The 57,671-nt window shown below is 41.8% G+C and carries 67 protein-coding genes and 1 pseudogene (2 of these 68 running past the window's edge); 4 read left to right on the plus strand and 64 right to left on the minus strand.

What is annotated here, in order from left to right:
- Positions 1–17 carry the start of a FadR/GntR family transcriptional regulator gene (locus PG840_RS04220; RefSeq protein WP_330663252.1) on the minus strand. Its footprint begins 403 nt before the window's first position, so 17 of the gene's 420 nt are visible here — the first part of the coding sequence; the start codon lies at positions 15–17; its stop codon lies off the left edge, out of view.
- 157 nt (positions 18–174) lie between these two features.
- Between PG840_RS04220 and PG840_RS04225 the strand changes: the two genes are divergently transcribed.
- Positions 175–957, plus strand: coding sequence for an HAD family hydrolase (locus PG840_RS04225; protein WP_055261699.1), 783 nt, complete (start codon positions 175–177; stop codon positions 955–957).
- A gap of 273 nt (positions 958–1,230) precedes the next feature.
- Here PG840_RS04225 and PG840_RS04230 read toward each other — a convergent pair whose 3' ends face one another.
- From PG840_RS04230 to PG840_RS04270, 9 genes are all read right to left on the minus strand, one after another.
- The gene (locus PG840_RS04230; RefSeq protein ID WP_270205618.1) at positions 1,231–2,097 is read right to left on the minus strand and encodes a phosphatidylserine decarboxylase; all 867 of its coding nucleotides are present in this window, start codon (positions 2,095–2,097) and stop codon (positions 1,231–1,233) included.
- A 96-nt stretch (positions 2,098–2,193) separates the two neighbouring features.
- Complete coding sequence (locus tag PG840_RS04235; RefSeq protein ID WP_055157765.1) at positions 2,194–2,835, minus strand: CDP-alcohol phosphatidyltransferase family protein; 642 nt, start codon at positions 2,833–2,835, stop codon at positions 2,194–2,196.
- Positions 2,829–3,863, minus strand: coding sequence for a lysylphosphatidylglycerol synthase transmembrane domain-containing protein (locus tag PG840_RS04240; protein ID WP_270613378.1), 1,035 nt, complete (start codon positions 3,861–3,863; stop codon positions 2,829–2,831). Before PG840_RS04240 ends, PG840_RS04235 begins: the two co-directional genes overlap by 7 nt.
- Positions 3,853–4,530 (minus strand): phosphatase PAP2 family protein, encoded by a 678-nt coding sequence (locus tag PG840_RS04245; RefSeq protein WP_270613379.1) that lies wholly within the window; start codon positions 4,528–4,530, stop codon positions 3,853–3,855. The genes PG840_RS04240 and PG840_RS04245 overlap by 11 nt, the downstream gene beginning before the upstream one ends.
- A gap of 113 nt (positions 4,531–4,643) precedes the next feature.
- On the minus strand, positions 4,644–5,387 hold the full coding sequence (locus PG840_RS04250; RefSeq protein ID WP_055261689.1) for an amino acid ABC transporter ATP-binding protein: 744 nt from the start codon (positions 5,385–5,387) through the stop codon (positions 4,644–4,646).
- On the minus strand, positions 5,377–6,066 hold the full coding sequence (locus PG840_RS04255; protein WP_008372629.1) for an amino acid ABC transporter permease: 690 nt from the start codon (positions 6,064–6,066) through the stop codon (positions 5,377–5,379). Before PG840_RS04255 ends, PG840_RS04250 begins: the two co-directional genes overlap by 11 nt.
- A 24-nt stretch (positions 6,067–6,090) precedes the next feature.
- The gene (locus PG840_RS04260; protein WP_008372628.1) at positions 6,091–6,864 is read right to left on the minus strand and encodes a basic amino acid ABC transporter substrate-binding protein; all 774 of its coding nucleotides are present in this window, start codon (positions 6,862–6,864) and stop codon (positions 6,091–6,093) included.
- 120 nt (positions 6,865–6,984) lie between these two features.
- Positions 6,985–7,803, minus strand: a complete 819-nt coding sequence (locus PG840_RS04265; RefSeq protein WP_117823736.1) for an undecaprenyl-diphosphate phosphatase — start codon at positions 7,801–7,803, stop codon at positions 6,985–6,987.
- Positions 7,804–7,815: 12 nt separating this feature from the next.
- Positions 7,816–8,658 (minus strand): Cof-type HAD-IIB family hydrolase, encoded by an 843-nt coding sequence (locus PG840_RS04270; protein ID WP_055249440.1) that lies wholly within the window; start codon positions 8,656–8,658, stop codon positions 7,816–7,818.
- Positions 8,659–8,804: 146 nt separating this feature from the next.
- Between PG840_RS04270 and PG840_RS04275 the strand changes: the two genes are divergently transcribed.
- Positions 8,805–9,938 carry a cell wall hydrolase gene (locus PG840_RS04275; protein ID WP_195250503.1) on the plus strand — a complete coding sequence of 378 codons (1,134 nt, stop codon included), beginning with the start codon at positions 8,805–8,807 and terminating at the stop codon, positions 9,936–9,938.
- 97 nt (positions 9,939–10,035) lie between these two features.
- On the opposite strand, the gene PG840_RS04280 is transcribed toward PG840_RS04275, so the two are convergent.
- From PG840_RS04280 to rpsJ, 53 genes and pseudogenes are all read right to left on the minus strand, one after another.
- Entirely contained in the window at positions 10,036–11,052 is a 1,017-nt protein-coding gene (locus tag PG840_RS04280) for a M20/M25/M40 family metallo-hydrolase (protein ID WP_117558549.1), read from the minus strand.
- Between the two features lie 17 nt (positions 11,053–11,069).
- A complete protein-coding gene (pgmB, locus tag PG840_RS04285; RefSeq protein ID WP_022220168.1) occupies positions 11,070–11,714 on the minus strand; it encodes a beta-phosphoglucomutase in 645 nt (214 codons plus the stop codon).
- The gene (locus PG840_RS04290; RefSeq protein WP_195502414.1) at positions 11,686–12,591 is read right to left on the minus strand and encodes a DMT family transporter; all 906 of its coding nucleotides are present in this window, start codon (positions 12,589–12,591) and stop codon (positions 11,686–11,688) included. Before PG840_RS04290 ends, pgmB begins: the two co-directional genes overlap by 29 nt.
- Positions 12,592–12,613: 22 nt before the next feature.
- The gene (locus tag PG840_RS04295) at positions 12,614–14,926 is read right to left on the minus strand and encodes a glycoside hydrolase family 65 protein (RefSeq protein ID WP_055249431.1); all 2,313 of its coding nucleotides are present in this window, start codon (positions 14,924–14,926) and stop codon (positions 12,614–12,616) included.
- 21 nt (positions 14,927–14,947) lie between these two features.
- Positions 14,948–17,941 (minus strand): glycoside hydrolase family 2 TIM barrel-domain containing protein, encoded by a 2,994-nt coding sequence (locus PG840_RS04300; protein WP_117558545.1) that lies wholly within the window; start codon positions 17,939–17,941, stop codon positions 14,948–14,950.
- Positions 17,942–18,027: 86 nt separating this feature from the next.
- Positions 18,028–18,849, minus strand: a complete 822-nt coding sequence (locus PG840_RS04305; protein ID WP_022220172.1) for a carbohydrate ABC transporter permease — start codon at positions 18,847–18,849, stop codon at positions 18,028–18,030.
- Positions 18,849–19,784: a carbohydrate ABC transporter permease gene (locus tag PG840_RS04310; protein WP_117558543.1), complete on the minus strand. Its 936-nt coding sequence runs from the start codon at positions 19,782–19,784 to the stop codon at positions 18,849–18,851. The genes PG840_RS04305 and PG840_RS04310 overlap by 1 nt, the downstream gene beginning before the upstream one ends.
- A gap of 68 nt (positions 19,785–19,852) precedes the next feature.
- Positions 19,853–21,091: an ABC transporter substrate-binding protein gene (locus PG840_RS04315; RefSeq protein ID WP_117558541.1), complete on the minus strand. Its 1,239-nt coding sequence runs from the start codon at positions 21,089–21,091 to the stop codon at positions 19,853–19,855.
- A 329-nt stretch (positions 21,092–21,420) separates the two neighbouring features.
- Positions 21,421–22,410, minus strand: a complete 990-nt coding sequence (locus PG840_RS04320; RefSeq protein WP_008372602.1) for a LacI family DNA-binding transcriptional regulator — start codon at positions 22,408–22,410, stop codon at positions 21,421–21,423.
- A 272-nt stretch (positions 22,411–22,682) separates the two neighbouring features.
- Entirely contained in the window at positions 22,683–24,182 is a 1,500-nt protein-coding gene (araA, locus tag PG840_RS04325) for an L-arabinose isomerase (RefSeq protein ID WP_022220176.1), read from the minus strand.
- A 187-nt stretch (positions 24,183–24,369) separates the two neighbouring features.
- The gene (gene araD, locus PG840_RS04330) at positions 24,370–25,056 is read right to left on the minus strand and encodes an L-ribulose-5-phosphate 4-epimerase (protein WP_270205613.1); all 687 of its coding nucleotides are present in this window, start codon (positions 25,054–25,056) and stop codon (positions 24,370–24,372) included.
- 42 nt (positions 25,057–25,098) lie between these two features.
- Positions 25,099–26,694: a xylulokinase gene (locus PG840_RS04335; RefSeq protein ID WP_270205612.1), complete on the minus strand. Its 1,596-nt coding sequence runs from the start codon at positions 26,692–26,694 to the stop codon at positions 25,099–25,101.
- Positions 26,695–26,743: 49 nt separating this feature from the next.
- The gene (locus PG840_RS04340) at positions 26,744–27,838 is read right to left on the minus strand and encodes a GntR family transcriptional regulator (protein WP_117558590.1); all 1,095 of its coding nucleotides are present in this window, start codon (positions 27,836–27,838) and stop codon (positions 26,744–26,746) included.
- A 444-nt stretch (positions 27,839–28,282) separates the two neighbouring features.
- On the minus strand, positions 28,283–28,726 hold the full coding sequence (gene rpiB / locus PG840_RS04345; protein WP_022220180.1) for a ribose 5-phosphate isomerase B: 444 nt from the start codon (positions 28,724–28,726) through the stop codon (positions 28,283–28,285).
- A 174-nt stretch (positions 28,727–28,900) separates the two neighbouring features.
- Positions 28,901–29,926 carry an ABC transporter permease subunit gene (locus tag PG840_RS04350; protein ID WP_008372592.1) on the minus strand — a complete coding sequence of 342 codons (1,026 nt, stop codon included), beginning with the start codon at positions 29,924–29,926 and terminating at the stop codon, positions 28,901–28,903.
- The gene (locus PG840_RS04355; RefSeq protein ID WP_008372590.1) at positions 29,926–30,993 is read right to left on the minus strand and encodes an ABC transporter permease; all 1,068 of its coding nucleotides are present in this window, start codon (positions 30,991–30,993) and stop codon (positions 29,926–29,928) included. The genes PG840_RS04350 and PG840_RS04355 overlap by 1 nt, the downstream gene beginning before the upstream one ends.
- On the minus strand, positions 30,993–32,504 hold the full coding sequence (locus tag PG840_RS04360) for a sugar ABC transporter ATP-binding protein (RefSeq protein WP_117823726.1): 1,512 nt from the start codon (positions 32,502–32,504) through the stop codon (positions 30,993–30,995). The genes PG840_RS04355 and PG840_RS04360 overlap by 1 nt, the downstream gene beginning before the upstream one ends.
- Before the next feature lie 142 nt (positions 32,505–32,646).
- Positions 32,647–33,744, minus strand: a complete 1,098-nt coding sequence (locus PG840_RS04365; protein WP_117834863.1) for an ABC transporter substrate-binding protein — start codon at positions 33,742–33,744, stop codon at positions 32,647–32,649.
- A 137-nt stretch (positions 33,745–33,881) separates the two neighbouring features.
- The gene (locus PG840_RS04370) at positions 33,882–35,369 is read right to left on the minus strand and encodes a sensor histidine kinase (RefSeq protein WP_270205611.1); all 1,488 of its coding nucleotides are present in this window, start codon (positions 35,367–35,369) and stop codon (positions 33,882–33,884) included.
- A 3-nt stretch (positions 35,370–35,372) separates the two neighbouring features.
- Positions 35,373–36,988 (minus strand): annotated as a pseudogene (locus PG840_RS04375) (response regulator).
- 14 nt (positions 36,989–37,002) lie between these two features.
- Positions 37,003–38,232 carry a substrate-binding domain-containing protein gene (locus PG840_RS04385; protein WP_270205610.1) on the minus strand — a complete coding sequence of 410 codons (1,230 nt, stop codon included), beginning with the start codon at positions 38,230–38,232 and terminating at the stop codon, positions 37,003–37,005.
- A gap of 160 nt (positions 38,233–38,392) precedes the next feature.
- Positions 38,393–38,929 carry a bL17 family ribosomal protein gene (locus PG840_RS04390; RefSeq protein WP_022220184.1) on the minus strand — a complete coding sequence of 179 codons (537 nt, stop codon included), beginning with the start codon at positions 38,927–38,929 and terminating at the stop codon, positions 38,393–38,395.
- Between the two features lie 146 nt (positions 38,930–39,075).
- Positions 39,076–40,035, minus strand: coding sequence for a DNA-directed RNA polymerase subunit alpha (locus PG840_RS04395; RefSeq protein WP_008372575.1), 960 nt, complete (start codon positions 40,033–40,035; stop codon positions 39,076–39,078).
- 146 nt (positions 40,036–40,181) lie between these two features.
- Positions 40,182–40,775, minus strand: a complete 594-nt coding sequence (rpsD, locus tag PG840_RS04400; RefSeq protein ID WP_022220185.1) for a 30S ribosomal protein S4 — start codon at positions 40,773–40,775, stop codon at positions 40,182–40,184.
- Between the two features lie 26 nt (positions 40,776–40,801).
- Positions 40,802–41,197, minus strand: coding sequence for a 30S ribosomal protein S11 (rpsK, locus tag PG840_RS04405; protein ID WP_008372572.1), 396 nt, complete (start codon positions 41,195–41,197; stop codon positions 40,802–40,804).
- A gap of 40 nt (positions 41,198–41,237) precedes the next feature.
- Positions 41,238–41,606: a 30S ribosomal protein S13 gene (gene rpsM, locus PG840_RS04410; protein WP_022220186.1), complete on the minus strand. Its 369-nt coding sequence runs from the start codon at positions 41,604–41,606 to the stop codon at positions 41,238–41,240.
- 451 nt (positions 41,607–42,057) lie between these two features.
- The gene (rpmJ, locus tag PG840_RS04415; RefSeq protein ID WP_005339020.1) at positions 42,058–42,171 is read right to left on the minus strand and encodes a 50S ribosomal protein L36; all 114 of its coding nucleotides are present in this window, start codon (positions 42,169–42,171) and stop codon (positions 42,058–42,060) included.
- Positions 42,172–42,290: 119 nt separating this feature from the next.
- Entirely contained in the window at positions 42,291–42,509 is a 219-nt protein-coding gene (gene infA, locus PG840_RS04420; RefSeq protein WP_004607275.1) for a translation initiation factor IF-1, read from the minus strand.
- Positions 42,510–42,770 carry a KOW domain-containing RNA-binding protein gene (locus PG840_RS04425; protein WP_055157816.1) on the minus strand — a complete coding sequence of 87 codons (261 nt, stop codon included), beginning with the start codon at positions 42,768–42,770 and terminating at the stop codon, positions 42,510–42,512.
- Between the two features lie 19 nt (positions 42,771–42,789).
- Complete coding sequence (map, locus tag PG840_RS04430; RefSeq protein WP_270205609.1) at positions 42,790–43,554, minus strand: type I methionyl aminopeptidase; 765 nt, start codon at positions 43,552–43,554, stop codon at positions 42,790–42,792.
- Positions 43,555–43,557: 3 nt separating this feature from the next.
- The gene (locus tag PG840_RS04435; protein ID WP_022220188.1) at positions 43,558–44,202 is read right to left on the minus strand and encodes an adenylate kinase; all 645 of its coding nucleotides are present in this window, start codon (positions 44,200–44,202) and stop codon (positions 43,558–43,560) included.
- Positions 44,203–44,288: 86 nt separating this feature from the next.
- Complete coding sequence (gene secY / locus PG840_RS04440; RefSeq protein WP_055157798.1) at positions 44,289–45,641, minus strand: preprotein translocase subunit SecY; 1,353 nt, start codon at positions 45,639–45,641, stop codon at positions 44,289–44,291.
- Positions 45,641–46,081, minus strand: coding sequence for a 50S ribosomal protein L15 (gene rplO, locus PG840_RS04445; protein ID WP_008372558.1), 441 nt, complete (start codon positions 46,079–46,081; stop codon positions 45,641–45,643). Before rplO ends, secY begins: the two co-directional genes overlap by 1 nt.
- A 22-nt stretch (positions 46,082–46,103) precedes the next feature.
- Positions 46,104–46,286, minus strand: a complete 183-nt coding sequence (rpmD, locus tag PG840_RS04450; RefSeq protein WP_008372557.1) for a 50S ribosomal protein L30 — start codon at positions 46,284–46,286, stop codon at positions 46,104–46,106.
- A 13-nt stretch (positions 46,287–46,299) separates the two neighbouring features.
- The gene (rpsE, locus tag PG840_RS04455; protein ID WP_008372554.1) at positions 46,300–46,809 is read right to left on the minus strand and encodes a 30S ribosomal protein S5; all 510 of its coding nucleotides are present in this window, start codon (positions 46,807–46,809) and stop codon (positions 46,300–46,302) included.
- Positions 46,810–46,824: 15 nt separating this feature from the next.
- Complete coding sequence (gene rplR, locus PG840_RS04460) at positions 46,825–47,193, minus strand: 50S ribosomal protein L18 (protein WP_008372552.1); 369 nt, start codon at positions 47,191–47,193, stop codon at positions 46,825–46,827.
- 19 nt (positions 47,194–47,212) lie between these two features.
- Positions 47,213–47,755, minus strand: coding sequence for a 50S ribosomal protein L6 (gene rplF, locus PG840_RS04465; protein WP_008372550.1), 543 nt, complete (start codon positions 47,753–47,755; stop codon positions 47,213–47,215).
- A 133-nt stretch (positions 47,756–47,888) separates the two neighbouring features.
- A complete protein-coding gene (rpsH, locus tag PG840_RS04470; RefSeq protein WP_008372548.1) occupies positions 47,889–48,290 on the minus strand; it encodes a 30S ribosomal protein S8 in 402 nt (133 codons plus the stop codon).
- Positions 48,291–48,309: 19 nt separating this feature from the next.
- Positions 48,310–48,495 carry a type Z 30S ribosomal protein S14 gene (locus PG840_RS04475; RefSeq protein WP_008372546.1) on the minus strand — a complete coding sequence of 62 codons (186 nt, stop codon included), beginning with the start codon at positions 48,493–48,495 and terminating at the stop codon, positions 48,310–48,312.
- A gap of 13 nt (positions 48,496–48,508) precedes the next feature.
- On the minus strand, positions 48,509–49,048 hold the full coding sequence (gene rplE / locus PG840_RS04480) for a 50S ribosomal protein L5 (RefSeq protein WP_008372545.1): 540 nt from the start codon (positions 49,046–49,048) through the stop codon (positions 48,509–48,511).
- A 23-nt stretch (positions 49,049–49,071) separates the two neighbouring features.
- Positions 49,072–49,383: a 50S ribosomal protein L24 gene (gene rplX / locus PG840_RS04485; RefSeq protein WP_022220190.1), complete on the minus strand. Its 312-nt coding sequence runs from the start codon at positions 49,381–49,383 to the stop codon at positions 49,072–49,074.
- Positions 49,384–49,395: 12 nt separating this feature from the next.
- Positions 49,396–49,764 (minus strand): 50S ribosomal protein L14, encoded by a 369-nt coding sequence (rplN, locus tag PG840_RS04490; RefSeq protein ID WP_008372541.1) that lies wholly within the window; start codon positions 49,762–49,764, stop codon positions 49,396–49,398.
- Between the two features lie 36 nt (positions 49,765–49,800).
- Complete coding sequence (rpsQ, locus tag PG840_RS04495; RefSeq protein WP_022220191.1) at positions 49,801–50,055, minus strand: 30S ribosomal protein S17; 255 nt, start codon at positions 50,053–50,055, stop codon at positions 49,801–49,803.
- Positions 50,056–50,084: 29 nt separating this feature from the next.
- Complete coding sequence (rpmC, locus tag PG840_RS04500) at positions 50,085–50,291, minus strand: 50S ribosomal protein L29 (RefSeq protein ID WP_008372537.1); 207 nt, start codon at positions 50,289–50,291, stop codon at positions 50,085–50,087.
- A complete protein-coding gene (rplP, locus tag PG840_RS04505; protein ID WP_008372535.1) occupies positions 50,281–50,718 on the minus strand; it encodes a 50S ribosomal protein L16 in 438 nt (145 codons plus the stop codon). The genes rpmC and rplP overlap by 11 nt, the downstream gene beginning before the upstream one ends.
- Entirely contained in the window at positions 50,718–51,374 is a 657-nt protein-coding gene (rpsC, locus tag PG840_RS04510; protein WP_008372532.1) for a 30S ribosomal protein S3, read from the minus strand. Before rpsC ends, rplP begins: the two co-directional genes overlap by 1 nt.
- A gap of 11 nt (positions 51,375–51,385) precedes the next feature.
- Positions 51,386–51,772, minus strand: coding sequence for a 50S ribosomal protein L22 (gene rplV / locus PG840_RS04515; RefSeq protein ID WP_008372530.1), 387 nt, complete (start codon positions 51,770–51,772; stop codon positions 51,386–51,388).
- A gap of 31 nt (positions 51,773–51,803) precedes the next feature.
- Positions 51,804–52,085, minus strand: coding sequence for a 30S ribosomal protein S19 (gene rpsS / locus PG840_RS04520; RefSeq protein ID WP_008372528.1), 282 nt, complete (start codon positions 52,083–52,085; stop codon positions 51,804–51,806).
- Positions 52,086–52,110: 25 nt separating this feature from the next.
- Positions 52,111–52,953 carry a 50S ribosomal protein L2 gene (gene rplB, locus PG840_RS04525; protein WP_055157800.1) on the minus strand — a complete coding sequence of 281 codons (843 nt, stop codon included), beginning with the start codon at positions 52,951–52,953 and terminating at the stop codon, positions 52,111–52,113.
- A gap of 69 nt (positions 52,954–53,022) precedes the next feature.
- A complete protein-coding gene (gene rplW / locus PG840_RS04530; RefSeq protein ID WP_008372525.1) occupies positions 53,023–53,328 on the minus strand; it encodes a 50S ribosomal protein L23 in 306 nt (101 codons plus the stop codon).
- Positions 53,328–53,948 (minus strand): 50S ribosomal protein L4, encoded by a 621-nt coding sequence (gene rplD, locus PG840_RS04535; RefSeq protein ID WP_008372524.1) that lies wholly within the window; start codon positions 53,946–53,948, stop codon positions 53,328–53,330. Before rplD ends, rplW begins: the two co-directional genes overlap by 1 nt.
- A 30-nt stretch (positions 53,949–53,978) precedes the next feature.
- Positions 53,979–54,659, minus strand: coding sequence for a 50S ribosomal protein L3 (gene rplC / locus PG840_RS04540; protein ID WP_055297549.1), 681 nt, complete (start codon positions 54,657–54,659; stop codon positions 53,979–53,981).
- 90 nt (positions 54,660–54,749) lie between these two features.
- Positions 54,750–55,067 carry a 30S ribosomal protein S10 gene (rpsJ, locus tag PG840_RS04545; protein ID WP_008372521.1) on the minus strand — a complete coding sequence of 106 codons (318 nt, stop codon included), beginning with the start codon at positions 55,065–55,067 and terminating at the stop codon, positions 54,750–54,752.
- Positions 55,068–55,474: 407 nt separating this feature from the next.
- Between rpsJ and PG840_RS04550 the strand changes: the two genes are divergently transcribed.
- On the plus strand, positions 55,475–55,966 hold the full coding sequence (locus PG840_RS04550) for a nitroreductase family protein (protein ID WP_118198919.1): 492 nt from the start codon (positions 55,475–55,477) through the stop codon (positions 55,964–55,966).
- A 425-nt stretch (positions 55,967–56,391) separates the two neighbouring features.
- Complete coding sequence (locus PG840_RS04555) at positions 56,392–56,583, plus strand: hypothetical protein (RefSeq protein WP_008372514.1); 192 nt, start codon at positions 56,392–56,394, stop codon at positions 56,581–56,583.
- A 76-nt stretch (positions 56,584–56,659) separates the two neighbouring features.
- Here PG840_RS04555 and PG840_RS04560 read toward each other — a convergent pair whose 3' ends face one another.
- Positions 56,660–57,671, minus strand: partial view of a hypothetical protein gene (locus PG840_RS04560; RefSeq protein ID WP_270203897.1) — the 3' portion only. 1,250 nt of this gene lie beyond the right edge of the window; only the last 1,012 of its 2,262 coding nucleotides appear in the window; its start codon lies beyond the right edge, outside the window — the gene reads right to left on this strand; its stop codon occupies positions 56,660–56,662.

Below are 57,671 nucleotides of genomic sequence, written 5' to 3' on the forward strand. Positions count from 1 at the left end.
TTTCCGCTTTGCTGCATTTCGTCACCTCCTGCTTATCCGCTTTCTCAAATTTTAGCATTTGTTTTTTCTCTTTTCAGCTCTGCATTGCCTGCCCTTCTCATTTTTGCTATACTGTCAATGTAGTTTTACGCCATAGTTTCCGGCGTATCGTTATTTTGACTCAGGAGGAAATTTATGATCAAATTAGTTGCAAGTGATCTGGACGGCACTCTGCTTCACAACTATCAGCAGACTGTGCCGAAAGAAATATATGATACGATTAAAGCACTTCATGAAAAAGGAATCATCTTCACTGCCGCAAGCGGACGCCAGTATGCCAATATCCGCAGGCTTTTCGCTCCTCTCGGCTTTGACATTCCATATATCGCTGAAAATGGTTCCATGTGCGTCTATAAAGAAGAAGTACTCGCCACCGGTCTGACTCCATCCAAAACCATCCGGCATATTCTGGATGCCCTGATGGAATACCGGAAGATCTATCACACCGGACACTGTATCCTTTCTGTAAAAGATACTTATTACAGCGACTCAACCGATGAACGTTTCATTGATTATATGGAAAATGATATGCATAACATCGTTACCTACGTGCCGGATCTGTATGCGATCAAAGAACCGATCATCAAAGCAGCCATCTGTGATTTTGGTGGCACAAAGAATCTGGAACCCTTCTTCCACAAAAGAATCGGGGATGAAATCCGCGTTGTAACTTCTGCGGATCACTGGATTGATTTTATTGCGCCAAATGCAAATAAAGGAACGGCACTGAAAGTTCTAATGGAAAAATTCGGGATCAAAAAAGAGGAATGCATCTGCTTCGGAGACCAGCAGAATGATATCGAGATGCTGAAAGCTGCTGGAACAGCGTATGTCATGGCAACCGGCCACCCTCTCGCCAAAAAGGCGGCAGATTACGTTGTGGAATCACCTTTGCCGGTGATGCAGGGGTTGTTGTAGAGTGAAAATGGGGACGCTGCAGCTAAATAATTTTCTGAAACGAACAGCGCAGCTGAATGTTTCCGTCTTGACGGCATTTGAGACTTTTAGGGAATCTTAGGTTTTGAGAAGATGCGTTAGGGGAAGAAATCCACACTGTCTGAGCGACAGCGAGTTTGTGGATTTCTTCCCCTGTTTTTAGCATCTTTTCAAAATTTTAGAGTCCCTTAATGCCTCAAGCCTGTCCGGCAAGATGGAAACATTCAGTTGCGCGTCCCTTTTGAACCAGCAAGCCTATATAACTCCCCCTATGCGTTCTCCCATCTTCACAATGGTTTCTGCTCCCTGCAACGTGTTCCGGATCAGATCACTGTCTGGCAAGACTTTATCTGGTTCCAGGAACAGCACAACCGTTGAACCTCCGAATTCAAATCTTCCTTTTTCTTCGCCGCGTTTTACCTGGCAGCGTTCTTTTTTATAATTCCGGATCTTTCCTACCATCAGTGCACCGACTTCCATCATCAGGACGGTGCCGAGTTTTTCATTTTTTACAAGACAGTATTCTCTGCTGTTCATTTTGTAGATCGGGCAGATATCATTTGCAATCGGATTTACAGTGTGAAAAATTCCCGGAATCCTCCTCTGATAGGTCTTTTCTCCATCCGCCACGTAGCAGTATCTGTGGTAATCGTCTACTGTAAGACGGATCACTACCGCCCAGCCTCCCATATAATGTCTGGCAAGCTTTGCATCGCGAATGAGGCTGTGGGTTGTATATGGTGTATGTTTAATGAAGAATCGTCCGTTTTCGTGAATTGGATAGACACTCACTTTCCCGTCACATGGACTGATCAGTACGGTATCTTCCCTGTTAACCGGGCGTTCCTCAGCTTTTATTTTTCTGGTAAAGAAATCATTATAGGAATCAAATTTCTGTTTTTCATATTTGTTCAGATCGATCCCGTGGGTTCTGGCAAATAGTCCGGCAAAAACAGCGGACACTTTTGTATTCAACAGCTTCCCTCCCAGTCTGGATACTGCCGGTAAAAGAAGCGGGCGCATCAGTACTCTGGTTGCTGTATGGGTATACACAAATTTTAAAAACTTATCCTGACTGGTTGTCTTTTTTATCCGATGACCTTCTCTGTCTATATAATCCATTTTTCTACCTCCTGTCCGCCTTATCCATGCCTGATAATGTAGCTGTCAGGCAGATCTCTGCCCTTTACTTTGCTGCTTGCTCATAACCTGGTTTCATTACATCATGCTCATATAACGCATATAGTGCCGGACCAGAATAGCGATCACTGCCATTGCCACAACAGCTACAATCGCACCCATGGTCACATTTTTCGGCTTTTTCAGTTTGAAATTGGTGATAAACAGAATGCCGACCACCAGCATGACCACATGAAGCGCAAGCATAAATTCACAACCTAAAAATGGTTTTAATACAACCACAAGCGGAAGTGCGATTGCCATGGATGTGATCGGGAGCCCCTGATAACATTCTCTTTTCTCTGCTGTTTCTTCCTGACGCTGTTCTTCCATCACATTGAACCACGCAAGACGGATCAGACCTGCAAGTACATAAAACATCAGGATTGCCACACCGATCACACCGCGCATTCCGAAACAGTAACAAAGAACAGCCGGCGCAACTCCGAAGCAAACAATATCGCTTAACGAATCAATCTGGATTCCGAAACGCTTTTCCACTTCTGTCCGGTTCTTTTTTGTTCTTGCAATCTTTCCATCAAACATATCACAAAGACCGGAGATTGCAAGACACATCACGCCCAGATGCAGATGCCCGTTTACTGCAAACATCATTCCTCCAATTGATACCATCAAACTGACATATGTAAGTACTACCGTATAATCATAAACCCCTAACATTCTATCTCCCTCTTTCTTCCAATTGTAAAATTTGCTACGATCGTAAGCAAGGCGCTCAGCCCCAGCTCTGTATAATATCCAATCCCACGGCTCAGGATCATTCCCGGCAAAAGAAGCCGTTTTCCGAATACCGGAATAAAAATCATGGCAAATAATTTTTCACTGATTCCCATACCTCCCGGCAGAGGAAGCATATCTACCGATACCGCAATGACCGCCTGAAGTGTAATAACTGCGACTGCTTTTACACCTCCAAGCCCAAATGCCTTATATACAAACCATGTAGCCGTAAACAGCGCAAACCGCTGGAACATGGTGATCGCAAATACATTCACGATTACCTGCTTGTGCTCCTTCAGAAAAACTGCTGTATCCCGGTACTGGTCCATTGATGCATTCAGCTTTTCAATACGCGCTTCCTTATGGCGTAGAAAGTGCAGCTTTTCAAGCAGTGCCATTCCTCTTACCAGGATTTCTCTTGCAAGCCGCGGATGAAACACCAGCACCAGCATCGCCGTCACGCAGAAAACGTTCAGAGCTGTCCCCAGATAAAAGATATGCCGGATACTCCAGAGATACTTATGGATAAATCCCTGTCCAAACAGTACCAGCCACAATCCGACAAACACCAGTACCAATTTATAAGTGATCGTAACGATCATCAGCACCAGCGTTGAAACCGGTATTGGTATCTTTTCTTTTTTCATATAATAAATCTGCGCCGGCTGTCCTCCAGATGCCGAAGGTGTGATACAGCTGAAGAAGAATCCAACCGATGAAAACAAAAAACATGTCCATTTTTTCAGCCGAATTTTCAGTGTCCGCATCATATAATAGATAATGATCGATTCTCCCCAGATAAAAACCACAACACAGATCACTCCCGGAATCAGCCATAATACATTGATCTGCCCCAGGATCTTCGCAATCTCACCAATATCTTCCCCATGAAATACGCCATACACTGTACCGGCAAATACCACCAGCAAAAATATGACATTGAAGATCGTCTTCTTTTTATTTCCCATCTCTCTTCATTCCTGTCCAGTTTCCAAGTTTATTTGCTATTTTTTCTGTCAGACGCCGATAGATCTGCCATCCATTTGTCCGTCTGCTGATCTGCCAGGTTACTTCTGCAAGAAGAATTCCTGCTGCTGCATCCTGCCATACATGCTGCCTAAGCGCCAGTGTCGAAATCACAACCAGTACCGTCATCAGGACTGAAAAAGCTTTATACCAGTTGGAAATCTTCCGATTCTTCCTGACCGCAATACAGCTGAACCAGCTTGCCATGCAGTGAATGGACGGAAACAGGTTGATTGGCTTATCAACCGTATACAGAAACCGTACTGCCTGCGTCCAGATATCCGTCCCTGTCAGAACCGGCCTCGTATTCGTGGTCGGATAAAAAATAAAGCACAGCATACATACCAGCCGCGCATAAAAATCCGCAGTAAAAAACTGGTATTTCACCTTCTCCTCCCGCATCGATGCCATGAAATAGTTCACTACCCAGAAAAGATAACACCCAAAATAAATAATAATAAACTGTGGCATAAAAGGAATCACTTCATCCGCCGGACCAGAAAGATTATGAGTCTTGATTCCCGTCCGTAATAGCGGCACTCCCCAATATACCACAGCATTCATACAAAATGTAATAATAAGTGGAATTATAGTTTTTATTTTCTTCATACAATCTATACTATACATAAATAAAAAAATAGCAATAGTCTTTCGCAATTCTTAAAGAAAAAAGTTCTGTCTCTTAAGAAAACAGAACTTTTTTCTTTTATATTTCTTTATTTTTACAGAACCTTTGACAGGAATTCCTTTAATCGCTCATCCTTAGGATTTGCAAAGAACTCTTCCGGAGTTCCCTGCTCTTTTACTCTTCCTTCATCCACAAACATGACACGGTCAGCAACCTCTCTTGCAAATCCCATTTCATGTGTAACAACAACCATGGTCATGCCTTCCTGGGCAAGCTGTTTCATCAGCTCCAGTACTTCTCCAACCATCTCCGGATCCAGTGCGGATGTCGGTTCATCAAAGAGTATTACATCCGGGTTCATGGCAAGGGAACGCACGATCGCGATCCGCTGCTTCTGTCCACCGGAAAGCTGTGACGGATAAGAATCTGCCTTCTCTTCCAGTCCAACCCTCTTAAGAAGTACTCTTGCTTCTTTTTCTGCCTCTGCTTTATCCTTTTTCAGGAGCTTAATCGGAGCCAGTGTGATATTTTCAAGAATCGTCTTATGTGGGAAAAGATTAAAGTGCTGGAACACCATTCCCATCTTCTGACGATGTTTGTCGATATCTACCTTTGCATCTGTAATATCCACACCTTCAAAATAAATATGACCTCCGGTCGGCACCTCCAGAAGGTTCAGGGAACGGAGGAATGTAGATTTTCCGGATCCTGACGGCCCGATGATTACCACAACTTCTCCTTTGTGGATCTCTTCTGTAATTCCATTCAGTGCATGAAAATCGCCAAATGCTTTCTGCAGATTTTCTACACGGATCAATACATCTCCATTAGTGGTCACTGTTCCTTAACCTCCTTTCCAGCATACTTACCAGTTTACTGAAGATCATAACCATAACCAGGTAAATGATCGCAACTGCCATCAGTGGCATAAGCGCATCGTAGGTTCTGCTTCGGATGATATCTCCGCCCTTTGTCAGATCCTGAAGGGCAATATATCCGGCAACAGAAGTCTCTTTTAAGAGAACGATAAATTCGTTTCCAAGTGCCGGAAGGACATTTTTAAACGCCTGCGGCATGATAATATAGATCATTGTCTGACGATAATTAAATCCAAGGCTTCGTCCTGCCTCAAACTGTCCGTTATCAACTGCCATAATACCGGAACGGAAAATCTCAGCAACATAAGCACTGGAGTTCATACCAAATGCCAGAATCGCTACGATCGTCTTACTGACATCCACACTTGCAAAAATTACAAAGTAAATGATAAGCAGCTGTACAACAACCGGTGTACCACGGATGACCGTGATGTAAATCTGGCAGATCAGATTCAGGAGCTTCAGCTTGCCGGTCTTATCGTATGTGGAACGGACAATTGCCAGAAGGAATCCGAGAACTACACCGATCAGGACAGCACAAAAGGTTACAATTAATGTAACCTTAAGTCCGTCTGCAATGTAGTGCCATCTGTCATCTTTTATAAAATTCATTATAAATCTTGCTTTAAAATCACTCATAAGACACCACCAGTCTGTACCCGATTAGTCTGTAATATATTTTGCAACGATTTTATCAAATGTTCCATCTTCTTTTAACTCTTTGATCGCATCATTGACTTTCTTAACCAGATCATCATTACCTTTTTTGATTGCCAGTGCATAGTCTTCTTCTACATAAGAAGTCTCCAGGATCTTCAGACCTTCATTTTCTTCTACGAATGTCTTAGCCGGCTGGTTATCAATGATCACTGCATCGATCTTGCCCTGCTGCAGAGCCTGTACAGCTTCCATACCTTTGTTGAAACGCTCTACATTATCATCACCGAAATCATCTGTAGAATAAATATCCCCTGTTGTTCCCTGCTGAACACCAATCTTCTTTCCTTTCAGATCATCCGGTTCTGTAATATCACTGTCATCTGTTACAATGATAACCTGAACTCCTGTGTAATAGCTGTCAGAGAAATCAACCTGTGTAGCACGGTCTTCTGTTACAGTCATACCTGCTGCTCCGATATCTGCTTTCCCGCTCTGAACGGCCGGGATAATAGAATCAAATGCCATATCTTCGATCTTCAGATCCATTCCAAGTTTGTCAGCGATCGCTGCTGCGAATTCTGCATCGATTCCGACAACTTCATCTCCGTCATAGTATTCAAATGGTGGGAATTCTGCGTTTGTAGCCATAACAAGCTTTTCTTTCTTGTCTGATTTTGCAGAGTCACTCTTTGATGAATCACTCTTTGATCCACAAGCTGCAAAACTGAATACGCATGCACATGCAAGTACAACACTGATTACTTTTTTCATTTTCATAATACCAACCTCCAAATTTTATCCATTTCCCCTATTCTATCATGTTATAAAGAAAAAACAAAGTGGGTTTTTATACATTTTTTTGCATAAATTCCCACTTTTTTTCGTGATTATTCTCTTTTAGCCGAAGATCAGGAAATAAAGAAGTACCAGAACTCCAAGTACAATACGGTAATAACCGAATGCCTTAAAGTCATGCTTCTTGATATATCCCATCAAAAACTTGATTGCAAATACGGATACGAAGAACGCTACCAGGCATCCCACAAGCAAAATGACCACTTCGATCGCGGTATAATGAAATCCGAATTTGATAACCTTTAAGATACTTGCTCCGAACATAACCGGGATTGCAAGGTAGAAGGTAAATTCTGTTGCCACATAGCGGGAAGTTCCGATGAGCAGTGCTCCAAGGATGGTTGCTCCTGAACGTGAAGTACCCGGGATCAGTGCCAGGACCTGGAAGCCTCCGATGATCAGTGCCATCTGATAGGTAAGCTCTGTCAGCTTTGTAACCTGCGGTCTGGTGTGTTCATTCTTTTTCTCGATCAGAATGAAGAAGATACCATAAATGATCAGCATCAGTGCAACAACTACATAATTGTAAAGATACTTGTCAAGGATATCATCAAATAACAGCCCGATCACAGCTGCCGGCAGACAAGCCACAACGATTTTGCACCACAGGTTGATTGTATTTCTCTTCTGCTTCGCTGATTTTCTCTTTGAAAACGGATTCAGCTTATTGAAATACAAAACAACGACCGCCATGATCGCACCGAGCTGGATCACAACACGGAACATACTGTTGAATTCATGACTTGTACTCATATGTAAGAACTGCTCTACCAGGATCATATGCCCTGTACTACTGATTGGAAGCCATTCTGTGATACCTTCCACGATACCCAGAATGACAGCAATTAAAATATCTAACATTTTTCCCTCTTTCTATCCCCTCTCGGGATTCAATACAAATTTTTCAATGGCAGCCGCCACGCCATCCTCCTCATTGGACAAAGTGATATAATCTGCCACCTCTTTTACTTCATCTGCTCCGTTTGCCATCGCAACACCAAATCCGACTTCTTTTAACATCATCAGGTCATTGTTGCCATCCCCGCATGCCATGATCTCTTCCCGTTCAATTCCAAGAAGCCTGCCGAGCTGGATCAGTCCCATGCCTTTGTTGACTCCCGGTGCATTGATCTCCAGGTTCGTTCCCATCGAATCACTGATGCTTAAATCCCCAAGCTCCATGATCCGCTGCTTTGCTTCCAGCCGTTCGTCCTGATTCTTAAAAAGTGCATGGATCTTATCCATCTCATGCCCATTCATCTCTTCCATCTTCTCCCAGAGACTCGTAATGCCTTTGCGGGTGGTTCGGATATAATCTGCCATCGCAGGATTCCGCAGATACTCTCCGACTTTCAGAAGTTCATCTGCCTGCACGAAACCTCTTCCATCAAAATAAATCTCCTTGAACGTATCATAATCTCCAAAAATCTTAAGGATCGCCGCGCCCATCTCATAAGAGAGCATATTGGCATAAAGTACTTTGTCTTCCTGTAAATCCAGGATCCTTCCGCCGTTCGATGTCAGTGCGTACCGCATCCCCGGGAAATTCCGGAGCACTTCCGGGATCCCTGTCACCGGACGTCCTGTTGCAACCAGTACTGTTACTCCCTGATCGATCGCACGTGTAAGTATTTCTCTTGTATGACTGGTCAGTTCTTTCTTATCATTCAGTAAAGTACCATCCAGATCAAGCCCTATCATTTTTATCTTTTTCATGAATAATTCCCTCATTTATGGTAAAGCTAAAAATACATTTCAAATCTTAGTATAGCACGATTTCCCGTGCATGTATAACAAAATTTGCGGATTCAGGCATTTTGTAGTATACTGATAAAGGCTCAATTTTGAAGAAAGGAAGAATTATGAAGAAAAGGTTAAAAGCATTTTCAAGGACAACCATCGCACTCCTTACCGCTGCCCTGGTCTGTTCCCCGTTTACAAAAGCTTACGCCGATGACACTGTAGACTCTCTCGAAAAGCAGACAAACGGTCTTCAGAACCAGCTCGACTCTCTGAATCAGGACCTCACAAGTCTCAGCGCTGAGATCACAGATCTTGCATCAAAAATTGAGGATACGGATGCTTCCGTACAGAAAGCAGAACTGGATCTTGCCGCCGCAAAACTGGACGAGCAGTTACAGTATGATGCTATGAAGAAAAGAATCAAATATATGTACGAAACAGGAAATACGTCACTCTTGCAGATCATCTTTTCTTCTGAAAGCATGGGAGATTTCTTAAACAAAGCAGAATTTGTCAAGAACATTACAGAATACGACAGAAATATGCTGGATGAATTACAGAAGGTTCACGAGCTTGTCGCTAAAAAGGACTCTGATCTGAAAGCAGAGCAGGCTTCTCTGGCAGAGATGAAAACAAATCTCGACCAACAGGAACAGGAACTGAATGATAAGATTTCCTCTACTTCCGGTGAACTTCAGGCTTCATCCGAAGCACTGGCAAAAGCAAAAGAAGCACAGGCAGCCGCTGCTGCCGCACTTAAGAAAAAACAGGAAGAAGAAGCTGCTGAGCAACAACGACAGGCAGAAGCTGCACAGACTGCTTCCAATAATACTTCAAGCAGCTCCGGGAACACGGATTCCGGTAGTTCCGGCGGCAATACGACGATTACAGTTCCGGATACTCCTGCCGAGACCACAGATCTGGTTCTCTTTGCTGCAATTCTGCAGTGTGAAGCCGGCGGTTACAATTATGACGGTATTCTTGCCGTTGCTACAGTCATCATGAACCGTGTAGCGAGTCCGCTGTATCCGAATACGATCAGCGGTGTCGTCTACCAGAGCGGTCAGTTTGCTCCAACCTGGGACGGAAGCTTAAGCCGCGTCTTGCAACGCGGACCTGTATCCTTATGCTATCAGGTCGCTCAGGAAGCACTCGGCGGAGCACGGCTTGCATCCGTAAGCGGATGTTACCAGTTCCGAAGCGCAAGTACCGGAATGTCCGGGATCAACGTTGGGGGAAATGTATTTTTCTAAATCCTATCCCAGTGGATGTGCGTTCGATTCATTCACAGGACAGAATACAAAAAACGGTATTTACTCATCTTCACGAGTAAATACCGTTTTTTATTTTCTACGCATTATAGTTTGCAAGAAACTGTGCTATCAATTCCACACAACCTTCCACATCTTTTTCATCTGCTACCTCTGCAGGCATGTGCATATAACGAAGCGGGATTGATACCAATACCATCGGTACGCCCTGATTTGAAAAATGAATCTTATCTCCATCCGTATAACTAAGCCTGCTTGCAGCTTCTCTCTGAACTGGAATTCCTACTTTTTTTGCACATTCTTCCATTTTGGCATTTAAAGTTTTTACCACGATCGGACTGTTGCAAAGAACCGGTCCACCCCCCAGAAGAACCGTTCCCATCTCAGCCGGATTCATTCCACTGCAGTCGCTTGTGTAAGTCACATCCACAACAATCGCAAGTGTCGGATTAATCCGTGTACTTGTCCAGAAAGCTCCGGTTTTCGTTGTCTCCTCTCCAGTTGTAGAAGCTCCATAGACACCAACTTTACATCCAAGCTCTTTCGCTCTCTTGATTGCTTCCATAATGATATAAACACCAAGTCTGTCATCCAATGCTCTGGCTGTAAATTTACCATTTTTCATCTTACGAATATGTGTATCCGGAACAATCGGATCTCCCAGACTTACATTCTTTAAAGCATCTTCTCTATCTTTCGCCCCAATATCGATCAGAAAATGTTTTGTTCCCAGATTTTCTTCTTTGAACAAATCACGATATGCTTCGACAACACCGTAAACCTCTCCGTTTTTTGTCTTGATACGCACCTGACGTCCCGGATAAGTTGCCGGAACAATTCCGCCTCGGTCAATCACCTGCAGTCTTCCATCTTCCCGGATGTTCGAAATCATAAGTCCGATTTCATCTGCATGTGCCGAAAGCATGATACGTACATCGTTTTCCGGATTCAGAATACATGTCAGATTTTGCATCTCATCACGGCGAATCTCATCTGTATATTCTTTCATTTCTTCTGTTACAATATCCTGCACCTGCTCCTCATAACCCGATACCGAAATACTGTTAAGAAGGTTATTTAAAAATTTTTCATTCATTCTAGTCATCTTCTTTCTTACTTAGCCGTAACTTTCAAAAGATCTGCAAATGCAGACAGATTATAGGTTCCAAGTCCGCTTGCAACTGCATCCCCGATAGCAGCACAATCCATTCCCCCTGCGATTGCTGCCTGCAGTCCTGCTTTTGCATCTTCTACAACCAAACACTTATCAGCCTGTTCGTCTACATACTCTGCTGCTTTCACAAATACTTCCGGATCCGGCTTTGATTTTGAAATATTATTTCCGTCTGAAATTGCATCGAAATACTCTCCAAGTCCCAACTGCCCGAGAATAAATCTTGCGTTTTTACTAGATGATCCAATCGCCAGTTTATGTCCATTCGCACGAAGATCATCCAATGTTTCCTTTACTTCTGCAGACAGATCTGCAGGACTCATATTTTTCAGAAGTTCTTTATAGATATCATTTTTCTTTGTTGTCCAGCATTCTTTCTCTTCTTCGCTCATTTCTCCTTCATAGCGTTCCAGAATAATTTCAAAACTTTCCATACGGCTCACCCCTCTGAGTCGGTTATTGATTTCTTCATCAAAATAGATTCCCAGTTCATCTGCAACTGCTTTCCATGCTTGATAATGATATTTATCTGTATGACAGATTACTCCATCCAAATCAAAAATTACTGCATTGTATTTCTTCATCTTTTGCTTCTCCTTCTGTTTCAGACAAGTTAGAAATGATGACAGCGGCCAGGATGATCGCACATCCGATCACCATGCGAAGTGTAATCACTTCATGCAGAATGATGATAGAAAAAATCGTTCCAAATACAGATTCCATTGAAAGTACAATCGCTGCTTTTGTCTCATCTACATACTTCTGGCATGCGGTCTGGAGCAGATAACATACAGTCGTACTGATTACTCCCAGATACAAAACACTTAACCATCCCTGTGTTGTAACCTGCAAATCGTTCTCTCCAAAAATCACAAGACTGACTGCCGATAATACAAATGCTGTGATCATTTGCACCATGTTCAGTACAGATGCCGGATATTTTTTCACAAATTCTCCGGTAAAAAAGATTTGGAACGCAAATCCTACCGCACAGAGAAGTGTAAGACCATCTCCCAGACTCAGTGTAAGATTTCCATTCAAAGAAAGCAGTGCTACTCCAATAACGGACATGATTGCTCCAATGATTCCTTTCATGCCTACTTTCTTCTTCAAAATTATAAATGCAATGAACGGCACTATAACTACATTCAGTGCTGTAAGGAATGCATTTTTGGAAGGTGTTGTATATTGCAGACCGATAATCTGAAGTGCAAATCCTGCAAAAAGTGCAATTCCCATCAGAATACCTGCTTTTATTGCACCTGCACGATTCTCAAGTTCCCCTTCTTTTTTATGCTGTCCCATGCTGATCATCCCCATCAGCACAGATGCCAACAAAAATCTTACCATCATAATCTGGAAAGGCTTCATGCTTCCCAGTGCCATATCACTTGCGACAAAGCCGCCTCCCCATATGACCGTAACCAGTATAAGTCCTCCGATTGCCAGCCATTTTTTCATCATATATCCTCCCGTCTCTTTTTTAGATTGTTGTTACTTTTCCATTTATTTCAGCTTCTACAGGTTCTCCTGCAAGACGAATGACCTTTGCCTGATTACTTCCATCCGCCGTAATTTCAAGCCATGCCCCTCTATAATGCAGACGGAATGTTAATCCCTGCCATTCCTTTGGCATATTCGGATGAACTTTCAACATACCATCTTCTCTTTGCGCTACACCTGCAAACCCAAATACAATTGTCTGCCATACTCCACCAGTATTTGCCGCATGGATTCCTTCTCTTGTATTTCCCTGCATATTCAACAGGTCAATAAAGGCTGCGCGGCGAAGATACCGATATGCTTTTGAATCATCCCCTACTTTAAGCCCCATAACAGAGAAAATACTCGGACTCAATGAAGAACCATGAAGTGTACGCTTTTCGTAATAAGCGTAGTTTTCTTTAATCGTTTCTTCATCAAATTCATTTCCCATAAGGTGTAACAGCATAACAACATCTGCCTGCTTATTGATCTGTGTCTCTCTTGCTCTTTTTGTCTTAAGTGCATCCGGACGTACTGGCCAGTCATTCTCATCATATTTTTCGATTGTTACATTATCAAGCTCGAAATATCCTTCAAACTGTTCCAGAAGTCTTGTGCCTTCTTTTCTTGGCAGATACATCTTTTCCTGCACTTCTTTCCAGTGTGCAGTTTCCGCCTCTGTAAGTCCTGTCTTTTCAATCAGGATATCATACGCTTCCTGATTCTCTTTCTTGATTGATGCAAGCAGTGACAGAACATATCCGAGATTCCATCTCGCCAGATAATTGGTATAGAGGTTATTATTAACCGGTTCATGCCATTCATCCGGTCCCGTTACCTGATTGATTTCATAACGATCCTGCTCTTTGTTGTACTCACAGCGGCTTGCCCAAAATCTTGCTGTCTCTGTCAGAATCTCCGCTCCTTTGCTGTAAAGGAAATCCATATCCTGCGTGATCTTAACATAATTATAGATTCCATAAGCAACTGCTGCTGTTACATGATGCTCATATACCGCAACATAACATCTATAACAGGTCCCATCCGGCTCAATGGTCCAGTCCGGACACTGCTCTGTACCATCATCTGCTGACTCCCACGGATACTGTGCTCCTTTATATCCATTCTTATGTGCATTTGCACGCGCTGCATCCAGAAGATGGTATCTGTAATTTTCCAGATTCTGTGCAGTCTTCGGAAATACCCATGAGAAAAACGGAAGCATAAAAAGTTCGGTATCCCAGAAAGCATGTCCACCATATTCTTCTCCTGTTAAAAGCTTTGCCCCAACATTCACATGGTCATCATGTTCGTTTCCCGTACTCATCAGATGGAAGATGTTAAAACGGACTGCACGGTTCAATTCATCATCCCCTGTAATCTGAATATCTGCATTTTCCCACATATTCTTATAAACATCTTCATGCGCTTTCAGTTCCTGATCAAATCCCGTTTCAACAAATCCTTCAATTTCTTTTTCGATTGTTGTATGAAGAGCATAAGCCGGGCATTCTCTTTCTGTATACATCGAAACATATTTTACGATTTCTACTTCTTTTCCTTCTTCTACATGGATATCACCAAATTCCACACTCTGCTCACCAAATCTGCTTATCATTCTGTTTCCAAGAATCTGTTTTCCATCTGCATAAGCTTCGATACGGCATCCACAACCTACATGCAGATGATTTTCTCTGGTTGCAACTTCCACATAACATCCATCTGCTGCCAGCTTTTCATTCGCTGTCATATAAGTATGTTTTACCTTAAAGCGTGGTGCATCATAAAAATTAATGATCGTACCATCAATAATACTTTCTACTTCAATAATTCCACTGTAGTTGAGCGGTGTCACATAAAGCCGGATTCCCATCCTGTGTACATTGTTTCTGCTCACAAACCGGATTCCTTCGATCAAAGTCTCTCTTCCTTTTGAGTCCTTCAGACGAACTCTCTTTCCAAGAAAAGCTCCTTTCATATCAAGCACTCTTGAAAATTCCAAAATTTCACAGTCTTCAATTCCAATCAATTCTTTTTCTACATAAAGTCTGATTCCAAGCCAGTTCGGAAGTGTGGAAAGTTCACGCATAAATGTCTCTGACTTGTCAAACACTCCATTGATATAAAGATATGGAAGTGTAATCTTTGTTCCTTCCTCATGACTTCCCCGGATTCCGAGGTAGCCATTGGAAAGTGCAAACAAACTCTCATATTTGAGATTCTCTTTTGCCTCATACTGATCCTGCCAGATGAGCCATTCATCGCTATGTAATCTGTTTCTCAGATTTCCTGAAAACATTTCTCTGCTCATATATGATTGTCTCCTTTATTCTTAATCGATATACTGTTTTCTTGCTTTCCGGATTTCGGTTCCGCATTCTGCTGCCTGCACAGTAAATGCCATTGCAAAATCCTGAAGTTTTACTTTATTTTCTTCCAACTGTTCTTCTCCACAGCTGTTGCTTCCAAGTCCTGACTGGCGATAATCCAGATGGATAATCACATCATCCGCTTTTTCAATTTCAAATGGATGCTGTGCTTTTTCCAGACTTTCATCGGTATAATTAGCAAGGTTCAGACCAAGCTTCTCCTCCATCTTGCATAACAGACCATCTTTTCCATCTCCAATACGGAACCATTTCACCTGTTCATGATGTCCGTTTTCCTGTGGGAATACATAATCTGTCATCATTCCGTCAACTGTATTTTCGTAAATTCCCATAATAGATGCAGCCTTACTGTCTACATAACTCTCACCAGGTCCCATACCATACCACATCGTCTTCTGAAAGTTTTTATTTCCTTTCATAATGACTCCGATACGTGGTAAGAATGCTGGTTCCAGTTTTCCTCTCTGAACAGCTTTTCCCTGAATTTCCACCTTCATCTGTCCACAAGAATAAACCGTATAAGTGTAATCACATTCAAATCCCCAGGACTGGTTATAGCAACTGAAGAATGTTCCGATCCGGACGATCACCTTATCGTCTTCTTTCAGACAGCTGACATATTCTGTCTCTTCTACCGGTTTCTGAATAAAATATTTATTCATCCAGTCCTCTTTCTTGTACATATCGTTATCGATTGTTGCACGGTATACATTCATTCTCGGTCCTTCAGTCAGATACTCTTTTCCATCTTTTCCAAAAGAAATCAATTTTCCAAATACAGTACTGAATTTTGCTGTCACACGGCTGTTTTCTACAGTAAGACCCCCCTGTCCTTCTGTTACCTGAAGCTTATCAGCTGTTTCTCTTACCGAAAATCCATCTTTTCGGATCTGCATCGGAATCTGGACTTTCTTGATTTCATACCCTGCTGGTGCATAGTTTCTTTCTTCTTTCTGACATACAGTCAGATTCAGATAATAGTCTGTATTTTCCTGTAATTCAAATGCTGTAATTGGTAGGGCAATGATCTTGCCTTCATGCGGAGCAACCGAAAGTCCTTCAACGGTTCCGTCCTGTATCGTCTGATCTTCCGCTTTTACTTCCCAATAAAGTGTTGTCGTATCCAGATTCAGGAAATCATAATAATTCCGGATCTGAAGCTTGTTCATACTTCCTTCAACAGCTGTAATTTCTACTGGTGCAATGATCTGTTTGTATTCTTCCATTCCCGGAGACGGTGTTCTGTCCGGCATCAAAATCCCATCGATGCAGAAGTTACCGTTTGTTGGAAAATCTCCATAATTTCCACCATATTTATAATATTTCTTATCCTTTTCTTCAGTGTAAATTCCATGATCATACCACTCCCAGAGAAATCCACCCTGAAGACGTTTGTACTTGCGATACATATCCTGGTATGCTTTTAATCCTCCAGGACCATTTCCCATCGCATGTCCATATTCACACATTACGTGTGGCTTATCCCCTTTGATCTGATATTCTGCAATCTCTTTGAGACCTTTCAGTCTGGTATACATCGTAGAATATACGTCTGTCACTTCTGCCTCAAAATCTCCCTCGTAATGAACCAGTCTGGTATCATCCAACTCACGGATTGCTTCTGCTGCACTGCGGAAATTGCATCCGAATGCGGATTCATTTCCCATAGACCACATAATAATCGATGGATGATTTCTATCTCTCTTTACCATACGGACACTACGGTCTACGTAAGCATCTTTCCAGGTCTCATCATCTGTGATCCATGTGTAATTTTCTACCCATTCAAATCCATGGCATTCCAGGTCTGCTTCATTGATCACATAAAGTCCATATTCGTCACACAGATCATAAAAATATTCATTTGCCGGATAATGCGAGCAACGAACAGCATTGATATTGTACTGTTTCATCAGACGAATATCTGATTCCATCTGCTCTCTTGTCACTCTTCTTCCTTCTCTCGGATTATAATCATGATGATTGACTCCGTTCAGAAGGATTACCTGATTATTGACACGGAAGTTCTTATCTTTGATCTCGATTTTGCGGAATCCACATCTGACTGTTACTTCCTGATTTTCTGTCATTACTGTAAATTCATATAACTCAGGTGTCTCGGCTGTCCATGTATGAACTTCCGGGATCTCAGCCTCAATACATATATCTTTTCCTTCCGAAACAAGTTCACCTTCAAGAACAGTCTTTCCTTTATAAGAAAGCTTCCAGCCAAGATTTGTACCAGCCTGTTTCATTGTAATTCCAGCTGTAAAAAAACCATTTTTGTAGCTGTCATCCAGTGTTCCATTTACACGAAGATCCAGAACTGCATTCTTTTCCTCATTGATCAGTTCTACATCCCTGTAGATTCCTGATAACCACCACATATCCTGATCTTCCAGATAAGTACCGTCTGACCACTTGTATACACGAACGGTAATGTCATTTTCACCTGTTTTTACAAACCCGGTAATGTCAAATTCTGAAGGCAGTCTGCTGACTTTTCCAAATCCAACATGTTTTCCATTTACCCATACATCAAATGCACTGTCAACACCATGGAATTTCAGAACCGTGTCTTTTTCCATCCACTGTTCATCTAATACAACTGTCTTTTTATAAATTCCAGTTGGATTTTCATCTGGTACATGCGGTGGGTTTACCGGAAATGGATATAACACATCTGTGTAATGCATCTTGTCATACCCTCTAAGTTGCCATACGGACGGAACATCAATCTTATCCCATCCTTCACATGCCCCCGACTGTTCAAATCCTTCCGGCGATAATTCCGGTGCATCAACATATTTAAAATCCCATTCTCCATTTAAACTGATTTTCTTTTGCGAATCTTTATAAAAAGCCGTTCGTGCTTCTCTTCTCCCAATTCCGGTAATCCGATGGTCTTCCCATCTTTTTACTTTTTTTCTTGCCATAATTTTCTCCTCTCAAGTGGTATCCCATATAAGACAGCAACAGCGGTCAGACAGATACAGTCTGCCTGACCGCTCCATACGCCTGTCTATTTGATAGAACCACTGGTTCCTTCAACAATATATTTCTGCGCGATAATGAAAATAATGATCGGCGGAATAATCATAATAATCGTAATACAGAGCATCGGAATAATCTGTGTACTGTGAACTCCTTTAAATGAAGCAAGTCCAAGTGCCAATGTATATTTGCTTCTGTCCTGTAAGAAAATGAGTGGTCCAAGATAGTCATTCCATACAGTCAGCATATTAAGTACACCGACAAGAATCAATGAAGGTTTCATGATCGGCATGAAAATCTTCCAGTAAATCTGGAACTGATTTGCGCCGTCAATTCGTGCTGCTTCCTCAAAATCCTTCGGGATTCCCATAAGGAACTGTCTCATCAGGAATACATAATAGGCAGATCCGAACCATGCCGGCACGATCAGCGGCTTCAGTGTATTGATCCATCCGAATAAGTTGAATTCCATGTACTGCGGAATCATGGTAACATCCCATGGAATCATCATTGTTGAAAGCAGGATCATAAAGAGGATATTTTTTCCTTTAAAGTTAAATCTTGCAAATCCATAAGCAACCAGTGAACATGAAAGAACCTGTCCGACTGTTGTCAGAACTGTTACAAGGATTGAATTCCAAAGATATGTTCCAAACGGCTGTGATTTCCATGCATTAATAAAGTTCTCAAAATGCCATTCTGCCGGCAGAAGTTTCGGCGGATATGCAATTGCTTCTCCTTCTGTCTTAAATGCAGAAAACAGCATGTAAATAAACGGTGCAAGAAAGTAAATGGCTACCAGTCCGAGTAATATGTAAATTACAATTTTTGATTTTTTAGACATCTTCATTACTTTCTACCCCCTTTTTTCTTTTTTGTTTTCTTTGCTCCGCTGTTTTTAGCTTCTGTCTCATAGAATACCCATGCGGATGATGACTTGAATACCACGGCAGTCAGCAGCAGAATGATGATAAACATTACCCATGCGTTTGCACTGGCATATCCAAGTTTGTGATGTTTGAATGCGTTATTGTATGTATACAGTCCATAGAAGTAGGTAGATTTAAGCGGTCCGCCTCCGGTAAGAAGCATAACCAATGTTACCTGTTGGAAAGAACTGATAATTGACGTAATCAGGTTAAATAAAATTGTAGGTGTAATAATCGGAAGTGTAATACTGAAAAATTTTCTTGCAGGACCTGCTCCATCAATAGATGCAGCTTCGTATACATCAACCGGAATATTTTTGATATCTGTGTAGAAGATAAGCATCATCGTTCCAACACCAAACGCACTTGCAATTATAACTGCAAGGAGTGCCCATGCCGGATCAACCAGCCACTTCGGTCCTTTGATTCCCAGAAGAGATAACAGATAATTCAGTACGCCATAATCTCCGTTGAGGATCCATCCCCAGATGATAGAAACCGCTACACCTGAGATAACTGCCGGAATATAGAAAATTGTACGGAATACTTTTACTCCTTTAACCGGCTGTGTAATCAGCATTGCAAGGAACAATGCAATAATCATGTTAAGCGGTACAAAAATTGCCGCATATTTCAAACTGATTATAAGGGATTTCCAGAACTGTTTGTCCTTTGTAAACATATCAATATAGTTTCCAAGTCCCCTGAATGTTGGTGCTGTGGTAAGCGGCCAGTCAAAAAAGCTCATGATCAAAGACAGAATCAGGGGACCGATTGTAAATACAAGGAACCCGATAATCCACGGCATAATAAACAAATACGGTGTGGCCGTCTTCAGGAATTTTCTCTGCTTCATTTTTCTTCTCTCCTATTTATCGGCGCCGGAATCATAAATTGTTCCGGCGCCGGTTTGTTTGTATGCTATTACTGTGCGTCTGCTGCCTCTTTTAAAACATCTTTTACATCCATGTATGAGCTTGGATTGAAAATCTGTTCAAATGATAAGCTGAGGTTTTCTGAAATTTCTGACCAGTCTTCAATCAGGAAGCTTGCCGGAGTATGTCCGTCACTCTGCTCAAGCATCTCATAGAATGGTGCATATTCTGGTTCATCCATGATACCTTCAGATTCTACAACACTGTTAAGTACCGGAAGTTCCATACCGATTCTTGCTTTGTTGCATTCTTCGCCTGTCCAGTATTTTACAAATTCCCATGCAGCATCTTTATTCTTGCTGTCCTTTGAAATAGAAAGTCCTGAAGAGCTCAGAATACTTACAGAGGTCTTTCCGTCAAAAGAAGGAATTTTTGCCACACCATAATTCATTCCATCCTCATTAAGAGAAGCAATTGACCATGATCCATATACATACATTGCTGCTGTACCGGCACGGAATTCATCAGTTCCGTTCTTTTCTGTTGCAATTGCATATCCGTCTTTTTCCATATCCTGGAACATTTTAAATACTTCCTGAGATTCTTTTGAATCAATCTGACCTGCCATCTGTCCGTCTTCGTCACAATAAGCAGTTCCATTGCTCCACAGATACATTTCAAAATCATACGGATCTGGTTTCATCTGGAATGCAAAACCTTTCTGACCTGTCTTTTCTTCAATTGTCTTGGCAGCTGCCTGAAGATCCGACCATGTCCAGTCATCTGTAGGTTCTTCTACACCAGCCTGTGCAAAAAGGTCTTTGTTATAGAAAAGTGAATGTGTTGTAAATCCCACTGGAATACCATATGTTGTTCCGTCTAATGAGTTGTAATTCCACAGTGTGCTGTAGAAATCATTCTTATAGTCATCGCCTTCTTTGTCGATATACTCATCCAGAGGTTCAAGACCATCTGCATATGCCGGGTAGTTCCACATATACATAACATCCGGTGTATCTCCAGATCCCATACCTGCACTGATCTTTGTATCAAAATCACTTCCGTATGCTTCCAGTGTTACTTCAATGTCATCATGTTCCTCATTAAATTTATCTACAAGTTTCTGCTGAGCATCTACATCATCAGCTACATCCCATGTTGCAAAACGTATTGCTGTCTTTCCGTCACTTGTCTTTCCATTATTACTGTCTTTCTTGTTTCCACAAGCAGTCAGCATCATTGTTCCTGTAAGTGCAAGTACGCACATTACTGCAATTTTCCTCTTCATAAATCATTTCCTCCTTTGATTCACTCATTTTATTTGGTAAAACCACTATACTATTTTACTGGTTAAATGTAAATACTTTTTACCCTATAAATATTTTTTCTCTATTTTACATATTATTTACACCATATTTTTATATACTTTTCACAATTTTTATCTTGGTAAAACTATATTTTTATTTTAAATAAAGTTGTCTGTTTTTACTTGATTGATTTTAACTCTTTATTTTTAGCTAAAAAATCATAACAAAACAATCTGTCATCACTCGATCTATATACATAAAGAGACTATAGGACATTCTCCGTTCCATAGCCTCTTACTTTTTTACCTTATTAAAATTTTTTAACACTGTCACGTATATAAAGTTTAGTCGGGATTGAAACTTTTACACAAATCTCTCTTCCATGTATAATTCGCTCTTCCAGAAGTTTTACTGCATATTCTCCCATGAACTCCATGTACAATCTCACCGTAGTAAGTGGAGGAACCATGTATTTCGCAGTTGGGATATCATTAAAGCCAATAATACTGATATCATCCGGTATTTTAAGTCCAAGTTCATATGCAGCCCGATAACTTCCTGCTGCCATCGAATCATTCGCAACAAACAAGGCAGTCGGCAGATTCCCTTCCTCGTAAAACTCTTTCAGAAGTTTGTATCCATATTTTGCATAATAAGCGCCAAACTTTGTATATTCCGGGTGATACAGTCCCCGTTTTTTCAAAGCGTTCTGAAAATGCTGTATTCTCGTATCCAGTACTTCATCCCCCTCCTTATCAACTTCTCGACAGCCGATCATCCCTATTTTCGTATGTCCACACCCTACCAGATAGGAAACAATCTCTTCTACTGCCCGTCTATAGTCTACCACAATTGAATCGAATCTCTTTGGGTTTGGATCTGCATCAATAAATATAACCGGGCATTCCCATATCTCTATTGCTTCTACCATTTTTTTTGTGAATGTACCGGTACAGATTACACCATCTAATCCGTTGATCATCTCCGGCGAATCATCCAGTTTCACAATCACCTTTGTATATCCTTCTTCTTCCAGTTTTTTTTCTATAGCAAGCCTGATACAAAGATAATAAGGATCCTGAAGTTCTTCTTCAGGAGAATAAGAATAAAATACACCTATCTTCAGTTTTCGCCTGCGTTTTTTCTGTGCGCGTACTTCGTATTCTAATTCCTCTGCAATTTCAAAAATTCTTTTTTTTGTCTCTTCCTGCGCATTCAAAGTTTCATCATGATTCAACACTCTGGATACTGTCGCTATGGAAACCCCCGCTTTTGCCGCAATGTCCTTAATCGTCGCCATGTCCTTCCCCCATTATTTCTCTTTCTTTTTATTTTCTTTCAATATTGCCTTAATGCATTTTCCCTTGATGACTTTCCTTTGCAATTTATTTAATTCATTATAGCACACATTTCGGAGAAATAAATAACTTTAGTAAAATTTAACTTTTTTACTGCTCTGTTTTTCAACTTTTACTTTTACCTAGAACTTTATACGTTGCAAAAAACCAGGCAGTTCACTTTTAAATGTGATTCTGCCCGGTTGTTTATTTCTTAGAATTCATCTGCTACTATTTATTTTCTATACGCAGCTTCATTCCATCTTAATTCATTTTTGAAATCTCTGATCTTTGTATCTTTATCGATATAAACAGCTTCGATTCCCATTTCTTCTGCCCAGTCACCCATCTGTTCCGGTGTCAGGTCATAAGAGAATGCTGTATGGTGAGCTCCACCTGCAAGGATCCAAGCTTCGGCACCTGTTCTGAGGTCTGGCTGTGGTGTCCAGAATGCAGTTGCAACCGGAAGCTTCGGCATCGGTTTTTCTGTCTTCTTGCAGTCTACGCTGTTGATGATCAGACGGAATCTGTCGCCAAGATCAACAAGCGATGTTGCAACAGCCGGTCCTTCTTTGGCTGTAAATACAAGACGTGTAGGATCTTCTCTGTCACCCATGCTAAGCGGCTGGCACTTGATGCTGATCGGTCCATCTGCGATTGTCGGGCAAACTTCCAGCATATGAGCTTCCAGGATACCTTCTTTTCCAGGTACAAGATTGTATGTGTAATCTTCCATGAAGGAAGTTCCCTTTGCATCTTTCTTACCCTGTGTCATGATCTTCATTACACGAACCATAGCTGCTGTCTTCCAGTCACCTTCCGCACCGAAACCATATCCTTTTTCCATCAGTCTCTGCATTGCAAGTCCCGGCAGCTGCTGAAGTGATCCGAGATCTCCGAAGTGTGTAACAATTGCCTGATAATTGTTCGCTTCAAGGAATCTTTCAAATCCAAGTTCGATCTGAGCCTGAACTGCTACATGTTTTCTGAATTCAGCTTCATCTCTTCCTTCCAGAAGGATCTGATATTTGTCATAGTATTCTTCAACAAGTGCATTTACATCACCCTGTCCAACCTGAGCTACTGCGTCAGCAACTTCATTTACCGGGTAAGCATCAACTTCCCATCCGAATTTGATCTGAGCCTCTACTTTGTCACCTTCTGTTACGGCAACGTTTCTCATGTTGTCAGCTACACGCATAACACGTACATGGCTGCTTTCGATGACACCAACTGCTGTACGCATCCAGTCACCGATTCTTTCCTGTGTTTCTTTGTCTTCCCAGTAACCCATGATGACTTTACGGTTCTTATGAAGGCGTGTGAAAATATGTCCGAATTCACGGTCGCCATGAGCTGCCTGGTTCTCATTCATGAAGTCCATATCGATGGTGTCGTATGGGATTTCACGGTTGAACTGTGTGTGAAGGTGCAGTAATGGTTTTCTCAGTTCCTTTAATCCGAGGATCCATGATTTTGCCGGTGAGAATGTATGACACCATGTAATAACACCTGCACAGTTTTCATCTGTATTTGCTTCGTTGAAGGTTCTTCTGATTACTTCATTCGTGATCAGAGTTGGTTTCCAGACTACTTCGTATGGAAGAATTCCTGATTCGTTGAGGGCTTTTACGATGATCTGTGAATGTTCTGCTACGTGTGCGAGGCATTCATCTCCGTATAAATCCTGTGATCCTGTGCAAAACCAAAATTTGTAATCTTTCTGTACTAACATGTTTTTATTCTCCTTTTTATTTGATTTCTTTGTTGATTGATTTACGCTATCTCTCCAACACAAGTTCGGTCTTACTAAGCTCTCAGTCGCATACGCTCCCGCTCGCTAAGTGCGCCGAACAGGCAACGCACTAAATTCATGTGTCGAATAATTTACTACGCTATGTGACCCATCTCACGAGCACAGCTTATTGTCCGTAGTACGCGTCCTTACCATGTTTTCTGTAATAGTGTTTATCCTGTAATTCCTGTGGGGCAGGTTTTACGTCTGGATTGATCATTTCGCAACGGGCTGCCATTTTGGCTACTTCTTCGAGTACGACTGCATTATGTACTGCATTGTGTGGATCGGTTCCCCAGGTGAATGGTCCGTGGTTCTTGCAGAGTACTGCAGGCATTGCCATGTATTCTGTACCTTTGAAATGTTCCACAATGAGAACTCCTGTATTCTTCTCATATGCTTCGTCGATTTCTTCTTTTGTCAGATTGCGGACACATGGGATCTCACCGTACATATAGTCGGCATGTGTGGTTCCGTAGCAAGGGATTCCTCTTCCTGCCTGTGCCCAACTGGTTGCCCATGGGGAATGTGTATGGACGATACCACCCATATCCGGGAACGCTTTGTAGAGTTCCAGATGTGTTGCCGTATCAGAAGACGGATTTAAGTTGCCTTCCACGCGGTTTCCTTCCAGGTCTACAACAACCATGTCTTCTGCTGTCATTTTGTCGTAATCCACACCGCTCGGTTTGATCACAACAAGCCCGCTTTCGCGGTCGATTCCGCTGACATTGCCCCAGGTAAATGTGACAAGTCCATACTTAGGCAGAAGCATATTGGCTTCATAAACCTCTTTTTTCAGTTCTTCTAACATTGCTTTAGCCTCCTACTGTGTTTATGTAAAATATTTCGGGTTCTATTTCATAGTCTCTGTTGCAGCTTTCATGATCGGAAGCGTCTTCTTGAAGCGTTCGATAAATGTATTGTATCCTTCTACATCCTTCGGATCCGGATCCATCTTTGTACCCTTCTGTCCTGCAAATACTTTTGCATCCAGATAATCATCCAGGGCTTCGTCTTCTGCCTTGTTGTTCATGTAAGATGCAAGAAGTGCGATTCCCCATGCTCCGCCTTCTCCGGCTGTCTCCATAACAGATACCGGTGTGTCAAGTGCTGCTGCCAGGATGCTCTGTCCAACGCCTTTTGTCTTAAAGAGTCCACCGTGTCCGAGAATCTCATCAACGGCTACCTTCTCTTCTTTCAGAAGAATGTCCATTCCGACTTTCAGGACTTCCAGAGATGCATATAAATTTGCTCTCATGAAGTTTGCAAGATTGAATTTGCTGTCTGGCATACGAACAAATAACGGACGTCCTTCGTCAAATCCAACAACCGGTTCTCCTGCGAAGAAGTTATAAGACATCAGACCGCCACAGTCTGCGTCACCTTCCAGAGCTTTGTTGTAAAGAGTTCCAAACAGATCGTTCATATCGACTTTCATACCGAATGCTTCTGCAAATTCTTTGAAAATATTTACCCATGCATTCAGATCTGAAGTACAGTTGTTGCAGTGAACCATTGCCACGGCATCTCCTGCAGGTGTTGTTACCATATCGATCTCTTCATGTACTTTCTCAAGTGCTTTTTCAAGAACAACCATTGCAAATACACTGGTTCCTGCTGATACATTACCGGTGCGGATTCTGACGCTATTCGTAGCTGCCATACCGGTTCCTGCATCACCTTCCGGAGGGCATACCGGAATGCCTGCCTGAAGCTTTCCTGTTGGGTCCAGAAGCTTTGCACCTTCTTCGGTAAGTGTTCCTGCCTTTTCACCTGCAACCAGGACTTTTGGAAGGATATCTTCTACTTTCCAAGGATATCCTTTCGGTGCAACCAGTTCATCGAACTTGGCAAGCATCTCTTTATTCCAGTTACGTGTTGTGCTGTCGATCGGGAACATTCCGGATGCGTCACCAACGCCAAGGACTTTCTCTCCTGTCAGTTTCCAGTGTACATAACCTGCAAGCGTTGTAATAAAATCAATATCCTTTACATGTTCTTCTTTGTTCAGGATTGCCTGATACAGATGTGCTCCGCTCCATCTCTGTGGCATATTGAAACGGAATAATTCTGTCAGTTCTTTTGCTGCCTGCTCTGTCATTGTATTTCTCCATGTACGGAACGGTACAAGCTGTTCTCCTGCTTTGTCAAATACCATATATCCATGCATCATGGCACTGAATCCAAGTGTTCCGACAGTAGTAAGCTCTACGTCATACTGCTTCTTCACATCTACGGCAAGATCTCTGTAGCAGTCCTGAAGACCTGTCCAGATATCCTCTAATGTGTAAGTCCAGACACCGTTGTCAAGACGGTTCTCCCATTCATGGCTTCCCGAAGCAATCGGTGCATTATCTTCTCCTACCAGAACTGCTTTGATTCGTGTGGAACCAAACTCGATTCCAAGAGAAGTCTTTCCTGCTTCGATCATACTTTTTACATCACTCATTTTTCTTTACCTTTCCTTTCATAAAATATATTTGATTTGATAAATATTTTTATTTGATGATTTTTACAGAACTCCGGTTGATAATCTCCGGTTTCAGTTCTACACTGTCCGGCACTTCTTTCTCCTGCATAAGATCAAGGATCTCTTCTGCTGCCTTCTTCGCTAGCTCCCGGATCGGATTCTTCACAGAAGCGAGCGGTACTTCGCAATAATTTGCCAGATCAGAATCATCGATTCCAATGATCGACATCTTGTCCGGCACTTTGATCTTCTGTTCCAGACATGTCGCCGCAAGGTTGCTCGCAACCTCATCGTTGTAGCATACACATGCCGTACATCCCTGAATCCTTCTTAAAATCCAGCTGCTCTCCTCACGCATATTGCGATTGCGCACATCTTCGGTATCAATCCAGACAATCCGTTTATCTTCGATCCTGATATCTGCTTCCATTAAAGCTTCGATATAACCGGCATACCTTCTGTGTCCCTGCCCGTCATCTGCCTTGAAAATCGCTGCGATCTCACGGTGTCCGCACTGGATCAGATATTTCGTCGCCATCTTCCCTGCCATCTTGTCATCAAGACTTACATGCGGCGCTTTCAGTTCCGGATAATAGCTGTTGATAAAGATCACCGGGATTCCCTGCTCCATGATCTGCCTGTACAGATCGAGATTTGGATTAGGAAGGCCACTCTTTGTCGGTTCCGCTATAATTCCATCCACTCTTTTCTTATCCAGAATGCTTTTCAATATAAAACGTTCTTTTTCTACAGAATTGTTGGTGATGGAAATCTGGATTCCATATCCGGCGCGTGACATCTTGTTCTCGATTTCCTGAATAATACCAGAAAAAATATATTCCTGAACAAAGGTTGTCATCACTGCGATCTGCATCGTTTTTTTTCGTCTGACCCCGATGATGCCGCTTTCCTTTATATAGGTCCCACTTCCACGGCGTTTCTCGATCATACCTTCTTTTTCCAGAACAGCGATCGCATGTCTGACGGTCTGACGGCTTACCCCAAACCGGTCACAAAGCTGGTATTCCGACTCTATCCGCTCTCCCGGCTGCAGTTCTTCCGCTTCAATCTGTTCTCGGATCCATCTTACAATTCCTTCATATTTTGCTGATGTTTCTTTCACTTTTTTCTTCTTTTCCCCCCTGATTTACGTACAAATCCCCTGCTCTCCTTACCTCTAATATACCTTAAGGAACACCTGATTTTCAACCCGTAATATGTTACAAATTATCGTACAACTTTTGTATGTTTTTGCTAAGTTGTATTTATTATATGTGTACAACTTGAATACATATTTGTTTTTCATCGAGGTCCTAACTTGTATTCTTCTTTTTGCATCTTTTGTGCACTTCTTATAAAACATCAAATAATATGGTATTGTTTTTTGACGCCACCAAAACAAGTATAACAAGCTTTTTTCGATTCACGTACTTCTGTAACCTCTTCCCTTCACCAAATGCAGAACCTTGTGCAGGCGCCAATCTGTACTTGGCTCACCATATACACAAAAAGAGCAGATAAAAGCTTTTTCATTGCCTTTATCCGCTCTTGTTGTTTTTCATCCGCGCTATTGATTTTCTTCGATCGCCATAATCATATCTACACGATCCTGGTGACGTCCCCCAAGGAACTCTGCACCAAGAAATGTATCAAGGATCATCTTTGCCATCTCGATTCCAATTACTCTTGCACCGAACGCAATCACATTTGCATTATTATGTTCTCTTGCCATCTTTGCCGTATATGGTTCAGAACACACCGCTGCGCGGACACCGTGAACCTTATTGGCTGCCATGGAAATGCCAAGACCGGTTCCACAGATTGCAACTCCGAGATCCACTTCTCCGTCTGCAACTGCTTTTCCAATCTTTTCCCCATATTTCGGATAAGGACAGCTCTCATAAGAATCAGTTCCGTAATTGACAACTTCATATCCTTTTTCCACAAGATACTCTACCACCTGCTTTTTCATATCCACTGCAGAATGGTCATTCGCAATCCCTATTTTCATATCTCATCTTCCTCCTTCCCCTTTATACTCAATACTTACAAAAAGAACACCGGATGTACGATATGAACATCCGGTGTTTAAATCCTACTTTTTTATTATAGGCAATTAAAAAGTTTCCGTCAATACCCGTCGTTTTTTCTTTTCGCCTGTAATATTTCAAGTACTGTTCTTTCTTTAGTTTTTCTTCTTCAGGCTTGCAAATACAGACTGCAGAACGATGAAGAAGCAGAGGAGTGCGGAAAGTACGATTCGTACCCACCAGCTTGAAAGTGTTCCCTGTGTAGTGATCAGACTGGAAATCGTTCCTTTGATCAGTACACCGAACAGGGTTCCGAATGGAGTTCCGACACCACCACTAAGTAGTGTACCCCCGATAACGGCTGCTGAAATCGCATCCATCTCAAGACCTTTTGCCTGTTCTACGAATCCGGCACAGCTGTTCATACAGAAAAGGAATCCGCCGAGTCCTGCAAGAAAGCCGTCCAGAAGGTATGCAGCCATTTTTGTTCTCTTAACATTCAGTCCCATCATAAGTGCACTCTGTTCATTTCCACCGATCGCATATACAGAACGTCCGAATTTTGTATACTTCATAACGATTATGATTACGATCAGAACGATGATTGCAATGATAACTGTCGGATAAATATATGCCGGGAGGAATTTTCCCCTCTTACTGTAAGAACCAAACGGCATGTAAATTTTGTATTTAGCCCATGCCATGAAAGTTGCATTTTTGATAGAAATCATATCTGTACTGATGATTGATGTCATACCACGTCCAAAGAACATACCTGCCAGTGTTACAATGAATGGCTGGATCTCCAGATAAGATACCAGGAATCCCTGAACCAGACCAAAGAGAAGTCCGATCACCAGTGCCATAAGAAGTGCGGTATAAGCGCTTGCACCGTGATTTTCCATCTGGTTTGCAGCAACCATACATACAAGTGCTGTAACAGAACCAACTGAGATATCGATTCCGGCTGTGATCATAACGATCGTTTCGCCCATCGCGATAACCAGAAGACCTGCATTGGAAATGAACAGATTCAGGAACATCTGCGGTTTTGCAAAACCTTTGTCGTTAAATACGATCATACCTGCTGCGTACATTACAACAAACAGTAAAATTGTAATCATAAGGAGGAATGTCGTTCCGTTAATTTTCTTTTTTGTTCCGGATACTTTTGCTTTCATTAGTTAGCTCCTCCTTTCACTGCAGCCTTTGATGTTCTTTTTTCTTTCTGCACTGCAATAAATTTCTTGAATACCGGGCTCTGAAGGACAACGATGACTACAACAACGATTGCCTTGTAGACCGGAAGCTGATCGGCTGATACATTCAATCCGTAAAGAACAGTTGTAAGTGCCTGGATTGTATAAGCTCCGATCACAGATCCCATCAGGCTGAACTTACCACCACCAAGGGCATTTCCACCAAGGGCAACTGCAAGGATGGCATCCATTTCAAGGTTCAGACCAATGTTGTTGGCATCTGCTGAGTAGATACGGCTGGAAGCCACAAATCCTGCAACACCTGCAAGTACACCACAGATCAGGTAAGTAAGGAACTTGATCATGGTTGAATTAAGTCCGACCAGTCTGGATGCGGTTCCGTTAATACCAACGCTCTCGATATAAAGTCCAAGAGCTGTCTTTTTCAAAATAACATATGCAATGATAACTACGATAATTGCAATTACAACTGGCATCGGAATCGGGAATTTTCCGACATAGCTTCCGAATACCTGATAAGATTTCACACGGATATATGTAATCTGTCCGTCTGTGATCAGCTGGGCGATACCACGTCCTGCTGTGTAAAGGATCAATGTCGCAACCATCGGCTGAATATTCAGCTTTGCAACCAGAAATCCGTTAAATGCACCGCAGATTCCTGAAGCAACCAGTGCTGCAAGGAATGCAACGATAATCGGTGCTGACAGAGAGTTTACAGATACTTCCCCACCGGAAAGGATCTGGCAGCATACGGCTCCTGCGACCGCCATAACAGCTCCGACACTGATGTCCTGTCCTCCGGAAGCTGCTGTAACAAGTGTCATACCAACTGACAAAATAACCAGCTCGGATGCACGGTTGATCACATCGACCGGATATCCGTATGGAACTCCATTCTTAAGAGACATGCTTAAGAAGCCCGGAATTGTAATTGTAGCTACGATAATGATTGCAAGCAGACACACCAGTGGCATGAAAAGCCTCATAGAGGTAAGCTTTTTCCATGTTGATTTATTTGTGCTCATTACTCTTCACCTCCTGCGATTGCTTTCATGATACCTTCCTGTGATAATTCATCACCGGAAATTTCTCCAACCTTCTTACCGTCTCGCATAACTGCCATACGTGAACAGGTACGGAGCATTTCTTCTACTTCTGAAGAAATAAATGCAACCGCCATTCCCTGATCTGCAAGATCAAGTACCAGTTTCTGGATCTCTGTCTTGGTTCCGATATCAATACCTCTTGTAGGTTCATCCAGGATCAGGAAATCCGGATTGGTAAGAAGCCATCTACCAATGATAACCTTCTGCTGGTTACCACCTGACAGACTCTTGATCGGAGTTTCACGGCTTGCTGTCTTAATCTGAAGCATCTTAATATATTTATCTGCTGCTTCATCCATTTCTTTTCTGCTCATTGGATGGAACATACCTTTTTTCGCCTGAAGTGCGATAATAATATTTTCACGGACAGACAGATCTGCGATGATACCATCTTTCTTTCTGTCTTCCGGAAGATATGCCATACCAAGCTTCATTGCATCGATCGGAGCATGAATCTTCACTTCTTTTCCGTTAACTTTCAGTTTACCGGAATCCGCTTTATCAGCTCCATAAATTGCACGGACAAGTTCCGAACGTCCGGATCCAAGAAGCCCTGTAAATCCGACAACCTCACCTTTGTTGATCGTCATATCAAACGGTTTGATCGTTCCTTTATGGCTAAGTCCTTCTGCCTCGATAACCGGGATGAATTCTTTGAGTTCTGCATGATCTCCCTTGATATCTGCAAGATCATCAAAGTCTTTACCCATCATCTTGGCAACAAGCATAACTCTTGGCAGATCTTTGACTTCGTATTCGCCAACCAGTTCCCCATTTCGTAAAACTGTGATTCTGTCACAGACCTCATATACCTGTTCCAGGAAGTGTGTTACGAAAATAATACCTACACCTTCATCTTTCAGTCTGTTCATCAGTTTGAACAGTTTTGCAACCTCATCATCGTCCAGAGATGAAGTTGGCTCATCAAGGATCAGAACCTTACATTTCATATCAACTGCACGTGCGATTGCGATCATCTGCTGTCTTGCCAGAGAAACCTCTTCCAGCTTCTGGGTAGCTGAAGCATCAATTTCAAGACTCTTAAGCAATTCTGTTGCACGTTTGTTCATTGTACGCCAGTCAATAAATCCTGCTTTTCTTGGTTCGCGTCCAATAAACAGATTTTCTGCCACCGTCAGGTTCGGACAAAGGTTAACTTCCTGATATACAGTACTGATACCATTGTTCTGTGCGTCCTGAGGTGATTTATTAATAATCGGACCGTCTTTTCCATCCAGACGGATCTCGCCATTTTCAAATTCATGTACACCGGTAAGAACCTTGATCAGTGTAGATTTACCTGCACCGTTCTCACCCATCAGAGCGTGAATTTCGCCCTTGCGAAGTGTAAAATCAACATGCTGCAATGCTTTTACACCGGGAAATGTCTTGGAAATATCCCGCATTGTAAGTACAACATTACCCTCCATACTCTTCCACCTGCTTTCCTTTTTTCAATAAAGAGGGCGTAGTATAAATATCCGGCACATTCCGATTATTATCTACCACGCCTCTCTATTCATCCACCCTTATGTGTCTGTCAAATTATATATCCGACTTTCCTAATGCATTTTAGTATGCACGTTTGTCAAGAATATCCTGTGTAAGTGGTGTTACATCAAAATCTTTTTCTTCGTCTAAGCTGTTTGTAGCTTTTACAGATTTAACTGTGTCATCATGAGCAAAGATTTCTTCATCTACATAGTTCAGTTTATCAACGTCTTCGCCAGCTTCAAGTTTTTTGATAAGTTCTTCAGCACGTGGTCCGTGAAGTGGGTTACACTCTACATCGCATTCGATCTTTCCATCAAGAACATCCTGAAGTCCTGCATGTGTTGTATCGAAAGAAATTACCATGATTTCGCCGTTAGCGATATCAGATCCAACTGTCTTACCTGCTGCTTCGATTGCATCGATTGCTCCGAATGCTTCGTTATCGTTCTCGCAGTATACTACGTTGATGTTGTCATACTGTTTCAGCATAGACTCCATAACTTCCTGACCTTTAGCCTGTGTAAATTCACCTGTCTGCTGAGCTACAAGATCCCATCCGTATTTGTCAACGCCTTCTTCAAGACCTTTTGTACGTCCGATCTGAGCTGTAGATCCGATTGTTCCCTGGATATCAGCGATATGGATATCAGATGCTGCGATTCCTTTTGCTTCTGCAAATCCGTTCAGCCATTCAGCTGCTTTACGACCTTCACAAAGAGCATCGGTTCCGATCCATGTTGTGTAAAGGCTGTCATCAGATACATCAACCATACGGTCAACGATGATTACCGGGATGTCTGCATCTTTTGCTTCCTGAAGAACTGTATCCCATCCTGTCTCTGTAACAGGTGCAAGAAGAATGTAATCAACCTCCTGCTGGATGAAGTTACGGATTGCTGTGATCTGGTTTTCCTGTTTCTGCTGAGCATCATCAAAGATCAGGTCATATCCGTTTTCTTTGCTGAATGTGTCTTTCATTGACTGAGAGTTTGCTGTACGCCAGTCAGATTCTGCACCTACCTGTGAGAAGCCTACTGTGATCACATCATCGGATGAGCTTGATGAATCACTGCTCTTGTCGCTGCTGTCAGATCCTTTGCTTCCACCACATCCAACTGCTAAAGCTGCTGTCATCGCTGCACATAACAATACTGCTAACACTTTTCTTTTTTTCATTTTACATGTTCCTCCTTCATTGGGTTTTCTTAACCTCTTGATGTACTTATAATAATAAAATTTTCATACTTTTAATACGGAAAATCTTCCTCTTTTGGTAGAATATTTTCTGCTTTTCCGTGAAAAAGTTAGTTTTTTTATGATGGAAGTTGAATATTTTTAGCTGCTATGATGATCGTTGCATTTGTGCCTTCATTTTCCTTGCTTTCAAAGAACACTCCGTATTCTTCCCCGTAATAATACTTGATTCTCTGGTTCACATTCGATACACCAAAGCCCTTCGCTTCATCTCCTGTATCCGTCCCTGCCATCTTTTTCCGGAGACTGTTCAGTTCTTCCTCTGTCATACCTTTTCCATTGTCAATGACCTGGAAAATGATTTTATCTCCCTGCTTTTTACCGGTAATCAGGATTTTACCTTTCCCCCGCTTATTCTTAATTCCATGATAAAGCGCATTTTCGACAAGAGGCTGCAGTGTAAGCTTCGGTATAATGTAGCCGTAGATCTCCTCATCCATCTGGATCTCATAGTCCAGAATATCCTGATAGCGGAACTGCTGGATCTCCAGATAGCTCTCAATATGCGTCCGCTCTTCTTTCACTGTAATATAATCATGTCCTTTGCTTAAGGTTGTGCGGAAAAAATCAGAGAGCGAGGTTACCATTTTCACAACCTCTGCACTTTTATTTTCCTCAGCAAGCCAGACAATGGCATCAAGAGTATTGTAAAGGAAATGTGGATTGATCTGTTCCTGCAGAAGTCGGTTCTCAATAATTCTGAGATTTTCCTGTTTTTTCCGGATATCATCTACCAGAATCCCGATTTCCTCTGTCATATCGTTAAAGCTCCGCGTGAGCACCGCAATCTCGTCCCCTGCTTCGACCTGTGTTTTTACAGAGAAATCACCACCGGCAACCTTCTCTGTCAGATCACACAGATCGCGGATCGGTCTTGTCACACTTCGTGCTGCTCGTCCACTGAGCAGCAGGGAAATACTCATCGCAACAATTGCTACTCCGACCGCCAAAATGGTCGAATTACGGTTATTCCGGTTCAGTTCCGTCTGTACAGTCACAAAATTGGAAGTTTCCAGATAGACATAGTCCTGGATTCCGGTCTGTACCAGTGTCGTCAGATCTTTGACATTACTGTTAAAATATTCCATTCTCTCATCATAAGAAGTCCGTTCTTTAATCTGTTTATCCAGATCCTGTACACAAAAACGGAGTGAAGACAGTGAATTTTTAATACGTCCCGCCTGTGACTGGGTGAGCGGAACCGTCGCATTTTGCACCATCTTATCACACGCCTCTTCCATCTCCGTAATATAGTCGTATGGATTCACCGTCACTACTCCATTTACCGTTGTAACTCCATCTCCGACCTCCTTAAGCTGCTTATTACTTACCACAGCAAGATACACACTATAGTCCAGCCGACTTTTAAAGTCTTTCACATAACGGTTGGCATAGGCAATACTTTTTGTAATCTCAGAATAAGCTGATGCCGCATTATTTAAAGACACGATCAAATAGGCGGCCAGAATTACCATTGGCAGAAATGCTGACAGCGAAATGGAAAGCAGTTTCTTATTGATCGACCAGTTCTTATATTTCACCTTCATATTTTATCCCCTTCCTCTTGAACGGAATTCCTTCGGCGAACATCCCTGTGTCTTTTTGAATATATAGCTGAAATAATGGGAATCTTTGTATCCCACCTCATATCCGATGTCCGATGTCCTCTTATCCGAACACATCAGAAGCTCTTTTGCTTTTTCCATACGAACACCCGTCAGATATTCTACAAAGGTTGAGCCAACCTCCTGACTAAACAAAGAGCTGAAATAGCTCGGACTGATGTTGACGCTCGAAGCCACCAGGTTCAGTGAAATATTCTCTGACATATAATTTTGTCCGATATAATCTCTCGCTTTTTCAATAATTTCTGAATAGCGTCTGCCCGATGCCTGCTCTCTTAACCGGATCATTCGTCTGACTATATTTTCCAGGTACTTCCTCGTTGCCTCCAGTTCCTGCACATACTGCGATACCTCCTGCACATCGCCAAGCTCTCTTTCAATATCTTCTTTTTCAATGTTCAAACTGTCTCCCAGACTTTGGACGCTGATAAAAGTATCCATTACAATATACTGTCTCAACATCATCGACTGCAGGTTCTGCTCACCAATTGCATCAAAATATGCATCCATAAAGCTTTTTACTTCATTTTCCGTTCCTGTCTTCAGGAAACGCTCCAGCATTTTCCGGTTCTCCGCCATGGTTCCGAGTCTGTGCATCTCAACGTCATTCTGAACCCCCATTTGATGAACCTCTGAATAACTCACAAACTGTCTCAAACTTCTTGAAAAACGCTCTGCAAAGGCTCTGTTTGCATCATTGTAGGATCTTTTAATCTCACTGAACCTCCCCACCTGACTTCCAATTCCTCCAAAATATTCCAGATTTTTATATTTTTCCAGAACTTTTTCCAGATCTTCCCTAAATGTCTGAGCTCTCGCAGTCAGTTCTTCACCAACAGCTCCCTGTGCAATAAATCCCCATCCTTCTACACCTCTCCGGAACCACAGGAGCTTTTCTGTCTGCTCACTCAGATTTTCTATATCTTCAGTTGCACTTACAATATCCTCGCTATAATCCATCGGATGATCGATCATAATGATCTTAAAGAGGATCACACAATATCCCTCTGCACTGATTTCAATTCCCAGCTGCTTTCCCTGCTCCAGACATTCTCCAAATGGCATACTTCCTGCAAACACCTGATTGAAAAACTGAAACTTTTCACTTTCTTTGTTTTCCTGCATTTCACGGGCATATTGATTCATCTGCTCTTTTTCACTTTGCTCTTTCCGGATTTCTTCTGCTACTTTGTTAACTGCATCCAACAATTTTTCTGAAGAAATTGGCTTCAGAAGGTAATCGGTTACACCAATCTTAATCGCCATCTTTGCATAATCAAACTCATTATATCCACTCAGAATCATGATTTTCGTAGCCGGAAGTACTTTTTAACCTGCTCACTGAGTTCCAGTCCATCCATAAAAGGCATCTTAATATCCGTGATCAGGATGTCTGGTTTCTTTTCAAGAATCATCGGTAACGCAAGTTCTCCATCACTTGCCTCTCCGACAAAGTCATATCCATGCATTTCCCAATTAATACTGTTCTTGATCCCATTTCTGATAATAATTTCATCTTCAACCAAAAATACTTTTATCATTCTTCTTCCTGCCTTTAATATGTTCTGTTTTCTATAATTTCATCCAAATCCATAGTTCCATCAAAATATGTTTCTTCCACGTATTGTTCCTTATCAATAGAAATATCCGATTCCAGTCTCTGGATCAGTTCTGCCGCTTTCGGTCCCTGGCCCGGATTGCATTCAAAGGTTACATTCAATTTACCTTCTTTTACAGCTTCGATCCCCGCTTTGCTTCCACCAAATGAAATCACAATAATATCTCCATCCTCTCCACAGGTCTTTCCTGATTTCCCGATCGCATCGATGGCTCCCAGTGCCATCTCGTCACTCTCAGCAAACACTACCCGTAAATCCGGTTCCTGCTCAAGAAATAGTTTCATGACTTTCTCTGCCTCTTCTCTGGAATTGTCACCGGTCTGTTGTGCCACCATCTCCCAGTCCGAATACCTTTCCAGCATAGTCTGATATCCCTGCGCTCTCATCAGCTGCTCCTCCGAGCCGATGGATTCCTGAATCGCGGCGATCTTGATGGTAATGTCTTCTTCTGTCTGCTCCTCCTCTGTCGAATCCGTCTCATCCTTCGCCGTTGAACTGCTTTTCATAATTTTATCAAAAATGGATGCACTGCTATCTGTCGCTTTTGAACTGTCTGTATTTACTTCCGTATCTTCACTGTCCGTCTGTTCCGATTCTTCCTGAGTCGGTGCCTCAGAAGCCGCCTTTTCTTTCTCTGCCTTTTTCTCGTCCTCTTCTTTCAGATATTCATCCAACCATTTTCCTGCCTTTTTCATCTGTTTTCCGTAATCACTTCCAAGCATGCACGAATACAGACTGCTGTCATCCGTATCTACACCGTTATTCACAAGGATTATAGGAATATGTGCCTTTTTTGCATCTTCCAGCACATCATCCCAGCCAATTTCAGAAATCGGATTCAGAATGATATAGTCCACACCCTGTTTTATAAATCCTTCCACATCTTCAATCTGTTTTTCCTGATCGCTACCTGCATCTGCATACACCGCTTCATAACCGTTTGATTTGACAAATGTATCCATAAAAGACGCTGTATTTGCATCCTTCCATGAGCTTTCTTCTCCACTCTGTGAAATTCCCACTGTGATCAGATAATCGAACTCGCTTTGCAGATTATCCCCATTTCTTGTCTCTCCTGTAAATAAAGAAAGTGCAAATGTACCCGCCGATACAATCAATATCAATACTGCCGCAACCTTTAAAATAAATCGCCCTACACGTCCCATGTCGTTCCTCCTTCACGTCTGTTAAAGGACATTCTTTTCAGATGTTTTCTATTATACACTGACTTTTATCAGAAAGAAAGGTAGAAATCGAGCAGACCAACTCACTATATACACAAAAAAACCACAGGCATAAATGCCTGTGGCTTTCGATCTCATTTGATTATACAAGCTCAAGAATAACTTCCATTGCAGCGTCACCTTTACGCTGTCCAATTTTGATGATTCTTGTATATCCGCCGTTGCGGTCTGCATACTTCGGAGCGATCTCTGTAAACAGTTTGTCTACCAGATCAACTTCTTTTGTATTTTTCTTCTTTCCAGCTGCAGCAGTCGGAACTTCTGTTACAGGGTAAAGTACTTTCAGCATCTGACGTCTTGCATGAAGTCTTGACGGATTGTCTTTTTTGATTGTCTTTTCAACTTCTTCGTATACAGTAACTTTCTTACCATCTACTACTTCTTTAACTCTCTTGCCTTCTGCATCTTTCTTAGCAACTTTAGCTTTGATTGTAACTTCTTCGAAGTTATCTTTTTCTTTTACAGCTGAAGCGATAAGACCTTCTGCGATCTTACGGATTTCTTTAGCTTTAGCTTCTGTTGTTCTGATTTTTCCGTGCTGAAGAAGCATTGTTACCTGATTTCTCAGTAATGCTTTTCTCTGACTTGCTGTTCTTCCAAGTTTTCTATACTTTGCCATTTTTTTATCCTCCATTATTCGGGACATACCGGCATGCACCTTCGGTCTTACTGCGGATATGCCATCTGGTTATGCTTTCATCGGGCTTACTAGCCAGATCGTGTGTCAGTGTTTCTGCCTGTATTCACATGCGAAACGGGAACTCCTTATTCGTCTCCCTGGCTGAGTTCAAGACCAAGTTCTTTTAATTTAGCAAGAACTTCTTCAAGAGATTTACGTCCAAGGTTACGAACTTTCATCATATCTTCTGATGTTCTGTTTGTAAGTTCTTCTACAGTATTGATTCCTGCTCTCTTCAGACAGTTATATGAACGAACAGAAAGTTCAAGTTCATCAATACTCATTTCAAGAACTTTTTCTTTTTCATCGTCTTCCTTTTCAATCATAACTTCCGCTGACTGAGCAACTTCAGAAAGATCAATAAAGAGCTTGAGATGTTCATTTAATACTTTTGCAGCAAGGCTGACTGCTTCATCCGGTGCAAGAGTACCATTTGTATAAACATCAAGTGTGAGTTTATCATAATCGGTAATCTGTCCGACACGAGTATTCTGAACTGTAAGATTTACACGCTCAACCGGTGTATAGATAGAGTCGATCGGAATCACACCAATCGGCATATCTTCTGTCTTATTCTTATCAGAACCTACATATCCTCTTCCCTTTGTGATAGTCAGTTCCATATAAAGCTTGCTGTCTGCACCGCCGTTAAGTGTAGCGATTACAGTTTCCGGATTCATGATTTCAATATCAGAATCTGCCTGAATATCAGCAGCTGTAACTACGCCCTCTCCCTCAAATTCGATGTAAGCTGTTTTCGGCTCATCTGTCTCGGAAGAATTCTTAATTGCGAGTGTTTTTAAGTTCATGATAATTTCAGTTACGTCTTCCTTTACGCCCGGAATAGAACTGAACTCATGCAATACTCCGTCGATTTTAATCTGGCTGATTGCAGCTCCCGGCAGAGAAGAAAGCATAATCCTTCTCAGAGAGTTTCCAAGTGTTGTACCATATCCTCTTTCAAGTGGTTCTACAACAAATCTGCCATACTTCTTATCATCTGAAATTTCTGCAATTTCAATATTAGGTTTATTAAAATCAAACACTATTTTGGTCCCTCCTTATGGGTTTTTGTATGTTGAGGGTGTCAGTTTTTGTCCTGTTTTCGATAAAAAACAGGATATTTCCTAACAGAACCTTAACGAACCCAGAAATCAGGTTCGTTAAGTATTGCATTTTATATGAATGCGTTCTATTTAGAATATAACTCGACGATCATCATTTCGTCAACTGGAACATCGATTGCTTCACGAGTAGGAAGTTCTTTAACTGTTCCTTTCAGGTTTTCGATATCTGATTCAAGCCATTCCGGAACAAGACGTCCACCTGTAACTTCTACGATATCTTTGTATCTCTGTGAAGATTTTTTACCTTCTTTAATCTCGATCACATCACCTGCTTTAATGAGGTAAGAAGGGATGTTAACCTGTTTTCCGTTAACAAGAACCTGTTTGTGATCAACGATCTGTCTTGCTTCACGTCTTGTTCTTGCAAATCCAAGACGGAATACTACGTTATCCAGTCTTGATTCAAGAAGAACCATCAGGTTTTCACCTGTCATTCCGCTCATCTGATCTGCTTTCTTGAAGTAGTTCAGGAACGGTTTTTCTAATACACCATAGATGAATTTAGCTTTCTGCTTTTCACGCAACTGAAGACCATACTCGCTCATTTTTCTATTGGATCTCTTTAACTGTCTGTTAGACTTTTTATCAATTCCAAGATATACCGGATCCATTCCAAGGGAACGGCATCTTTTAAGAACCGGGACTCTATTTACTGCCATGTTCGTATCCTCCTATAATAATTCGACTAGACTCTTCTTCTCTTCGGCGGGCGGCATCCATTGTGTGGTACCGGTGTTACGTCTCTGATGCTTGTTACATCAATTCCGCATGCCTGAAGAGCACGGATTGCTGCTTCTCTTCCTGAACCTGGTCCTTTTACGAATACGTCTACTGATTTAAGACCATGCGGCAGAGCTGCTTTAGCTGCTGTTTCAGCTGCCATCTGAGCTGCGTATGGAGTAGATTTTCTTGAACCTCTAAAACCAAGACCACCGGCACTTGCCCATGATAAAGCATTTCCCTGTGCATCTGTCAAAGTAACGATTGTATTATTGAAAGATGACTGGATATGTGCCTGTCCGCGTTCAACGTTTTTCTTGACACGTTTTTTTGTCACTTTTTTTGTAACTTTCTTAGCCATTTAAACTAACCTACACTTTCCTTTTTATTATTTGTCGAAATTATTTCTTCTTGTTTGCTACTGTTCTCTTAGGACCTTTTCTTGTTCTTGCATTGGTCTTTGTCTTCTGACCACGAACCGGAAGTCCTTTTCTGTGACGGATTCCTCTATAGCATCCGATTTCCTGAAGTCTCTTGATGTTAAGAGCGATCTCTCTTCTAAGATCACCTTCAACTGTCTGAGTTTCATCGATCACTGCACTGATCTTTTTAACTTCGTCGTCTGTAAGATCTCTGCAGCGAGTATCAGGATTAACTCCTGCTTCTGCGAGAATACGGGTTGCACTTGTTCTTCCGATTCCATAGATATAAGTCAATCCGATTTCTACACGTTTGTCTCTTGGTAAATCTACACCTGCAATACGAGCCATTTGTGATTTCCTCCATTTTCTTTCTTTTTTTGGTTTCACATTGTCCTATAATGAGGCTGCGGGCATCCCGTTATCAAAAAGAGCCCTACCGGACTTTTCAAAATGTATCCAATGCCTCAGACACGTCCGATATCCCAGCCCAGATGCGGTTCGGTATCCGCATCCTTTCCGGCAACCGATCTCTCGGCTAATGACCGCCGGTTTTTAAGCAATATACTAGAAACCACTTGCCCGTGGTGTTCATGTATATTAAATAGTGGATAACGCTCTACACACACCCTGGCGTATCCTCTATCAGCCGCCTAATTAAGTTTACATAAATCTGTCTTTCGCTGCTCCGTGCGCCTAAGTTCCTCTGTCGCCTACGGCTCGTCGTCACTAAGGCTTGGGAGCGGTCTTCTCATTAAATTCAAGCTGCGCCTGTGGCTTGCTTTCATTAAGTGTTCAGAACCTATCCCTGACGCTGTTTATGTTTCGGATTCTCGCAGATAATTCTGACGCTTCCTTTTCTCTTGATAACTTTGCATTTTTCGCAAATCGGTTTTACTGATGATCTAACCTTCACGTCAAATCCTCCTTTCATACCTTGCCTGGTCTGCATTTTCCCCCTGTGCGCAGAAAAAATCCTTCGCACAGTTCGCATAAAATTATATCACCTGGGTTTTGTTTTTGTCAAGTAATATTTTATTTATCTCTCCAGATAATTCTTCCTTTAGATAAATCGTATGGTGACAGTTCCAGAGTAACTTTGTCACCCGGTAAAATTTTGATAAAGTTCATACGCAGCTTTCCGCTGATATGTGCAAGTACCTGATGTCCATTTTCCAGTTCTACCTGAAACATGGCATTCGGAAGTTTTTCTACTACTGTTCCTTCGATTTCAATTACATCTGCTTTAGACATTTATTTGTCCTCCTTCTTTTCTGACATCTTATATTCTTTTAATATCCGTTTCAGCTTTACATCATCCGCTTCGGAAATCTCATGCTGTTCTCTAATGAGCTGTACATGTTTCTTTTTCTTTTTCTTTGGACTCTGAAGCGTTTTCCTCTCCCCGTCTGCAAGATATGTAAACTGTTCATCCAGTCCGACGATCACGTATACCTTATCTTTATCATGACCGGCCAGAGATTTCGCAAGCATTCCTGTTTCCCATCTATCCATTTTCTGTTCCTCTGTTCTGTTATACATTTCCATCTGCAATCGACAGGATCTTCGGTTCGTCTTTTGTGATCAGAATTGTATTTTCATAATGTGCTGATTCTTTTCTGTCTGCCGTCACCACCGTCCAGTTATCACTCATCCAGCGAATCCGCTCTGTTCCGAGATTGACCATCGGCTCAATTGCCAGTGTCATTCCGGCTTTCAGCTTCGGTCCTCTTCTTCGCATCTGGAAATTCGGAATTTCCGGTGATTCATGAAGACTGGTCCCGATTCCATGTCCGCACAGTTCCCTGACAACACCATATCCAAAGCTTTCCGCATAATCACCGATTGCTCGGGATATATCATATAGATGATTGCCTTCTTTTGCGAACTTTATTCCTTCGAAGAAGCTTTCCCTCGTTACATCGATCAGTTTCTGAAGATCCGGTCTGATCTCACCGATAGCATGTGTCCTTGCAGCATCGGAATGATAACCTTTGTAGATCACTCCTGCGTCCAGGCTCACAATGTCACCTTCTTTTATGAGGTGCTTTGCTGACGGAATCCCATGAACGATTTCATCATTTACAGAAACACAGATAGACGCCGGATATCCATTGTAATTCAGAAAAGAAGGTTCGCAGCCATAGCTGCGAATAACTTCTTCACCTAATGCATCGATATCCAGTGTACTCATTCCTGGTTTTAATGCCTTCTCCAGTTCCTTATGTACGATCCCCAGAATCCTTCCGGCTTCTGTCATCAGTTCAATTTCTCTTTCTGATTTAATCGTAATCGGCATCTGTTACTCTCCTAATATAGAAACAATGGCTCCGAATACATCTTCCATATCCACTGTTCCATCAACGCTTTTCAGAATTCCCGCTTTTGTATAATAATCGATCAGCGGCTGTGTCTGATCATGATATACATGCAGCCTCTTTTCAACTGTCTCCGGTTTGTCATCATCACGAAGGATCAGTTCTCCTCCGCAGACATCACAGATTCCGTCTTTCTTTGGTGCAGCATATACAAGATGGTAAGTTGCGCCACATCCTACACATGCGCGTCTTCCACCCATACGCTTTACAATATTTTCGTCCGGAACATCTACATCGATTGCATAGTCCATCTTCTGTCCCTTCGCTTCCAGTGCCTTATCAAGCGCCTCAGCCTGTGGAATTGTACGTGGAAAACCGTCCAGTACATATCCCTTCGTACAGTCATCCTGACTCACACGGTCTACAACAAGATCTACGACCAATTCATCCGGAACAAGAAGTCCCTGATCCATATAAGTCTTCGCTTTCTTTCCAAGTTCAGTTCCGTTCTTAATATTTGCGCGGAAAATATCTCCTGTTGAAATATGAGGAATTCCGTACTTAGCGGCAATTTTTTTTGCCTGTGTACCTTTTCCTGCACCAGGAGCACCTAACATAATGATTTTCATTTTACTATTCCTCCTTCAAATGTCATAATGGCAAAAGAGCCCGTTGTCTTTGATTATACTCTAAAAGACAACGGGCTACAATTGTTTTAATATCCAAGAAAACTATTTTTCATAGATTTTCCTTTGACATTCAAAAATCCTGTGTAATTACGAACGAGCATCTGAGACTCAATCTGTTTGAGTGTCTCAAGAACAACACCGATGATAATGATCAGAGAAGTTCCCCCGAATGATACATTCGCTCCAAACACACCATTGAACACAAACGGAATTACCTGTACAATTACAAGTCCGCATGCACCAATAAAGATAATATAATTTAATATCTTATTTAAGTAGTCCACAGTAGGTTTTCCAGGTCTGATACCTGGGATAAATCCACCGCTTTTTTTCATATTATTTGCAATTTCCAACGGGTTAAAAGTAATGCTCGTATAGAAATATGCAAAGAAAATCGTAAGTACGATATATACTATAAGTCCCCAGGAATAGTAAATCTTATTCGGATTACACCAGTTTCCTGAACTTAAGCCTCTGAGGATTTCACTTCCGATGCCTTTTCCGTTGCCCTTGCCCATAAATGAAGCAATTACAACCGGGAACTGCATAATAGATGAAGCGAAAATAACCGGAATTACTCCGGCGGTATTAACCTTCAGCGGAATGTTCGTTGACTGTCCACCTACTGATTTTCTCCCCTGTACTTTCTGCGAATACTGAACCGGAATTCGTCTCTCCGCATCCTGAAGTATTACCGTAAATACTACAAGTACGAGAATGATTGCAATGATGATGATTGCTGCAAGTCCTCCACTGGCAAGACCTTTGCCGCTGATGAACTTCTCATACAGTGAGGTCATATCACTTGGAATGCGTGATAAAATGTTAATGAGCAGGACGATAGAAATACCATTTCCCACTCCTTTTTCTGTAATTCGTTCCCCGATCCACATAAGGAATGCAGATCCTGCAGTTAATGTAAGAACTACAATTGCAGCATTTACAAAATTGAACTTTTCCAGAAGTCCCTGACGTCCAAATCCAACAGCCATAGCTGTAGATTCAATCAGAGCAAGCACAACTGTCACATAACGAGTTAATGCGGTAAGCTTCTTTCTTCCATCTTCCCCTTCTTTCTGCATTTCCTCAAGCTTTGGAATTGCAATTGTAAGAAGCTGGATGATAATAGAAGATGTGATATACGGGGTAATACTCAATGCAAAGATGGACATCGTCTCAAACGAACCGCCGGTGAAAGCGTTAAAAAAGTTAAACGAATCACCGGTCTGGTTCGCAAAGAAATTCTGAATATAGGTCGGATCAACTCCCGGTGTCGGAAGCTGAGATCCGAGTCTTACTACAAACAGCATTGCAAGGGTATACAATATTTTTCTCCGTATGTCTTCAATCTGAAATGCTTTACGGAATGTTTGTAGCATTAGATCACCTCTGCTTTTCCACCAACAGCTTCAATCTTTTCTACAGCACCTGCGCTGAATGCATTTGCCTGAACAGTAAGCTTTTTGGTTAACTCTCCATTTCCAAGAATTTTAACACCATCTCTGGCATGTTTTACGATTCCTGCTTCAATCAGAGTTTCAACAGAAACTACTGCATCGTTGTCAAATACTTCAAGAGCACTGACATTGATTCCAACGATTTCCTTAGAGTTTCTGCAAGTGAAACCTCTCTTAGGAATACGTCTGTATAATGGCATCTGTCCACCTTCGAAACCTGGTCTCGGAGCTCCGGAACGAGCTTTCTGACCTTTGTGTCCCTTACCAGCAGTCTTACCATTTCCTGAGCCGTGTCCACGACCTCTTCTGAAATTATCGCTATGTTTTGATCCGTCAGCCGGTCTTAAATTAGATAAGTCCATTGTGACACCTCCTATCTAAGATTTATGCTTCTTCTTCTACTTTTACCAGATGTCTTACCTGCTGAACCATTCCTCTGGTTGCAGCGTTATCCGGAAGGACAACTGTCTTATTAACCTTCTTAAGGCCTAATGCTTCTACTGTTCTTCTGTGTTTCGGAACAGCACCGATTGTTGATTTTACTAATGTGATTTTTAAATTTGCCATTGTAATCTCCTCCCTAGCCTAAGATCTCTTCTACAGTTTTACCGCGAAGTTTAGCTACGTCTTCTGGAGCTTTCAGCTGACTTAAACCTTCGATAGTAGCAAGTACTACGTTCTGTTTGTTGTTAGATCCGAGAGATTTTGTACGGATGTTCTTGATACCTGCAAGTTCGATTACGGCACGAGCCGGTCCACCTGCGATAACACCAGTACCTTCCGGAGCTTTTTTCAGAAGTACAGAAGCACTTCCGAATTTTCCAATATAATCATGTGTAATACTGTCGTTTTCATCTAAAGTAACTTTGATAAGTTTCTTCATAGCATCTTCTTTTCCTTTGCGGATTGCTTCCGGAATTTCAGCTGCTTTTCCTAAACCTGCACCAACATGGCCGTTTCCGTCGCCAACAACTACTAAAGCTGTGAATCTCATGTTACGACCACCCTTAACAACTTTGGTAACACGTTTGATTGATACTACTTTTTCGGTAAGTTCTAACTGATTAGCATCAATACGTTCCTGTTTCATGTGTCCGTCCTCCTTCTAGAAATTCAAACCAGCTTCTCTTGCTGCGTCTGCTAATGCTTTGATTTTTCCGTGATAGATAAATCCTCCTCTGTCAAATACAACAGAAGTGATACCTTTCTCGATTGCTTTCTTTGCAATTACTGTTCCAAGGTATGCTGCTGCTTCAACGTTGTTGGTTTTTTCCAGTTCTGCTTTCACATCTTTCTGAAGAGTGGAAGCGGAAACCAGAGTGTTTCCAACTGTATCGTCAATAATCTGAGCATACATATGATTATTACTTCTAAACACAGCGAGACGCGGTCTTTCAGCTGTACCACTGAAACGGTTACGCAGTTTTCTATGTTTATTTACACGAACTTCGCTTCTTGATTTCTTACTAACCATTTGTTCACACTCTCCTTACTTATTTTTTACCAGTTTTACCAACTTTACGTCTGATAACTTCATCAGCATATTTGATTCCCTTGCCCTTATAAGGTTCCGGTCTTCTCTTATCTCTGATTTCAGCTGCGTACTGGCCAACTTTTTCTTTACTGATTCCCTTAACGATGATTTTGTTCTGTCCGTCAAGAACAGTTTCGATTCCTTCCGGATCTTCCATCTCAACCGGGTGAGAGTATCCCAAATTCAATGTTAATTTGTTTCCTGATTTGGAAGCTCTGTAACCTACACCGTTTACTTCAAGAACTTTTTCATATCCTTCAGTAACACCGATTACCATGTTGTTGATCAGTGTTCTTGTAAGACCATGAAGAGATTTCATCTTCTTGAGATCGTTCGGTCTTGTTACGATAACTTCTTCGCCTTCTTTTTTGATTTCCATTTCAACTGGAAGTTCTCTTACGAGAGTTCCCTTAGGACCTTTAACAGTCACTACATTCTTCTCTGCGATTTCAACAGTTACGCCTGCCGGGATCGCTACTGGATGTCTTCCGATACGTGACATACCTTTTACCTCCTACACTTACATTTTCGGAACAGCACCTTATGGCTGCTCTGTTTTCAGTTGCAATTTATTGAGTATCGAATGAAATCACAGGAAATATGATTTCATTCGTTTTCTCCATTTTATCTGGTTATTACCATACGAAGCAAAGAACTTCTCCGCCTACGCCAAGCTTTCTGGCTTCTTTGTCTGTAATCACGCCCTGGTTTGTAGAGATGATTGCAGTTCCAAGTCCTCCAAGTACTCTCGGAAGTTCGTCTTTACCAGCGTAAACACGAAGACCTGGTTTAGAAATCTTTTTGATTCCAGAAATAACTTTTTCGTTCTTATCTGCACCATATTTTAATGTGATGCGGATTGTGTTGAAGTTTCCTTCTTCTACGATGTCATATTTTGTGATGTATCCTTCGTTAACGAGAATGTCAGCGATAGCGATCTTCATCTTTGAAGCCGGAACATCTACTGTATCATGTTTTGCAGTGTTTGCGTTACGGATTCTTGTAAGCATATCTGCAATTGGATCACTCATAGTCATTGTGGATTATCCTCCTTTTCTACCAACTTGCTTTCTTTACGCCCGGAATTTCACCTTTGTATGCCAGTTCACGGAAGCATACACGGCAGATTCCATATTTTCTTAAATATGCATGTGGACGTCCACAGATTCTGCAACGATTATATTCTCTTGTAGAGAATTTCTGTTTGCGCTGCTGTTTCAGTTTCATTGCTGTCTTTGCCATGAAAATTTCCTCCTTATTTTGTGAATGGCATGTTGAACTGTGTTAACAATTCACGTGCTTCTTCGTCTGTATTAGCAGTTGTTACGAAGATAACATCCATACCTCTAACCTTATCTACTTTATCATATTCGATTTCTGGGAAGATAAGCTGCTCCTTGATACCAAGAGCGTAGTTACCTCTTCCGTCGAATGCGTTCGGATTAACTCCTCTAAAGTCACGTACACGAGGCAATGCAAGGTTGATGAGACGATCAACGAACTCATACATCTTTTCTCCTCTTAAAGTAACTTTGCATCCGATAGCCATTCCTTCACGGATTTTGAAGTTAGCTACTGAATTTTTAGCTCTGGTCAGAACTGCTTTCTGTCCAGTGATCTTTTCCATATCAGCTACAGCTGAGTCTAATGCTTTTGCATTGTCTTTTGCTTCGCCAACGCCCATGTTGATAACAACCTTGTCGAGCTTCGGCACTTCCATAATATTCTTATAACCAAATTTTTTGATCATTGCGTCAATGATCTCGTTCTGGTACTGTTCTTTAAGTCTACTCAAAGCCTTTGACCTCCTTCCTAGAACTAATCAATTACTTCGCCTGTTGATTTTGCAACACGTACTTTTTTGTCTCCATCAAGTTTGAAGCCTACTCTTGTAGCTTTTCCCTTGTGAACATACATTACGTTAGATGCATCGATCGGTCCTTCCTGATGAAGGATTCCGCCTTCCGGATTAGAAGCGCTTGGTTTAGCATGTTTTGTTCTCATGTTAACGCCTTCTACCAGGACTGTACCGTTTTTCTGATCTACTGCGATTACTTTGCCTTCTTTGTCTTTATCTTTTCCAGCGATAACTTTAACGGTATCGCCTTTTTTGATCTTCATTGTTGACATACTCGAACCTCCTTACAGTACTTCCGGAGCCAGTGAAACAATTTTCATAAATTGTTTCTCACGAAGTTCTCTGGCTACAGGTCCAAAAATACGAGTTCCTTTTGGGTTTTTGTCATCTTTAATAATAACAGCAGCATTTTCATCGAATCTGATGTATGATCCATCTTTACGACGAGTGCTGTTTACAGTACGAACAACTACAGCTTTAACGACATCACCTTTTTTAACAACGCCGCCTGGTGTTGCATCTTTAACCGAAGCAACGATTACATCACCGATAGCTGCATATCTTCTTGTAGAACCGCCTAATACACGGATACAGAGTAATTCTTTAGCACCTGTATTATCTGCTACTTTTAATCTGCTTTCTTGCTGTATCATGCAGGTAAACCTCCTTATACTTTTATCAAAGTCAAACTATTTAACTTTTTCTACGATTTCAACAAGTCTCCATCTCTTATCTTTAGATAACGGTCTTGTCTCCATAACTTTTACTCTATCACCAATATTGCATTCATTATTTTCATCATGCGCTTTCAGTTTGTAAGTTCTTTTTACGATCTTATTGTAAAGCGGATGTTTTACATGGTCTTCTACTGCAACGACGATTGTCTTGTCCATCTTGTTGCTTACAACCTTACCAACTCTCGTTTTTCTCAGGTTTCTTTCCACGGTTATACTCCTTTCTGAATATCACCTAATTAAGCATTCTGGCTTTTTTCTGTGATCACTGTCTGGATTCTTGCGATATTCTTTCTTACTTCTTTGATTCTGCTTGTATTATCTAACTGATTTGTTGCGTTCTGGAATCTCAGATTGAAGAGTTCCTTTTTAGCAGCTACTAATTCTTCATTTAATTCTGCAACAGATTTTGCTTTTAAATCTTCTACAAATGTCTTAATTTTCACTGTTATCACCGCCTTCTAAGTCTGCACGAGAAACGATTTTACATTTACATGGTAATTTGTGCATAGCAAGACGTAATGCTTCTTTCGCAACTTCTTCAGGTACTCCTGCAAGTTCGAACATTACACGTCCTGGCTTAACTACAGCTACCCAGTATTCAAGAGTTCCTTTTCCAGAACCCATACGTGTCTCAGCCGGTTTCGTTGTTACTGGTTTATCAGGGAAGATCTTGATCCAAACCTTACCACCACGTTTGATGTAACGTGTCATAGCGATACGGGCAGCTTCAATCTGGTTAGATCTGATCCAACATGGTTCCATTGCTACAAGACCATATTCACCGTTCGTGATCTTGTTTCCTCTTAATGCTTTACCTTTCATGGAGCCACGGAACTGTTTTCTACGTTTTACTCTTTTTGGCATTAACATTATTTATCGCTCCCTTCCTTACCTGCCTTTGTTGGAAGTACTTCGCCTTTGTAAATCCATACCTTAACACCAACTTTTCCGTAAGTTGTGTCTGCTTCAGCGAAGCCATAGTCAATGTCTGCTCTCAGTGTCTGAAGCGGAATAGTTCCTTCGCTGTAGAACTCTGTACGAGCCATATCAGCTCCGCCGAGACGTCCGGATACGGATGTCTTAACACCAAGTGCTCCTGATTTCATAGTTCTTGACATGCAAGATTTCATTGCACGACGGAAGGAAATACGATTTTCCAGCTGCTGTGCGATGTTTTCAGCAACGAGCTGAGCATCTTTGTCAGGTCTTTTTACTTCTTTGATGTCAACGATAACTTTCTTATCTGTCATTTTCTGAAGTTCAGCTTTTACTTTTTCGATCTCAGAACCGCCTTTACCGATTACAACACCCGGTTTAGCAGTATAAACGATGATCTTAACACGATCAGAAGCTCTTTCGATTTCAATCTTAGAAACTCCTGCGCTGTATAATTTATTCTTCAGAAATTTTCTGATTTTATGATCTTCTACTAAATAGTCAGCAAAATCTTTTTCTGCATACCATTTAGAGTCCCAGTCTTTGATAACACCGACTCTTAAGCCATGAGGATTAACTTTCTGTCCCATTATTGCCCTCCTTATCTTTCATTAAGCACAAGTGTAATATGACTCATTCTCTTTTCGATTCTGTAAGCTCTGCCCTGTGCTCTCGGTCTGATTCTCTTCATTGTTGGTCCTTTATTTGCGTAGCATTCCTCAATATAAAGGTTTTCAACACTCATACCGTTGTTATTCTCAGCATTTGCGATAGCTGATTCCAATAATTTCTTTATAATGCTTGAAGCGTATCTTGGATTGTATGTTAAAATACCAAGCGCTGTTGTTACATCCTTACCTCTGATGGCATCTAATACGAAGCATGCTTTCTGAACAGAAACTCTGGCGTAAGATAACTTAGCTGAAGGTCTGGTGTCCTTGTTTGCATTTCTTTCTCTCTTAATTTGACTTCTATGTCCTTTTGCCATGGGATGAAACCTCCTTTCAATACGTTAAATATTATCTAACTTTCGATTTCTTTTCGTCTTTTCCATGTCCTCTGTATGTTCTGGTTGCTACGAACTCTCCGAGTTTATGTCCAACCATATCTTCTGTTACATATACCGGAACATGTTTTCTTCCATCATGAACTGCGATTGTATGTCCAACCATAATCGGGAAGATTGTAGAACGACGAGACCATGTTTTGATAACACCCTTGTCTCCTGATGCGTTCATTGCTTCCACTTTCTTAAGCAGGCTTGCGTCTGCGAATGGTCCTTTTTTAAGTGAACGAGCCATAGGTTCTAACCTCCTTGAAAATTAACTATTTGATTCCTCTACCGTCTTTTCTTCTGATGATCAGCTTGTTAGACTGTTTGTTTTTCTTACGAGTCTTAAGACCAAGTGCCGGTTTACCCCAAGGAGTGCACGGACCCGGACGACCGATTCCAGTCTTACCTTCACCACCACCATGCGGATGATCATTCGGGTTCATAACGGAACCACGAACTGTAGGTCTGATACCCATGTGACGTTTACGTCCTGCTTTACCAATGTTTACAAGGTTGTGATCGCCATTTCCAACAACACCAACTGATGCGCGGCATTCGATCGGAACCATTCTCATTTCTCCTGAAGGAAGACGAAGTGTTGCATACTTTCCTTCTTTAGCCATGAGCTGTGCGCTGTTTCCTGCCGAACGAACCATCTGTCCGCCCTTTCCAGGATGAAGCTCAATGTTATGAACCTGTGTACCAACCGGGATAGCTGAAAGCGGCAGGCAGTTTCCTACTCTTACTTCTGCTTCTGGTCCGTTCATAACTTTCATTCCGTCTGTAAGTCCTTCTGGTGCGATGATGTAAGCTTTTTCTCCATCAGCGTAGCAGATAAGTGCAATGTTAGCACTTCTGTTCGGATCGTATTCGATTCCGATTACAGTTGCCGGAATTCCGTCTTTTTTACGTTTGAAGTCGATTACTCTATATTTTCTCTTAACTCCGCCTCCGCGGTGTCTAACAGTGATTTTACCCTGATTGTTACGTCCGGCAGTCTTGCTCAGAGAAACTACTAAAGATTTCTCCGGTGCTGTTTTTGTGATTTCTGAGAAATCAGAGCCGGTCATATGTCTTCTGGAAGGTGTATATGGGCGGTATGTTTTAATTCCCATTACTCTATCTCCTTTCGCATTTTGCTAGTTATTTTTGTCACGGATTTGCACCGTTTAGGTTCCAGTTTCTTACAGTCCCTGGAAGATTTCGATCTCTGCTGATTCTTCTGTCAGCTGAACGATTGCTTTCTTTGTCTTAGCTGTTTTTCCGAATGTCATGGTTCCGCGAACTCGTTTGTTCTTTCCGTCCATGTTGATTGTGTTAACGCCAGCAACTTTTGTTCCTGGGAACATTTTTTCTACAGCTTCTTTGATCTGAGTCTTATTAGCTTCTGTGTGTACAAGGAATGTGTATTTCTTGTCAGCCATAAGAGCCATTGTCTTTTCGGTTACTACCGGTTTAAGGATTACATCATAATACTGAATGTTTGCCATTATGCGTACACCTCCTCGATTGCCTGTACAGCAGCCTTAGTTGCGATTACTGTATTGTATTTCAGGATGTCATACACATTGATTGTGTTTGTCTTAGCAGTTTTAACATCAGCAATGTTTCTAGCTGAAAGTTCTGCGTTCTTGTTTCCGTCTTCCAGAACTACGAGAGCTTTGGATACTGACAGGTTATTAAGAACATCCTGGAATTTCTTTGTCTTGATTTCATCAAAGTTAATTTCATCAACAACGATGAATTTCTTTTCTTCTACTCTTGATGTCAGAGCGGATTTGAGAGCTGCTCTTCTTTCTTTCTTGTTAAGTTTGAAAGAGTAATCTCTCGGTGTCGGAGCGAATACTACTCCACCGCCTGTCCACTGCGGAGCTCTTGTAGATCCCTGTCTTGCATGACCGGTACCTTTCTGTCTCCATGGTTTTCTTCCGCCGCCGGAAACTTCTGAACGAGTTTTCGCTTTCTGTGTTCCCTGACGTTTATTTGCAAGCTGGCTTACAACTGCCATGTGTACAAGGTGTTCGTTTACTTCTACACCGAATACAGCATCATTTAAGTCGATTGTTCCAACTTCTTTACCTTCGATATTGTAAACAGATACGTTTGCCATCTGTATGTTCCTCCTTTCCTAGTGCCAATCTTAGATAGATTTTACAGATTCTTTAATCGTTACAAGAGATTTCTTTGGTCCCGGAACTGCGCCCTTAACCAGAAGAAGGTTGTTTTCAACGTCTACTCTTACGATTTCAAGGTTCTGAATTGTAATCTTCTTTGCTCCCATGTGTCCTGGCATCTTTTTGCCCTTAAATACTTTACTCGGGTCAGATGCAGCACCGTTGGAACCAGCATGACGATGGAACTTAGAACCGTGAGCCATAGGTCCTCTGTGCTGGTTGTGTCTCTTGATAGCACCCTGGAATCCTTTACCTTTGGAAATTGCTGTTGCGTCTACTTTGTCGCCAGCTTCAAAGATATCTGCTTTAATTTCCTGAGCTAACTGATATTCATCAGCGTTCTCGAATTTGAATTCTCTTACAAATCTCTTTCCTGTTACTCCGGCTTTATCAAAGTGTCCTTTTTCAGCCTTTGTAACACCGTGTCTGTGCACGATTTCTTTCTTTCCGTTCTTGTCAACGTTAACAATTTTGTCTTTCTTGTCAACGAATCCAACCTGAACTGCGCTGTATCCGTCATTTTCAACGGTTTTGATCTGTGTTACAACACATGGTCCAGCCTGAAGAACAGTTACCGGAGTAAGTACTCCATCTTCGTTGAAGATTTGAGTCATTCCGACTTTGGTAGCTAAGATAGCTTTCTTCATTTTATTTTACCTCCTGTGATTTACAGCGGAACGCCCTTATGGGTGTTCATCCTAAATATTAGGAACTACTGTGTTTTAATTTATTAGAACTTATTTGTTCTTCATTTTGATATCGATGTATACACCAGCTGGCATTTCCAGTCTTGACAGAGCATCTACAGTCTTCTGTGTCGGTGCAATGATATCGATCAGTCTCTTATGAGTTCTCTGTTCGAACTGTTCTCTGGAATCTTTGTATTTGTGAACCGCTCTTAAGATTGTTACAACTTCCTTCTTTGTCGGAAGCGGTACCGGTCCGCTAACCTTTGCTCCATTTTTCTTTACAGTTTCGATAATTTTCTTGGCAGATGCATCTACAAGCTGATGATCATATGCCTTCAATGTGATTCTCATTACTTGACTTGCCATAAAAAAAGTCGCCTCCTTTTCGTACTTAAACCTCAGTACGACAAGCGGTGACTGTACACTTCCCCGTGTGTGTCGTGAGAAACTCACACGTTGTTACTGCATCTCAGCAGCTGTTATGATTTCGTACAGTGACTTGTCGCCAGTTTCCTAACTTGACATTCGCTCCACGGAAAACCTGCCATTCTTCTCGGCAGCAACCTCGCGCTTCTTTGCTATCATGTCACAGCTTTTTTAGTATACCCGATGTTTCTGCATTTTGCAAGCATTTTATTTTATTTTTTGTACTTTTTTTCATACAAAATTTTCTTAAAAAATCTTCTCCTTTTGTGCTATTTTTCTTATTCCCTTTTTGCGGTATAATATTCTCATATTCAGCGGGGTACCAGATCCATAGGCTTCTTCGCTAAATGCAGCCTGTCTCACATGAAGTGATCGAGAAAATCGTAGAAGCAAGTGCCTACGCTCCATCCTGGAAGAATACGCAGACAGCAAGATATATTATAATAGAAGAAACAGCTCTCAAAGACAGGATTGCCAGAGAAGCTGTTATGGGATTTGAATGGAATACAGGCATCATTCTTGGTGCACCGGTACTGGTTGTTCTCGCTTCCGTTCCGGGAAAAAGCGGTTACGAAAAGGACGGAGCTTATTCCACCTCAAAAAAGGATAAATGGGAAATGTTTGATGCCGGTATCGCTGCGCAGACCTTCCAGCTCGCTGCACACGAATGTGGAATCGGTTCTGTTGTCATGGGCATCTTCGATGAAACACAAGTAAAAGAAATTCTCAGTCTCGATGACAGCCTGAATGTATCTGCCCTGATTGCAATCGGTCATCCGGCTGTCAGCCCAACTGTTCCGGCACGTAAATCAGTCCAGGAGCTGCTCCAATACCGTTAATCTCTCACTGTCGTACAGTTGACCGTGTTGTACATATTCTAATACACAAATTATCTAGAAATTTACCAGTTTCTTGTTGACACTACTGTGATAAAGTGATATAGTGTAACCAACTTAATCAGAGAGCTAAACCAAAGGCGGTTTCCAACACGAGGATACCGCTATTTTAAAAAGACTTGATTAAGCTACAACATTGGTTGTTATTGCAGTTATATTGTTGCCGGTCGTTTCCCCCAAGAATGATCTTGCAATGATAAAACTCCAATTTATATATACATCCTCTTTGTAGGAGCATTCCCCAGCTTTGTATATAAGGCAAACTGCAATGCAACGAGGAAAAACCTCTCAATGACATACCAAAAAGAAAAGACATGACCTCGAGGGGTCATGTTTTTTCTTTCCAAAAGTAAAGGAGACGTGAAAATATGAGTAGTTCAAGACCAATAGATAACCCGAAAGATCCCCGTACAGACGAAAAACCCGTATTTTCAAAAGAGCTGGTGCAGGAAGATCTGAAAGATGAATTCAAAGCAGGCTCCAACTCCGAATGGGCCGCTGATTCCCAGGATGAACTCGAAGACTGGATTGAGGAGCAGGGGATTCAACTGAGATATTAATTCCATTCACAGGAATATTTTCAAAGAGCGGCTGGAAAATCGATTATATGATTTCCCAGCCGCTCTTTATTATACTTTATTTTTCACTCACGAAAATAAACTTCACACTTCCATCCATTCCATCTGCAATTCCAGAGAAGTTCTTATATTCTTTAGATGCATCAAGAAGTTCATTTGCTTTATTAAGAAGTTCATCAATATCGCCATCAAATACGCTTACAAGCTTTTTAATTCCTTCTTCATTAAACTGAATCATACCACTGTTTAATTCGGCTGCGCCAGAATCAAGTTTCTCAACACCGGAAATCAATGGTGCTATGTTGCTCTGAAGAGTGTTAAGACCTGTCGAAAGTGCGACAGCTCCGCTGTCAAGTTTAAGTGCACCTGCTGCAAGCTGACCAGATCCATTTGCAACAGTCTGTGCTCCGGCATTTGCTGTCTTCATATTCGTATTTAAAGTAGCACTTCCCGCACTTACTTGTGAAGCTCCGGCACTTAATGTTCCGAGTCCCGAATTCAGATCTTGTGTTCCTGCAAGTAAATTTCCACTTCCATCTAAGAGCTGTTTTGTTCCAGCTGTAAGCTGAGTCTTCATACTTCCAACACCGCCTTGAAGCTCTGTTGCTCCAGCTCCCAGAAGTTCCAGTGCCTCTTCTAACGAGCCGGCTCCTCCTTGTATATTTTGTAATCCTGCAACAACCTGACTTGCTCCGGATCCGATGCTTCCGAGGTTATCAGATAAATTTTTCGCACCTGCTGCAAGTTCATTCGCACCTGCTGATGCCTGGGTAATTCCGCTGTTCACAGCTTGCTGCTGTGTTTGAAGTCCACTTATAACATTATTCAGTACAGCCTGCTGCTCCGGTGTTGCTGACTCAAAAAGACTTGTCAGTGCTGCAATCATTGCTGAATTATCATTCCCTGCCGCAATCTGATCAAGTGAACTTTTAAGATTTGCCGCTCCGTCCGCAAGTCCGCTGGCTCCTGTCTGTGCCTGTGTAATTCCACCACTTACACTCTGCGCACCTTCTGCAGCACTTGCAGCTCCATTTTTCAGATTTTCTGCTCCGGCTTTAGCCTGTTTAATT

Source organism: Coprococcus sp. AM97-35 (assembly GCF_027697525.1).
Classification (GTDB): domain Bacteria; phylum Bacillota; class Clostridia; order Lachnospirales; family Lachnospiraceae; genus Allocoprococcus; species Allocoprococcus comes.

Coding starts and splice junctions, on each gene's coding strand:
- PG840_RS04225 (WP_055261699.1), top strand. CDS start 175: ATGATCAAATTAGTTGCAAGTGATCTGGACGGCACTCTGCTTCACAAC.
- PG840_RS04230 (WP_270205618.1), bottom strand. CDS start 2,097: ATGGATTATATAGACAGAGAAGGTCATCGGATAAAAAAGACAACCAGT.
- PG840_RS04235 (WP_055157765.1), bottom strand. CDS start 2,835: ATGTTAGGGGTTTATGATTATACGGTAGTACTTACATATGTCAGTTTG.
- PG840_RS04240 (WP_270613378.1), bottom strand. CDS start 3,863: ATGGGAAATAAAAAGAAGACGATCTTCAATGTCATATTTTTGCTGGTG.
- PG840_RS04245 (WP_270613379.1), bottom strand. CDS start 4,530: ATGAAGAAAATAAAAACTATAATTCCACTTATTATTACATTTTGTATG.
- PG840_RS04255 (WP_008372629.1), bottom strand. CDS start 6,066: ATGAGTGATTTTAAAGCAAGATTTATAATGAATTTTATAAAAGATGAC.
- PG840_RS04260 (WP_008372628.1), bottom strand. CDS start 6,864: ATGAAAATGAAAAAAGTAATCAGTGTTGTACTTGCATGTGCATGCGTA.
- PG840_RS04265 (WP_117823736.1), bottom strand. CDS start 7,803: ATGTTAGATATTTTAATTGCTGTCATTCTGGGTATCGTGGAAGGTATC.
- PG840_RS04270 (WP_055249440.1), bottom strand. CDS start 8,658: ATGAAAAAGATAAAAATGATAGGGCTTGATCTGGATGGTACTTTACTG.
- PG840_RS04275 (WP_195250503.1), top strand. CDS start 8,805: ATGAAGAAAAGGTTAAAAGCATTTTCAAGGACAACCATCGCACTCCTT.
- PG840_RS04280 (WP_117558549.1), bottom strand. CDS start 11,052: ATGAATGAAAAATTTTTAAATAACCTTCTTAACAGTATTTCGGTATCG.
- pgmB (WP_022220168.1), bottom strand. CDS start 11,714: ATGAAGAAATACAATGCAGTAATTTTTGATTTGGATGGAGTAATCTGT.
- PG840_RS04290 (WP_195502414.1), bottom strand. CDS start 12,591: ATGAAAAAATGGCTGGCAATCGGAGGACTTATACTGGTTACGGTCATA.
- PG840_RS04295 (WP_055249431.1), bottom strand. CDS start 14,926: ATGAGCAGAGAAATGTTTTCAGGAAATCTGAGAAACAGATTACATAGC.
- PG840_RS04300 (WP_117558545.1), bottom strand. CDS start 17,941: ATGGCAAGAAAAAAAGTAAAAAGATGGGAAGACCATCGGATTACCGGA.
- PG840_RS04305 (WP_022220172.1), bottom strand. CDS start 18,849: ATGAAGATGTCTAAAAAATCAAAAATTGTAATTTACATATTACTCGGA.
- PG840_RS04310 (WP_117558543.1), bottom strand. CDS start 19,784: ATGAAGCAGAGAAAATTCCTGAAGACGGCCACACCGTATTTGTTTATT.
- PG840_RS04315 (WP_117558541.1), bottom strand. CDS start 21,091: ATGAAGAGGAAAATTGCAGTAATGTGCGTACTTGCACTTACAGGAACA.
- PG840_RS04320 (WP_008372602.1), bottom strand. CDS start 22,410: ATGGCGACGATTAAGGACATTGCGGCAAAAGCGGGGGTTTCCATAGCG.
- araA (WP_022220176.1), bottom strand. CDS start 24,182: ATGTTAGTACAGAAAGATTACAAATTTTGGTTTTGCACAGGATCACAG.
- araD (WP_270205613.1), bottom strand. CDS start 25,056: ATGTTAGAAGAACTGAAAAAAGAGGTTTATGAAGCCAATATGCTTCTG.
- PG840_RS04335 (WP_270205612.1), bottom strand. CDS start 26,694: ATGAGTGATGTAAAAAGTATGATCGAAGCAGGAAAGACTTCTCTTGGA.
- rpiB (WP_022220180.1), bottom strand. CDS start 28,726: ATGAAAATAGGGATTGCGAATGACCATTCTGCAGTGGATATGAAAAAG.
- PG840_RS04350 (WP_008372592.1), bottom strand. CDS start 29,926: ATGAAAGCAAAAGTATCCGGAACAAAAAAGAAAATTAACGGAACGACA.
- PG840_RS04355 (WP_008372590.1), bottom strand. CDS start 30,993: ATGAGCACAAATAAATCAACATGGAAAAAGCTTACCTCTATGAGGCTT.
- PG840_RS04360 (WP_117823726.1), bottom strand. CDS start 32,504: ATGGAGGGTAATGTTGTACTTACAATGCGGGATATTTCCAAGACATTT.
- PG840_RS04365 (WP_117834863.1), bottom strand. CDS start 33,744: ATGAAAAAAAGAAAAGTGTTAGCAGTATTGTTATGTGCAGCGATGACA.
- PG840_RS04370 (WP_270205611.1), bottom strand. CDS start 35,369: ATGAAGGTGAAATATAAGAACTGGTCGATCAATAAGAAACTGCTTTCC.
- PG840_RS04385 (WP_270205610.1), bottom strand. CDS start 38,232: ATGGGACGTGTAGGGCGATTTATTTTAAAGGTTGCGGCAGTATTGATA.
- PG840_RS04390 (WP_022220184.1), bottom strand. CDS start 38,929: ATGGCAAAGTATAGAAAACTTGGAAGAACAGCAAGTCAGAGAAAAGCA.
- rpsD (WP_022220185.1), bottom strand. CDS start 40,775: ATGGCAGTAAATAGAGTCCCGGTTCTTAAAAGATGCCGTTCCCTTGGA.
- rpsK (WP_008372572.1), bottom strand. CDS start 41,197: ATGGCTAAGAAAGTTACAAAAAAAGTGACAAAAAAACGTGTCAAGAAA.
- rpsM (WP_022220186.1), bottom strand. CDS start 41,606: ATGGCTCGTATTGCAGGTGTAGATTTACCAAGAGACAAACGTGTAGAA.
- infA (WP_004607275.1), bottom strand. CDS start 42,509: ATGTCTAAAGCAGATGTAATTGAAATCGAAGGAACAGTAGTAGAAAAA.
- PG840_RS04425 (WP_055157816.1), bottom strand. CDS start 42,770: ATGGATAGATGGGAAACAGGAATGCTTGCGAAATCTCTGGCCGGTCAT.
- map (WP_270205609.1), bottom strand. CDS start 43,554: ATGCCGATTACGATTAAATCAGAAAGAGAAATTGAACTGATGACAGAA.
- PG840_RS04435 (WP_022220188.1), bottom strand. CDS start 44,202: ATGAAAATCATTATGTTAGGTGCTCCTGGTGCAGGAAAAGGTACACAG.
- secY (WP_055157798.1), bottom strand. CDS start 45,641: ATGCTACAAACATTCCGTAAAGCATTTCAGATTGAAGACATACGGAGA.
- rplO (WP_008372558.1), bottom strand. CDS start 46,081: ATGGACTTATCTAATTTAAGACCGGCTGACGGATCAAAACATAGCGAT.
- rpmD (WP_008372557.1), bottom strand. CDS start 46,286: ATGGCAAATTTAAAAATCACATTAGTAAAATCAACAATCGGTGCTGTT.
- rpsE (WP_008372554.1), bottom strand. CDS start 46,809: ATGAAACAGGAACGTATTGATGCTAATCAGTTAGAACTTACCGAAAAA.
- rplR (WP_008372552.1), bottom strand. CDS start 47,193: ATGGTTAGTAAGAAATCAAGAAGCGAAGTTCGTGTAAATAAACATAGA.
- rplF (WP_008372550.1), bottom strand. CDS start 47,755: ATGTCACGTATCGGAAGACATCCAGTAGCGATCCCGGCAGGCGTAACT.
- rpsH (WP_008372548.1), bottom strand. CDS start 48,290: ATGACTATGAGTGATCCAATTGCAGATATGCTTACAAGAATCCGTAAC.
- PG840_RS04475 (WP_008372546.1), bottom strand. CDS start 48,495: ATGGCAAAGACAGCAATGAAACTGAAACAGCAGCGCAAACAGAAATTC.
- rplX (WP_022220190.1), bottom strand. CDS start 49,383: ATGTCAACAATGAAGATCAAAAAAGGCGATACCGTTAAAGTTATCGCT.
- rplN (WP_008372541.1), bottom strand. CDS start 49,764: ATGATACAGCAAGAAAGCAGATTAAAAGTAGCAGATAATACAGGTGCT.
- rplP (WP_008372535.1), bottom strand. CDS start 50,718: ATGTTAATGCCAAAAAGAGTAAAACGTAGAAAACAGTTCCGTGGCTCC.
- rpsC (WP_008372532.1), bottom strand. CDS start 51,374: ATGGGACAGAAAGTTAATCCTCATGGCTTAAGAGTCGGTGTTATCAAA.
- rplV (WP_008372530.1), bottom strand. CDS start 51,772: ATGGCAAAAGGACATAGAAGTCAAATTAAGAGAGAAAGAAATGCAAAC.
- rpsS (WP_008372528.1), bottom strand. CDS start 52,085: ATGGCTCGTTCACTTAAAAAAGGACCATTCGCAGACGCAAGCCTGCTT.
- rplB (WP_055157800.1), bottom strand. CDS start 52,953: ATGGGAATTAAAACATACCGCCCATATACACCTTCCAGAAGACATATG.
- rplW (WP_008372525.1), bottom strand. CDS start 53,328: ATGGCAAACATTCAGTATTATGATGTAATCCTTAAACCGGTAGTAACC.
- rplD (WP_008372524.1), bottom strand. CDS start 53,948: ATGGCAAACGTATCTGTTTACAATATCGAAGGTAAAGAAGTTGGAACA.
- rplC (WP_055297549.1), bottom strand. CDS start 54,659: ATGAAGAAAGCTATCTTAGCTACCAAAGTCGGAATGACTCAAATCTTC.
- rpsJ (WP_008372521.1), bottom strand. CDS start 55,067: ATGGCAAGTCAAGTAATGAGAATCACATTGAAGGCATATGATCATCAG.
- PG840_RS04550 (WP_118198919.1), top strand. CDS start 55,475: ATGCAGCCTGTCTCACATGAAGTGATCGAGAAAATCGTAGAAGCAAGT.
- PG840_RS04555 (WP_008372514.1), top strand. CDS start 56,392: ATGAGTAGTTCAAGACCAATAGATAACCCGAAAGATCCCCGTACAGAC.